This is a genomic window from Mycobacterium sp. 134, from assembly GCF_048282715.1.
In the GTDB taxonomy this organism is placed as follows: domain Bacteria; phylum Actinomycetota; class Actinomycetes; order Mycobacteriales; family Mycobacteriaceae; genus Mycobacterium; species Mycobacterium septicum.
The window spans coordinates 112,970-167,195 of sequence record NZ_JBLVUN010000007.1; the positions used below are offsets into that span (position 1 = coordinate 112,970).

Annotated in this window: 67 protein-coding genes, 3 pseudogenes and 2 other annotated features (2 of these 72 cut by a window edge); of the genes and pseudogenes, 31 read left to right on the forward strand and 39 right to left on the reverse strand. The window is 64.0% G+C overall.

The genetic code is table 11. The annotated features are described in order from the left end of the window. The 5 genes and pseudogenes from ACNQVK_RS04370 to ACNQVK_RS04390 all read right to left on the reverse strand — a co-directional run. Positions 1-1,022, reverse strand: the 5' portion of a protein-coding gene (locus ACNQVK_RS04370; RefSeq protein ID WP_176126543.1) for a hypothetical protein. Its footprint begins 388 nt before the window's first position; only the first 1,022 of its 1,410 coding nucleotides appear in the window; the start codon lies at positions 1,020-1,022; its stop codon lies off the left edge, out of view. A 50-nt stretch (positions 1,023-1,072) separates the two neighbouring features. Then, positions 1,073-1,405 (reverse strand): hypothetical protein, encoded by a 333-nt coding sequence (locus ACNQVK_RS04375; RefSeq protein ID WP_131630824.1) that lies wholly within the window; start codon positions 1,403-1,405, stop codon positions 1,073-1,075. Positions 1,406-1,635: 230 nt separating this feature from the next. Continuing rightward, positions 1,636-1,872: a hypothetical protein gene (locus tag ACNQVK_RS04380; RefSeq protein ID WP_016895537.1), complete on the reverse strand. Its 237-nt coding sequence runs from the start codon at positions 1,870-1,872 to the stop codon at positions 1,636-1,638. Positions 1,873-2,108: 236 nt separating this feature from the next. Continuing rightward, positions 2,109-2,372: pseudogene (locus ACNQVK_RS04385) on the reverse strand (Fic family protein); the annotation flags it as partial. A 196-nt stretch (positions 2,373-2,568) separates the two neighbouring features. Further along, the gene (locus ACNQVK_RS04390) at positions 2,569-3,192 is read right to left on the reverse strand and encodes a hypothetical protein (RefSeq protein ID WP_016895538.1); all 624 of its coding nucleotides are present in this window, start codon (positions 3,190-3,192) and stop codon (positions 2,569-2,571) included. 331 nt (positions 3,193-3,523) lie between these two features. On the opposite strand from ACNQVK_RS04390, the gene ACNQVK_RS04395 reads away from it, so the two are divergent. Further along, positions 3,524-4,927 carry an IS1380 family transposase gene (locus ACNQVK_RS04395; RefSeq protein WP_011768002.1) on the forward strand — a complete coding sequence of 468 codons (1,404 nt, stop codon included), beginning with the start codon at positions 3,524-3,526 and terminating at the stop codon, positions 4,925-4,927. Positions 4,928-5,186: 259 nt separating this feature from the next. Here the strand turns inward: ACNQVK_RS04395 and ACNQVK_RS04400 are convergent, their stop codons facing one another. From ACNQVK_RS04400 to ACNQVK_RS04420, 5 genes are all read right to left on the reverse strand, one after another. Beyond that, positions 5,187-6,023 (reverse strand): Fic family protein, encoded by an 837-nt coding sequence (locus ACNQVK_RS04400; protein WP_050545739.1) that lies wholly within the window; start codon positions 6,021-6,023, stop codon positions 5,187-5,189. 22 nt (positions 6,024-6,045) lie between these two features. Then, on the reverse strand, positions 6,046-7,104 hold the full coding sequence (locus tag ACNQVK_RS04405) for a hypothetical protein (RefSeq protein ID WP_235615442.1): 1,059 nt from the start codon (positions 7,102-7,104) through the stop codon (positions 6,046-6,048). Positions 7,105-7,194: 90 nt separating this feature from the next. Beyond that, on the reverse strand, positions 7,195-9,402 hold the full coding sequence (locus ACNQVK_RS04410) for a tyrosine-type recombinase/integrase (RefSeq protein WP_236737456.1): 2,208 nt from the start codon (positions 9,400-9,402) through the stop codon (positions 7,195-7,197). A 215-nt stretch (positions 9,403-9,617) separates the two neighbouring features. Beyond that, positions 9,618-10,817 carry a tyrosine-type recombinase/integrase gene (locus ACNQVK_RS04415; protein ID WP_418028600.1) on the reverse strand — a complete coding sequence of 400 codons (1,200 nt, stop codon included), beginning with the start codon at positions 10,815-10,817 and terminating at the stop codon, positions 9,618-9,620. Next, positions 10,777-12,038 (reverse strand): IS3 family transposase gene (locus ACNQVK_RS04420; protein WP_109545117.1). Its coding sequence is split into 2 segments (ribosomal slippage): positions 10,777-11,729 and positions 11,729-12,038, totalling 1,263 coding nucleotides; the frame shifts between segments, so codons are not numbered across the junction. Before ACNQVK_RS04420 ends, ACNQVK_RS04415 begins: the two co-directional genes overlap by 41 nt. Further along, positions 11,608-11,739: a sequence feature (AL1L pseudoknot), on the reverse strand. It overlaps the preceding gene by 132 nt. A 283-nt stretch (positions 12,039-12,321) precedes the next feature. Here ACNQVK_RS04420 and ACNQVK_RS04425 point away from each other — a divergent pair. The 11 genes and pseudogenes from ACNQVK_RS04425 to ACNQVK_RS04475 form a co-directional block, all read left to right on the forward strand. Continuing rightward, a pseudogene (locus ACNQVK_RS04425) lies at positions 12,322-13,737 on the forward strand (DNA cytosine methyltransferase); the annotation flags it as partial. Positions 13,738-13,824: 87 nt separating this feature from the next. Further along, positions 13,825-14,445: a hypothetical protein gene (locus ACNQVK_RS04430; protein ID WP_418028601.1), complete on the forward strand. Its 621-nt coding sequence runs from the start codon at positions 13,825-13,827 to the stop codon at positions 14,443-14,445. A gap of 36 nt (positions 14,446-14,481) precedes the next feature. Beyond that, a complete protein-coding gene (locus ACNQVK_RS04435) occupies positions 14,482-14,955 on the forward strand; it encodes a hypothetical protein (protein WP_418028602.1) in 474 nt (157 codons plus the stop codon). 12 nt (positions 14,956-14,967) lie between these two features. After that, positions 14,968-15,756 (forward strand): hypothetical protein, encoded by a 789-nt coding sequence (locus tag ACNQVK_RS04440; protein WP_418028603.1) that lies wholly within the window; start codon positions 14,968-14,970, stop codon positions 15,754-15,756. A gap of 248 nt (positions 15,757-16,004) precedes the next feature. Next, the gene (nrdH, locus tag ACNQVK_RS04445) at positions 16,005-16,256 is read left to right on the forward strand and encodes a glutaredoxin-like protein NrdH (RefSeq protein WP_418028604.1); all 252 of its coding nucleotides are present in this window, start codon (positions 16,005-16,007) and stop codon (positions 16,254-16,256) included. Next, positions 16,253-17,122, forward strand: a complete 870-nt coding sequence (locus ACNQVK_RS04450) for a hypothetical protein (protein WP_418028605.1) — start codon at positions 16,253-16,255, stop codon at positions 17,120-17,122. Before nrdH ends, ACNQVK_RS04450 begins: the two co-directional genes overlap by 4 nt. A 29-nt stretch (positions 17,123-17,151) precedes the next feature. Continuing rightward, the gene (locus ACNQVK_RS04455) at positions 17,152-17,310 is read left to right on the forward strand and encodes a hypothetical protein (protein WP_418028606.1); all 159 of its coding nucleotides are present in this window, start codon (positions 17,152-17,154) and stop codon (positions 17,308-17,310) included. A 5-nt stretch (positions 17,311-17,315) separates the two neighbouring features. Then, entirely contained in the window at positions 17,316-18,230 is a 915-nt protein-coding gene (locus ACNQVK_RS04460) for a phosphoadenosine phosphosulfate reductase family protein (protein WP_418028607.1), read from the forward strand. 21 nt (positions 18,231-18,251) lie between these two features. Beyond that, positions 18,252-18,488, forward strand: coding sequence for a hypothetical protein (locus ACNQVK_RS04465; protein ID WP_418028608.1), 237 nt, complete (start codon positions 18,252-18,254; stop codon positions 18,486-18,488). After that, on the forward strand, positions 18,485-18,910 hold the full coding sequence (locus ACNQVK_RS04470; protein ID WP_418028609.1) for a hypothetical protein: 426 nt from the start codon (positions 18,485-18,487) through the stop codon (positions 18,908-18,910). The genes ACNQVK_RS04465 and ACNQVK_RS04470 overlap by 4 nt, the downstream gene beginning before the upstream one ends. Beyond that, positions 18,907-19,233, forward strand: coding sequence for a hypothetical protein (locus ACNQVK_RS04475; RefSeq protein ID WP_418028610.1), 327 nt, complete (start codon positions 18,907-18,909; stop codon positions 19,231-19,233). Before ACNQVK_RS04470 ends, ACNQVK_RS04475 begins: the two co-directional genes overlap by 4 nt. A 102-nt stretch (positions 19,234-19,335) precedes the next feature. Here the strand turns inward: ACNQVK_RS04475 and ACNQVK_RS04480 are convergent, their stop codons facing one another. The 13 genes from ACNQVK_RS04480 to ACNQVK_RS04540 form a co-directional block, all read right to left on the reverse strand. Next, the gene (locus ACNQVK_RS04480) at positions 19,336-19,581 is read right to left on the reverse strand and encodes a hypothetical protein (protein ID WP_418028611.1); all 246 of its coding nucleotides are present in this window, start codon (positions 19,579-19,581) and stop codon (positions 19,336-19,338) included. A gap of 342 nt (positions 19,582-19,923) precedes the next feature. Further along, the gene (locus ACNQVK_RS04485; protein ID WP_418028612.1) at positions 19,924-20,382 is read right to left on the reverse strand and encodes a hypothetical protein; all 459 of its coding nucleotides are present in this window, start codon (positions 20,380-20,382) and stop codon (positions 19,924-19,926) included. 330 nt (positions 20,383-20,712) lie between these two features. Next, complete coding sequence (locus ACNQVK_RS04490) at positions 20,713-21,384, reverse strand: hypothetical protein (RefSeq protein WP_418028613.1); 672 nt, start codon at positions 21,382-21,384, stop codon at positions 20,713-20,715. Positions 21,385-21,404: 20 nt separating this feature from the next. Then, positions 21,405-22,382 carry a PPE domain-containing protein gene (locus tag ACNQVK_RS04495; protein WP_418028614.1) on the reverse strand — a complete coding sequence of 326 codons (978 nt, stop codon included), beginning with the start codon at positions 22,380-22,382 and terminating at the stop codon, positions 21,405-21,407. Next, on the reverse strand, positions 22,382-22,690 hold the full coding sequence (locus tag ACNQVK_RS04500) for a hypothetical protein (RefSeq protein WP_418023019.1): 309 nt from the start codon (positions 22,688-22,690) through the stop codon (positions 22,382-22,384). The genes ACNQVK_RS04495 and ACNQVK_RS04500 overlap by 1 nt, the downstream gene beginning before the upstream one ends. Continuing rightward, the gene (locus ACNQVK_RS04505) at positions 22,687-22,995 is read right to left on the reverse strand and encodes a type VII secretion target (RefSeq protein ID WP_418023020.1); all 309 of its coding nucleotides are present in this window, start codon (positions 22,993-22,995) and stop codon (positions 22,687-22,689) included. Before ACNQVK_RS04505 ends, ACNQVK_RS04500 begins: the two co-directional genes overlap by 4 nt. Positions 22,996-23,028: 33 nt before the next feature. Continuing rightward, positions 23,029-24,750: a DUF4226 domain-containing protein gene (locus ACNQVK_RS04510; protein ID WP_418023021.1), complete on the reverse strand. Its 1,722-nt coding sequence runs from the start codon at positions 24,748-24,750 to the stop codon at positions 23,029-23,031. A 76-nt stretch (positions 24,751-24,826) separates the two neighbouring features. Further along, a complete protein-coding gene (locus ACNQVK_RS04515) occupies positions 24,827-25,330 on the reverse strand; it encodes a hypothetical protein (protein WP_418023022.1) in 504 nt (167 codons plus the stop codon). A 2-nt stretch (positions 25,331-25,332) separates the two neighbouring features. Further along, positions 25,333-25,488: a hypothetical protein gene (locus ACNQVK_RS04520; RefSeq protein WP_418023023.1), complete on the reverse strand. Its 156-nt coding sequence runs from the start codon at positions 25,486-25,488 to the stop codon at positions 25,333-25,335. Between the two features lie 51 nt (positions 25,489-25,539). Beyond that, on the reverse strand, positions 25,540-26,130 hold the full coding sequence (locus tag ACNQVK_RS04525; RefSeq protein WP_418028615.1) for a C40 family peptidase: 591 nt from the start codon (positions 26,128-26,130) through the stop codon (positions 25,540-25,542). A 91-nt stretch (positions 26,131-26,221) separates the two neighbouring features. Continuing rightward, positions 26,222-27,483 (reverse strand): IS3 family transposase gene (locus tag ACNQVK_RS04530; RefSeq protein WP_109545117.1). Its coding sequence is split into 2 segments (ribosomal slippage): positions 26,222-27,174 and positions 27,174-27,483, totalling 1,263 coding nucleotides; the frame shifts between segments, so codons are not numbered across the junction. Next, positions 27,053-27,184 (reverse strand) — a sequence feature (AL1L pseudoknot). Its footprint overlaps the gene before it by 132 nt. Positions 27,484-27,534: 51 nt before the next feature. Further along, a complete protein-coding gene (locus ACNQVK_RS04535) occupies positions 27,535-27,948 on the reverse strand; it encodes a hypothetical protein (protein WP_418028616.1) in 414 nt (137 codons plus the stop codon). 61 nt (positions 27,949-28,009) lie between these two features. Beyond that, positions 28,010-28,990 carry a hypothetical protein gene (locus ACNQVK_RS04540; protein WP_418023025.1) on the reverse strand — a complete coding sequence of 327 codons (981 nt, stop codon included), beginning with the start codon at positions 28,988-28,990 and terminating at the stop codon, positions 28,010-28,012. Positions 28,991-29,183: 193 nt separating this feature from the next. Between ACNQVK_RS04540 and ACNQVK_RS04545 the strand changes: the two genes are divergently transcribed. Next, positions 29,184-30,194 (forward strand): hypothetical protein, encoded by a 1,011-nt coding sequence (locus ACNQVK_RS04545; RefSeq protein ID WP_418023026.1) that lies wholly within the window; start codon positions 29,184-29,186, stop codon positions 30,192-30,194. A gap of 178 nt (positions 30,195-30,372) precedes the next feature. Here the strand turns inward: ACNQVK_RS04545 and ACNQVK_RS04550 are convergent, their stop codons facing one another. Together ACNQVK_RS04550 and ACNQVK_RS04555 are read right to left on the reverse strand one after the other, a co-directional pair. Further along, complete coding sequence (locus ACNQVK_RS04550; protein WP_418023027.1) at positions 30,373-30,528, reverse strand: hypothetical protein; 156 nt, start codon at positions 30,526-30,528, stop codon at positions 30,373-30,375. After that, on the reverse strand, positions 30,509-31,186 hold the full coding sequence (locus ACNQVK_RS04555) for a DUF6338 family protein (protein WP_418023028.1): 678 nt from the start codon (positions 31,184-31,186) through the stop codon (positions 30,509-30,511). The genes ACNQVK_RS04550 and ACNQVK_RS04555 overlap by 20 nt, the downstream gene beginning before the upstream one ends. A gap of 75 nt (positions 31,187-31,261) precedes the next feature. On the opposite strand from ACNQVK_RS04555, the gene ACNQVK_RS04560 reads away from it, so the two are divergent. Together ACNQVK_RS04560 and ACNQVK_RS04565 are read left to right on the forward strand one after the other, a co-directional pair. Continuing rightward, positions 31,262-31,510, forward strand: a complete 249-nt coding sequence (locus tag ACNQVK_RS04560; RefSeq protein WP_418023029.1) for a type II toxin-antitoxin system Phd/YefM family antitoxin — start codon at positions 31,262-31,264, stop codon at positions 31,508-31,510. After that, the gene (locus tag ACNQVK_RS04565; protein WP_418023030.1) at positions 31,507-31,887 is read left to right on the forward strand and encodes a type II toxin-antitoxin system VapC family toxin; all 381 of its coding nucleotides are present in this window, start codon (positions 31,507-31,509) and stop codon (positions 31,885-31,887) included. Before ACNQVK_RS04560 ends, ACNQVK_RS04565 begins: the two co-directional genes overlap by 4 nt. 34 nt (positions 31,888-31,921) lie before the next feature. Here ACNQVK_RS04565 and ACNQVK_RS04570 read toward each other — a convergent pair whose 3' ends face one another. Beyond that, positions 31,922-33,034, reverse strand: coding sequence for a hypothetical protein (locus ACNQVK_RS04570; RefSeq protein WP_418023031.1), 1,113 nt, complete (start codon positions 33,032-33,034; stop codon positions 31,922-31,924). 53 nt (positions 33,035-33,087) lie between these two features. Next, on the reverse strand, positions 33,088-33,777 hold the full coding sequence (locus ACNQVK_RS04575; protein ID WP_418023032.1) for a helix-turn-helix domain-containing protein: 690 nt from the start codon (positions 33,775-33,777) through the stop codon (positions 33,088-33,090). Between the two features lie 166 nt (positions 33,778-33,943). On the opposite strand from ACNQVK_RS04575, the gene ACNQVK_RS04580 reads away from it, so the two are divergent. The 9 genes from ACNQVK_RS04580 to ACNQVK_RS04620 all read left to right on the forward strand — a co-directional run bounded on the left by ACNQVK_RS04580 (position 33,944) and on the right by ACNQVK_RS04620 (position 40,916). After that, positions 33,944-35,041 (forward strand): hypothetical protein, encoded by a 1,098-nt coding sequence (locus ACNQVK_RS04580; protein WP_418023033.1) that lies wholly within the window; start codon positions 33,944-33,946, stop codon positions 35,039-35,041. A gap of 9 nt (positions 35,042-35,050) precedes the next feature. Further along, positions 35,051-35,224, forward strand: coding sequence for a hypothetical protein (locus ACNQVK_RS04585; protein WP_418023034.1), 174 nt, complete (start codon positions 35,051-35,053; stop codon positions 35,222-35,224). Further along, complete coding sequence (locus tag ACNQVK_RS04590; RefSeq protein ID WP_418023035.1) at positions 35,221-35,700, forward strand: hypothetical protein; 480 nt, start codon at positions 35,221-35,223, stop codon at positions 35,698-35,700. The genes ACNQVK_RS04585 and ACNQVK_RS04590 overlap by 4 nt, the downstream gene beginning before the upstream one ends. Beyond that, complete coding sequence (locus tag ACNQVK_RS04595; RefSeq protein ID WP_418023036.1) at positions 35,697-36,053, forward strand: transcriptional repressor; 357 nt, start codon at positions 35,697-35,699, stop codon at positions 36,051-36,053. Before ACNQVK_RS04590 ends, ACNQVK_RS04595 begins: the two co-directional genes overlap by 4 nt. Next, positions 36,050-36,706 (forward strand): hypothetical protein, encoded by a 657-nt coding sequence (locus ACNQVK_RS04600; RefSeq protein ID WP_418023037.1) that lies wholly within the window; start codon positions 36,050-36,052, stop codon positions 36,704-36,706. The genes ACNQVK_RS04595 and ACNQVK_RS04600 overlap by 4 nt, the downstream gene beginning before the upstream one ends. Before the next feature lie 15 nt (positions 36,707-36,721). After that, entirely contained in the window at positions 36,722-37,243 is a 522-nt protein-coding gene (locus ACNQVK_RS04605) for a hypothetical protein (protein ID WP_418023038.1), read from the forward strand. Positions 37,244-37,439: 196 nt separating this feature from the next. After that, complete coding sequence (locus tag ACNQVK_RS04610; protein WP_418023040.1) at positions 37,440-37,907, forward strand: hypothetical protein; 468 nt, start codon at positions 37,440-37,442, stop codon at positions 37,905-37,907. 85 nt (positions 37,908-37,992) lie between these two features. After that, the gene (locus tag ACNQVK_RS04615) at positions 37,993-38,484 is read left to right on the forward strand and encodes a hypothetical protein (RefSeq protein WP_418023041.1); all 492 of its coding nucleotides are present in this window, start codon (positions 37,993-37,995) and stop codon (positions 38,482-38,484) included. Between the two features lie 500 nt (positions 38,485-38,984). Next, complete coding sequence (locus ACNQVK_RS04620; RefSeq protein WP_418023042.1) at positions 38,985-40,916, forward strand: hypothetical protein; 1,932 nt, start codon at positions 38,985-38,987, stop codon at positions 40,914-40,916. 22 nt (positions 40,917-40,938) lie between these two features. Here the strand turns inward: ACNQVK_RS04620 and ACNQVK_RS04625 are convergent, their stop codons facing one another. Continuing rightward, positions 40,939-41,328 (reverse strand): hypothetical protein, encoded by a 390-nt coding sequence (locus tag ACNQVK_RS04625; protein ID WP_418023043.1) that lies wholly within the window; start codon positions 41,326-41,328, stop codon positions 40,939-40,941. 254 nt (positions 41,329-41,582) lie between these two features. On the opposite strand from ACNQVK_RS04625, the gene ACNQVK_RS04630 reads away from it, so the two are divergent. Both ACNQVK_RS04630 and ACNQVK_RS04635 read left to right on the forward strand, forming a co-directional pair. Continuing rightward, the gene (locus ACNQVK_RS04630) at positions 41,583-41,888 is read left to right on the forward strand and encodes a hypothetical protein (RefSeq protein ID WP_418023044.1); all 306 of its coding nucleotides are present in this window, start codon (positions 41,583-41,585) and stop codon (positions 41,886-41,888) included. A 342-nt stretch (positions 41,889-42,230) separates the two neighbouring features. Beyond that, complete coding sequence (locus tag ACNQVK_RS04635) at positions 42,231-42,518, forward strand: hypothetical protein (RefSeq protein WP_418023045.1); 288 nt, start codon at positions 42,231-42,233, stop codon at positions 42,516-42,518. Positions 42,519-42,558: 40 nt separating this feature from the next. Here ACNQVK_RS04635 and ACNQVK_RS04640 read toward each other — a convergent pair whose 3' ends face one another. Continuing rightward, a complete protein-coding gene (locus ACNQVK_RS04640; RefSeq protein ID WP_418023046.1) occupies positions 42,559-43,140 on the reverse strand; it encodes a hypothetical protein in 582 nt (193 codons plus the stop codon). Between the two features lie 923 nt (positions 43,141-44,063). Between ACNQVK_RS04640 and ACNQVK_RS04645 the strand changes: the two are divergent. The 5 genes and pseudogenes from ACNQVK_RS04645 to ACNQVK_RS04665 form a co-directional block, all read left to right on the forward strand. Continuing rightward, positions 44,064-44,819: pseudogene (locus ACNQVK_RS04645) on the forward strand (ParA family protein); the annotation flags it as partial. Positions 44,820-44,911: 92 nt separating this feature from the next. Next, the gene (locus tag ACNQVK_RS04650) at positions 44,912-45,844 is read left to right on the forward strand and encodes a ParB/RepB/Spo0J family partition protein (protein WP_418023047.1); all 933 of its coding nucleotides are present in this window, start codon (positions 44,912-44,914) and stop codon (positions 45,842-45,844) included. Positions 45,845-46,629: 785 nt separating this feature from the next. Next, positions 46,630-47,079 carry a hypothetical protein gene (locus tag ACNQVK_RS04655; protein WP_225594383.1) on the forward strand — a complete coding sequence of 150 codons (450 nt, stop codon included), beginning with the start codon at positions 46,630-46,632 and terminating at the stop codon, positions 47,077-47,079. 46 nt (positions 47,080-47,125) lie between these two features. Next, complete coding sequence (locus ACNQVK_RS04660) at positions 47,126-47,500, forward strand: hypothetical protein (protein WP_418023048.1); 375 nt, start codon at positions 47,126-47,128, stop codon at positions 47,498-47,500. Between the two features lie 30 nt (positions 47,501-47,530). Next, on the forward strand, positions 47,531-47,992 hold the full coding sequence (locus ACNQVK_RS04665; protein ID WP_418023049.1) for a hypothetical protein: 462 nt from the start codon (positions 47,531-47,533) through the stop codon (positions 47,990-47,992). A gap of 52 nt (positions 47,993-48,044) precedes the next feature. On the opposite strand, the gene ACNQVK_RS04670 is transcribed toward ACNQVK_RS04665, so the two are convergent. The 10 genes from ACNQVK_RS04670 to ACNQVK_RS04715 form a co-directional block, all read right to left on the reverse strand. Then, on the reverse strand, positions 48,045-48,554 hold the full coding sequence (locus tag ACNQVK_RS04670; RefSeq protein ID WP_418023050.1) for a hypothetical protein: 510 nt from the start codon (positions 48,552-48,554) through the stop codon (positions 48,045-48,047). Positions 48,555-48,689: 135 nt separating this feature from the next. Continuing rightward, entirely contained in the window at positions 48,690-50,243 is a 1,554-nt protein-coding gene (locus ACNQVK_RS04675) for a helix-turn-helix domain-containing protein (RefSeq protein WP_418023051.1), read from the reverse strand. A 103-nt stretch (positions 50,244-50,346) separates the two neighbouring features. Further along, positions 50,347-50,898 carry a hypothetical protein gene (locus ACNQVK_RS04680; protein ID WP_418023052.1) on the reverse strand — a complete coding sequence of 184 codons (552 nt, stop codon included), beginning with the start codon at positions 50,896-50,898 and terminating at the stop codon, positions 50,347-50,349. A 23-nt stretch (positions 50,899-50,921) separates the two neighbouring features. Next, a complete protein-coding gene (locus tag ACNQVK_RS04685; RefSeq protein WP_418023053.1) occupies positions 50,922-51,407 on the reverse strand; it encodes a hypothetical protein in 486 nt (161 codons plus the stop codon). 226 nt (positions 51,408-51,633) lie between these two features. Continuing rightward, entirely contained in the window at positions 51,634-51,924 is a 291-nt protein-coding gene (locus ACNQVK_RS04690; RefSeq protein ID WP_418023054.1) for a hypothetical protein, read from the reverse strand. Positions 51,925-51,948: 24 nt separating this feature from the next. Further along, positions 51,949-52,482, reverse strand: coding sequence for a thermonuclease family protein (locus ACNQVK_RS04695; RefSeq protein ID WP_418023055.1), 534 nt, complete (start codon positions 52,480-52,482; stop codon positions 51,949-51,951). A 44-nt stretch (positions 52,483-52,526) separates the two neighbouring features. Further along, the gene (locus tag ACNQVK_RS04700) at positions 52,527-52,655 is read right to left on the reverse strand and encodes a hypothetical protein (protein WP_418023056.1); all 129 of its coding nucleotides are present in this window, start codon (positions 52,653-52,655) and stop codon (positions 52,527-52,529) included. Positions 52,656-53,037: 382 nt separating this feature from the next. Continuing rightward, positions 53,038-53,391, reverse strand: a complete 354-nt coding sequence (locus ACNQVK_RS04705; protein ID WP_418023057.1) for a hypothetical protein — start codon at positions 53,389-53,391, stop codon at positions 53,038-53,040. Between the two features lie 49 nt (positions 53,392-53,440). Continuing rightward, complete coding sequence (locus tag ACNQVK_RS04710) at positions 53,441-53,767, reverse strand: hypothetical protein (protein ID WP_418023058.1); 327 nt, start codon at positions 53,765-53,767, stop codon at positions 53,441-53,443. Between the two features lie 71 nt (positions 53,768-53,838). Continuing rightward, positions 53,839-54,226 carry the 3' portion of a hypothetical protein gene (locus ACNQVK_RS04715; protein ID WP_418023059.1) on the reverse strand. Its footprint extends 29 nt past the window's final position, so only the last 388 of its 417 coding nucleotides appear in the window; the start codon falls outside the window, past its right edge; its stop codon occupies positions 53,839-53,841.

Genomic DNA, 54,226 nt, shown 5'->3' on the forward strand with positions numbered 1-54,226 from the left:
CGCTTCGGGATCCGCACAGTCAGCTGGACGCCGGACACCGGGTCCTCAGTCGCGTTGCCCACGGCGAAGTGCACGGTGTTCGAGTCATCGTCGAGAACGATTTCGCGGATGATCCGATCGAGAAGCCGGCGGCGCATCTGGGCCAGGTAGTCCGTCACCCGCTTCTCGAACTCCTCGGCGTCCTTCGGATCGGCGTACGTGCGCATCGACGCGAAGGCGCCAACCTGGCTGCTCAGCGAACCGTACGCATAGTCCGCAGCCCAACCCGGCCGAGCCGGGTTCGGTGCCGGCTTAGGCCGCGGCGCCGGACGGTCCGGCGGCTTGCCGCTGTTCGCCCTCACGTGCGTCTCGCGGCGGCGCAGCCAGTCGTCGCGGTCATCCTGTGTGATGCGCCACCGGATCAGTGGGACTGCGGCACATCGCAGATCAAGATCCAATTCCGGCTTCTGCAGGCCCTGCACGAGACGCTTGCTGAGCATGTCGATCTCGCCCGTGCCGGCCGGTTCGGACTGAGCCGTGCCGCGGTGAAACACGGTGCCCGCGGCGGCGTTGTACTTCGCACCGTCGTTGTACGTCTTCTGCAAGGTGTGGATCGGGTCCCCGGGCCGCGGTGCCTCGACGACGATCACCAGCACGGTGACCTCTTCGAACGGGACATAGAACGGAGTCCAGCGGGGACCGCCCATGTACGTCTTGATCGCCTGCCCGAGCTCGGCATGATCGACGGCACCCACACCAGCTGCGGCTCCCGGCTCAACGCCCACCACCATGTACGCGACGCCCTCGCAAGCGAGCTGTGCCTGCTCAACGGAGCGGTTGGCGAACCCGAGGATCGCTTTCGCGACGGCGAACTTGCCCGCCGCCTTCGTGAGGTCGAGGGCGTTCTTCCACTCCAGCCAGTTCGTCTCCTGGGTGCCGGCCGGTGAGCCGTGGATCGCCGCGACCAGAGTGAACAGCTCGTCGCCGGTGCGCATTGCCCGAGTCGTGTCTATGTCGCTCAGCAGGAGGGGCTCAGGATCCACCAGATCAGCGTATGCGGCAGGGATGACAGCTCCAGCGGGGCGACAAGTCGTCAGATCGGCTCGGCGACGCTCCACCAGCAGGACCTAAGCGATTCGGCCCCATAGACCTGCACCTCGTACCTGACCCCGAGCTCCTCAAGCCAGCGCAGCGTTCGCTCCCTCACCGCGTACAGGGTGCGGGCCAGCACGGCATTGTCGGCGGGTTCACCGGCAGCGGGGATCGCGGCGAACATGTCCAGTAGGTCCGGCCAGAATCCCGCCATGTAGCGATCCCACTGCTCCGGCGACGGGTTCGGGGCTGACCGGTCGTCACCGTGGTACAAGCGATAGGCGGCGTACGCGACAGCCTTGACCACTTCCTTCGCCGCGGTCAGCACAATCACGCGCGTACGAAGACCCGAGAATTTGAGGGCACGCTCAACTTCAAGGGCTCCGCGGAACTCGGAAAGATTTTGGCGAAAGCCAACGCGGAAGGAACCGCCAAGGGCGGTGTCAGGAGTGCATCCGAGTTCCAGCATGAGCCCATCGGGCATTCGCCCGCTGATTTATGTTGCGTAGCAACGACAATCGCGCTTTCAGGCAGGCGATTGGCGCTTGAAGACTTTCACTACCTTCAATGCGACCGCCACCGGGTGGCGGTCTGCGCCGCCAAACGCTCGACGGCATCGCTGCGTCCTTGTTGCAACGCCTCGTGCGGTGTGCGCCCGTGCAGCTGGTCGCTGGATGTGCGCATCCACAGTGCAATTTGCCAGCTGTCAGCGGTGCCCCGGGCCAGGGTTGCCACGATACGTCCAAGGCCGGGCAGCAAAGTGTCGTCAGCTGCTACCTGGAAGGTCGGGAAGACCAACATGCTCTCAGCTGTGGGGCAAGCCAGCAGTTCATTCCGACGGACCAGGGCTGTGACCGTATCCACCGAGACTCGCAGCCGATGTGCGATCTGCGCGGTGTCGTGGAAGGGCCCGATGAGCTCGTCGAGCGCGTTCGCATCGTCGGTTCCCTTCGAATCGGGGTCGATATCAGCCTCCTTTGCCGATCACCGGTGAGTCACCGGGGGCGGTCATCGGCCGCGCCCTCCGGTGTGTTCGTTCATTCGATTTTAGGTCGGCCTCCCGCGCTGACGGCACAGACGACTGGCGTCATGTATTGGGGTTGCGGGTGTGGCTGATCATGGTGAGGGACTGTGAACGCTGGCCGCATCCACCTCATCAGACAGCTGGTCGTAGTCGATGGCTCGATTAGCTTTGTGCTGCACGGCAGTTCGTGAAACCAGGTTGTACGGCCATTCAGGTCGCGGAACGGATGCGCGTAGTTCAACCAGTGGTACACGATGGTGGCCCGCTCGGCGACTTCACTATTGTCTGTCGTTGCTGGTAGCGCCGTTCCAGCTCTTCGCGCACTGCAACATTCGGATTACCCGCCGTATTTGACCGCGCTGAATAGTAGGTCGGCGAGTTCCCGGGCGAGCTTCATCACTCGCAGCGGCTGAGCGACCACCTACCCGCAAACGTTTACGTTGTCGGCCTTGGTGGCGTCGGGCGGCTGGTGTTCACGACCACAGCTCCCGCATGACCCCGACGAAGTCCCGCCGCGTCTCGACCATCCGCTGCTCCCACTCGGCCGTCCGCTCCCGCTGCGCGGCGTACACAGCCCGCTCGCGGTCGGTCGGCGGCCGCAGCATCGAGCGACTGCCGTCGACTCGGACCAGCCGGTCACCCGATGCAGCGAAAACCGCCCTCTCCTCGTCGGTAAAGTCCGGTGACGGCTCACTGAGCCGGTCGATCAGGTCCTGGTAGCGGGCGCGGCGTTCGCCATCGCAAAATGTGATAGCCCAGTCCTGGTGATAACGCAGCGACGCGATGGCCAGGTCGTTGAAACTGTCGTCGAACTCGTCAATGACCCAATCGAAGACCGCGTCAGTGAACCGAGGTGGCGCACCTACAGCCTCGCCGTAGGTGAGGCTGCGCCGGTAATACACGATTGCGATTGGGCCGATCGGCAACAGACTCCGCCTGTAGAGCCCGCCCCGCTCAAGCCGGTTCCATAACGGTCCGTCCCCGCTGTGGTGACGGCGCAGTTCGATCCGTCGGCGGCCAATTGTGACCGCAACACCAGGTTCCTCGTCGCGGTCCCTGCGTGCGCGCAGGGTCAGCGCAACGGTGAAGTCAAGCATCGCCGGGCTCCTCAGGGTGGAATGGGCAAAGCCTGCCAGGCTATCGGGTCAGCACATAACTGCGCCAGCGGATTCGGCAATGGCGCGGAGACAGCCGCCGAGCGTCACCGTTGCTGCCTCCTCGAACGGTGCTGGATAACAGTGTGTAAGCCGCTCGCTGGTGTCCGTGCGGGGTCGAAATACGCTCCGAACTGAGCCCGTGAGCCCTAAACCTCGATCCACCGATGAATTGCCTGTGTAGGTGGGTGTCGATATAAGGAAAGTGCCCCTTGAGCTGGGAGGATTGGTGTTCTCTACGCATCAATCAGGCCAGTTAAGAAAGGCACTTCCAGTGCAAGTGTCCCACGGGTTCGCTGCGTCGTCGGCGGTCTTCGATGAGGATCATCTCGTGTCGTGCGCCGGACTGGTGCCGGTGATGACACTGGCTGAGCAGACCGGCCTGCCGAATCTGTTGGCTGACAAGATCTTCATCCCCGCGCCGAAGATCAAATCCGGGTCAGCGAATCCGGCACCGAAGCTGGCCACGGTGATCGCCGGGATGTGCGCCGGCGCCGACAGCATTGATGACCTCAACATCGTCCGGGCCGGGGGCATGAAAACACTCTTCGGCGATGTGTACGCACCATCAACCATCGGAACCCTGTTGCGGGAGTTCACCTTCGGACACGCACGCCAACTCGAATCAGTCCTGCGCGAACACTTGGCCGCCCTCTGCCGGCGCGTTGAGTTGCTACCCGGATCCGACAGCGGTGTGTTCATCGACATCGACTCCCTGCTACGACCGGTCTACGGCCATGCCAAACAAGGCGCCTCCTACGGACACACCAAAATCGCTGGCAAGCAGGTCCTGCGCAAAGGACTCTCGCCGTTGGCGACCACGATCAGCACCCCCGGTGCGGCGCCGGTGATCGCCGGGATGCGGCTGCGGGCCGGCAAGACCGGCTCCGGTAAAGGAGCCGGTCGAATGGTCGCCCAGGCCATCACCACGGCCCGAGCGGCCGGGGTCACCGGCCAGATCCTGGTCCGCGGCGATTCGTCCTACGGCACCCGCGCCGTCGTCGGCGCCTGCCGACGCCATGGTGCGCAATTCTCGGTGGTCATGGGCCGCAACAGCGCGATCAACCGGGCCATCAACGCCATCGACGACGCGGCGTGGACACCGGTGAAATACCCGGGCGCGGTGCGTGATCCCGACACCGGAGAGTGGATCTCTGATGCCGAAGTCGCCGAAATCAGCTACACCGCATTCGCGGCCACCACAGACCGCTTCACCGCCCGACTGGTGGTACGTCGGGTCAAAGATGCGCGCTTCCGCGACGCCCTGTTCCCGGTCTGGCGGTATCACCCGTTCTTCACCAACACCGACCTACCAACCGCCGACGCCGACATCACCCACCGTCAACACGCGATCATCGAAACTGTCTTCGCCGACCTGATCGCCGGCCCCTTGGCCCACATGCCCTCCGGGCAATTCGGCGCCAACTCCGCGTGGGTGCTCTGCGGGGCCATCGCCCACAATCTGCTGCGCGCCGCCGGTGTGCTTGCCGGTGGAGCGCACGCAGTGGCCCGGGGAGCCACCTTGCGACGCACGATCATCACCGTCCCGGCACGGCTGGCCCGACCGCAACGCCGACCCATCCTGCACCTACCCAGCCACTGGCCCTGGACCGAGCACTGGCTCACCCTGTGGCGCAACACCATCGGCTACAGCCCACCCGCTACCGCAACCGTCTAACCGTCGCCGAACAGGCCCCACCGAAGCACACAGGAAAAGCTGGGCAGACCAGCGGCTACATCCTGCCCACCCCACAAACCGCCGTCAGAATCACCGTCGAACCACACCACTCAAGTCAGTCCACGGATTGAGGCTAAAAGGCACCCCGCCTGGCCGGCCTGGACCGGCCTGGATGCCCGGCTCGACCAGGTAGCGCGGCTGATGCGCTGCGCCGGTATCCCCTCTGAAACGGTGGTGCGTTGGCTCGGTCATTTTCAGATTACTGACGCGAGCTGACGGCACGGAAGACTGGCGTCATATATTCGGGCGCCGGACGTGTTTGACCTTGGTCGGGAACGGTGAACGCTGACCGTTGAATCCACACATCACCGGGAACCTTGCTGTAGTCGATGACCCGGTCTGCTTGTGCTGCAACATAGTCCATGAAAATTCGGGTTACGCGGCCATTCAAGTCGCGGAATGGATGCGCGTAGTTCAACCAGGAGTACACGATGGCGGCCCGATCGGCGAAGTCGTTGTCTGTTGTCTCAGGCCAGTCAGTTTCAGCCACAACCCGGGCCGCTCGTTCGAGGCAGGTGGCGATCGTTTCGACTGGCGCGAACTGTGACCACTGCTTGCCCATTGGTACCGACCGGTAGTTGCCGGCCCAGTCGTAGAGGTCTTGCGCCAGCTGACGGTGGAGGGCACGTAATTGAGCACCATCGAGCGGGTCGGGGACGCTAGGGGTGTCAATTACCGCTTCGATTGTGCGGATGGCGACCACGATGCCCGCGACGTGTTCAAGCTGCAGGCTGTCACGGATGTTCAGGCGGTTGACCAACACGGCCGTACCAGGGTAGATGTAGTCGTCCCATGATGCTGTACTCCAATCTCGTTGTACTGAAGTAATTTCTGCATCCGCGTGACCTATTTTGAGCGCCTGCAGTTCCTGCACGCGGTGAACAGCGTCGGTGGCTGTGATGGTGCCTGCCGCGACGCGGTAAAGCAGTTCGATGTCGTCTGTCGAGGCACGCCAACCTTCAATTGCGCCGCTGGCTACGCTGCTTCGCACAACCTCGAGTTGTGCTGCCGTCAGCACAGGCTTGTCTGGTGACATGCTGACTCAAACCCGGGACCATTCACTTGTGCTGTTGCATCATCTGCAAAGCTCGCTCATGGCTCTCGCGGTCACGTTGCCCGTCGCGATACTCGACCTTGCCTTGCTCGCGATTGCGCACCAGTTCGATGTACCCGTGGATGGCATGTTCCAACCGATACCAGGGATCGGGCGGTTGCGATAGGTCGCCTTCGCGTCGTCGGGGGATCTGTACCCACGTCAGATTCCACATGAGTTCGATCATGGGCGCGTTATCGCGGACCAGTTCCTTGTCCTCCGCATCCTGCACGAAATTCTCAAACGGCCACTGATGCATCCCCCAGAAATCACGCGGCACGTCGACCTCAAAGCCCATGGCTCGAACCATATTGCTAGGCAACGCTGATACAAGGCCCTGCACTCGCGTTTTGTTCTGGCTCGTGCCGTTGGCTTTGTATTCGCCCCATGCGGCGGCTAGGTCGATCAGAATCTTCCGCATCTCAGCGCACCACGCCCTGTCCATGGCTGCATCGGCATCGCGCTCGACTTCGCGCCGCTTGACCACCTCGTCAAACGTTTTATTGGGGATATCGTCGAGTACGTCTCTGAACGTCTTGCGTTCCGCTTCACCGACGGGCAACCATTCCAATTCGACTGCGTTGCCACTACTTCCGAAAGTGAAGTGGGCGTGAAATGCGACGGCGTGGCCAGGTTCTACAGTCGGCCCGTCCTCGCCTTCGTGCTGTTCGAAGCTGAGCATCGTGTGCGGGTCGACGTTGATGAATCGGACGTCTTGGGCTGCCAACGTGCCGGTGTTGCGTAGCACGTAGCGGTCCCCTTCGGGATGCACGGTGATCGTCCATCCGTACTTGGCGCGTTCCTCGTTCGCCTGCGCGCGCGCCTCAGCTGAATGCGCGAGCGTAGATGCCTTCGATGAATTGTGCGCTGATCTGGACGCTTGGAACTGAGCGAAGCACGCGACGGCGAACGCACCGACTGCAACGAGCGTCGCGGCGGGCGAGTGGTAGTGCTTCCACAACCAGAAGTCGAACGCGCCGAACACGACAACGACGACTAGCGCCACCGTCAGGGATAGTTTCACCGGCCACTCCTTACGCCTCACTCATTGGCACCAGCAGGGTAGCCGTTGCATCCGACAGTCCTGGGTACAGAATGCTCGAAGAGGTTGATCTCAAGACCCCACATCGATGATTATCGGGATACCTAAATCAGTCGCCTGTTTGCCCGTTTCGGCTGCCCTCGCATTCATCCGGTCAAGGCTTGTCAGCTTCGCGGCTGCGGCGTTGAGGCTGACGTTGAGGCCTTCGACTTCTCCGGTCCAGCCGTTGCTGTTCGCTTCGGCGATGCGATCTCTCAGGTTCGCAATGATCTCAGTTAACCTATTGCGGGCCTTGGGGTCTAGTCGCAAACTCGGGCAGCGGATACACGCGTGCTCGTGTTTGCACGGTGTTCCGTATGGTCGTCCGCATGTGCCGAGCTCGAGTTTCCTGAGCTCGAAGTGCTGTTGGAATTCGCTCCATTCTTCGTTGGTCGGTTCGCGGTACTCGGCTTCGGGCCTTTGTTGGCGGCGCGTGTCGAGGAAGGCGCGGTATGTACGGACAAGCTGTTCGGGAAACACAGCCGTGTAGCCCTGGGTTGTGTTGACGTTCTTGTGGCCCAACAGCCTTGACACGATGTGGATCGGAAGGCCGCTGCTGACTGCATCGGTGGCGAACATGCGGCGAAAATCGTGTGGGGTGTAACGCAGGGGGCTTCCGGCCGCATCCACCAGCCCCGTCCGCCCGAGGGTCTCATTCAGCCATGACTGGATGGTATTTGTGGATGGGATGTACCAGTTTCCGCCAAGCCGATGCTGAAACAAATGTGGTAGCGCGGGACCTGTGACCTTCTCCTTGTTGTCGTAACGTTTTGTCAGCGGGATACTTCCGCCGTTGTCATGCCGGAGCCGAGTGATGACGGTTGCGAGCACACTGGCTAGTTCAGGGCTGACCAAAAGGAGTCGTTCCTCGTTTGATTTCGACGGAACGATTTGGAGCATCGGGACTAATTCACGGGTCTTGGGCAGTCGGTAGGACACCAGCGCGAGGTGAGTAATTTCGACGAGTTCTTCGACGCGAACGCCAGTGTGGCGCAGAGTCTCAATGGCAGCCCAGGCCCAAAACGCACGGGGCTCGGACTTGCTGACGTCAAGAACCTCGCCTGTGACCAGGTCTTCGGCAAGATCTGGGGGCGTATCACTTTTGTAGTCATTTCTCCGATAGGAGATCGGGATCGTGCGCCGGTACCGGCGGCCCGAGTGCTCGAAGGTTTCATCGACCTCGACGGCTTTGAGCGCGGCCAGCAACCCGGCCTGGTCGGCTTTGTACCGTTCAGCACCATCGACCAGGACGGGAAGATGCGGTAGCCGTTCACGGATACGTTGGTGGATGGCAGCCTTGGACTTCTTTATCTCCTTTCCAGAGCCGGCAATGTCGCTCTTGCGGACCGGACTTGGCACGCAGTAGGCAGCCCAGGACGGGTCGTCCATTGCCCATTCTTGAAGATCGAGGTAGAACGCCCGCACAGACTGGAAGATCGGCACGTAGTACATCTCGGTGCGGTTAGCTTTCAGAGTGTGCGAGGTTTGAATTCGCCGTTTCCATGCAAGGGCGACATCTTCAGGCAGATGCAGCGACTCCACCTCGGGGTGGTGCAGCTCGATATCGGCCCAGAATCGTCCAGCAAGGCCCTTGGCGAGGTGGTCCAAGCTGGCGTAGTCGAGACTCGCTCGACGTTCTTCCAGATAACGAACGATAACGTCACGGACAGTCCGGTTCCGCAGCCCGAAGTCATCGACTAGTTCGCCACATGTGCGCTGACCGAATCGCCCCGCTTCCTCGATGGTGTGGAAGCCATGTAAGTCGGCGATCCCGTCAAGAAGTCGCCACGCCAAACTCAGACCGCTGCGTGTGCGGTCACCGGCCGACCGTGTCCAGGCACGATAGGCCAGTAGGTCTTCAGCCGTGAGTTGATCGACGTCTTTCCCTGTGTGCAACAAAATCTTTGAGATCAGTGCGAGTACATTCTTGAGCTGATTGCTGTTGATGCTCCGCTCCGCGGCACGGCGCTCGATCTGTGCGAAGAGTTCGGGGCGGAACGTGCCACGCGCCGAGCTGAAGAGAGAGTGCGAGCGGTAGCCGGTGAGAAAGCCGTAGCCGGGAAACACGATCCGGCACAGCAGCAACGCTCGCAGGCCCATCATGAGGTTGTCGTGTTTCTGCCGCTTGCTGCCACGATCTTCGGGCGCGAACAGATCGTCGACCCAACCGGGTCCGTCCTCGGCACCTGAGGATAGCCAGCGTCCCTGCCAACCATCAGATGGTTCTTCTGTGAGCCGCACGAGGATCCTCTCCGCCATGCGGTGTCGGAGTGGATGCCGGTCAGACCGGTCTATTGGCTGTTGGTCAACCAGTACGAGTACTTCATTGATAGAAAGATGGTCGCGTGGCCCAGGCGGCGTAGCGTCCTCAGCTAAATGCTCGTGCCACAGTGCCTTAGGCCGATCACGCTGCAGCAGAACAGTTCTCAAATCGTCGTTATCCGCGGCTAGTTCGGTCATGTCCAGGTATCTCCGAACAAGACGCCCATGTCCGCGGCGTCGTAGCCCTCGGCCAGGTCAGCCACCGGCGCTAAGGGAACATCGCGTTCACGCTCGGCGTAATGCTGTCGAACTCTCTGAATCACGTTGGCCTCATCTTCAATCAGGTAGATATTGGCGGTAGTGGACAAATGGGCGTGGCCGAGCACCGTCTGGACGTCGCGGGCGGACAGGTTCTCGTCGCGGATCATCCGCATCGCAGCTGTGTGTCGTAGATCGTGCATCGTCCAATTCGTGCCGAGCTTGTCGTTTGCCCGCGTGAGGACCTTCCGCAACGCGTCATAGGTCAACGGCTGCTGACGCAGTCCATCTCCTCGGTCCCTCCGGCGACGTGTCTGCCACAACCGTTCGTTTGGTGCCGGCTGCTGACCGAGTCCGGCCACGTAGATGCGCAGCCACACAAACGACTCCGGGCTAGCTGGGAGCCATTGTTCAGCTCGCGTCCCCTTTCGAACAACCCGGATCAGCTGATCTCCCCAATCCAGGTCCACCATCCGTAGCATGAGGACCTCCTCGGATCGTGCACCATTGCTGACAACCAGCGAGAGAAGCGCGCGATCACGATCAGACCCCAACGCCCCGAACAACTCCCGCCACCGCTCGTCCGGTATCTCCCGTGGGAGCTGTTTCGGAAGTTTGGGGTTGTAGCGCAGACGGCCCTCTGGCCGATGCGGATCGAGTGGGTTGTGATGCGCATAGGGACGGCCACGTCCCCGATCCAAAGGAATCGGATTCACCAACGGGCCTTGCTGGCGATCATCGATCCAGTACTGATAGAAGGCTCGAATGACCGCATTCGAGTGCCTAATTGTACGTGCCGCGTAGTTGTCGTCGAGATACCGCTTGCGCGTGACGGGATTAATTGTCCCCGCAGTCGACGCGGATTTCGTCCGTCGATGGTTACGTTCCTTTTCGGCAGCCAACAGCCACAGGACGAGATCGCGGCCTTCGGCTGGTGTCGCCTTGTTCCACTCAACTCCGATTGCGCGCAACCATCGCCACCAACGAAGCAACGCATACGCATAGCTACGCACGGAACTAGAGCTATTGCCTTGTGCGACAAAGTCAATCAGGAACTCGCGAATTGAACCGCCCTGGTTCTGCCGGAGGCTCGGGCTATTGGATTCCGACCAGGGGTTGGGCGGTCCGTTGGGCATCGTAGAACGCCGCCTCATACTCGGCGGGTGGAACGTCGTTGAGGTAGCCGTGCAGCCGGCTGGTGTTGTGCCAGTGCACCCACCCGAGGGTGGCCAACTCGACGTCCTCGACGGTCTTCCATGGCCCGCTGCGGGCGGGACCGTAGATCAGCTCGGCCTTGTAGTAGCCGTTCACCGTCTCCGCCAAGGCGTTGTCGAAGCTGTCCCCGATCGATCCGATCGAGGGGACCGCACCGATCTCAGCGAGGCGTTCGCCGTAGCGGATCGATGTGAACTGCGACCCGGCATCGGAGTGACATCGCAAGCCCACCAACATGTTTCCGCGTGACCAGCGGGCCATCTCCAATGCGTCGAGGACCATCGTGGTGCGCATGTGCGAGGCGACCCGCCAGCCGACGATCATCCGCGAGTAGGCATCGACGATGAAACACACATACGCCACCCCGGCCCACGTCGGCACGAATGTCAGATCCGTCACCCACAGTTGGTTCGGCGCGGTAGCGGTGAACGTGCGCTTCACCAGATCCGGGTGACGCGCAGCGGCGGCGTCCGGTTTGGTGGTCTTGACCCGTTTGCCGCGCCGGACCCCTTCGATCCCGAGGCTGCGCATCAGGCGGGCCACCTGATCGCGGCCGACGTCGTAGCCCTCGCGGCGAGCAGCTCTCCAGAGCTTGCGGGCCCCGTAGACGCGGTAGTTGTCCTCCCAGAGCGCCATCAGGGCCGGACCAAGCTCGGCGTCACGCTGCGCGCGTGCCGACACAGGCCGGGTCTTGGTGTCGTAGTAGGTGCTCGGGGCCATCACCACCCCTGCTGATCGCAGGACGGTGATGACGGGCTCGACCCCGAACTCCTCGCGCTGGGCGTCGATGAAGTCGACTATTTCTTGTGTTGGCGGTCGAGCTCCGCCCCGAAAAAACTGGCCGCGCGTTTCAGTATCTCGTTGGCACGCTTGAGTTCTCGATTCTCCTGCTCAAGCTCTTTGATCCGTGCCGACTCCGCGCTGGACACTCCCGGAGCGTATCCGTCATCGATGTCGGCTTGGCGGACCCAGGACCGCACCGACTCCACCCCGTAGCCGAGCTGGCGGGCCACCCGCGACACCGTGCCCTGCTCGGCACCCAACTCGGCTCTCAGGGTCCGGACCATCCGCACCGCCGCGGCCTTCTCCTCCAAGCTGTAGCGACGCGTCGTGGGCTTCCCAGCAGACTGTTCCTTCGGCATACCTGCATCCTCGTTTCCAAGGTCAGGAGCCTCCGGGATTTCCAGGGCGGTTCAAATCGCTGATACCGGCTTTTCAGCGTCGTCATACACGAGCCAAACGCTTGGGCCATGCGACTCACTCACACTGCCCCATTTGGAGAGCCGAATCGTCGTGATGTCACGTTCCAGGTCATCGAACATCAGGTCCCACCCGTCCTCACGTATCGGATGGTGCAGTCCTACCCGCACACCAGATGCATCAGGGTGACCGCACCTGGCGTGTCGTCACTTAGTCCGGTCAATACTTCTCTACCTCAACAGCATGTTCTTCGGAGTCCCCCAGTCCCGCGACCGCCTGTACATCGCGTTCTGGGACAAGAAGATTCCGGCCCCTGACCTGGACCACCGCCCCCTGACCACGTGCAGCTTCTGCGACAAGCTCGTCGAGGCCGTGTGGACCTGGAAGACCGGCGTGCCCCCCACCGGGTCGGTGCGCTACGGCAAGCAGTACGAATACCGCTGCCCCTCCTGCAGGAAAGTTGTGGTCCCTCGTGTGACGCCGTCCCTGGCGGCGATGGACCTGACCAACCTCGGCCAGCGCATTGGCGACATGCCGCTCAAGACCATCAAGGACAAGAAGACCGGCGAGGAATACCGCTCGCCGCTGGCGCGGGCCACCCTGGCCCGGGCCGAGCGTTGCCGCCAACGGTTCGCCGAGTTCCCCGCCGTGTTGATGCCGGCCAAGGCCTTGCACGGCACCGAGCGCCACCCGTGGCAGCCGATGGCCACCCAGACCAGCCAGCAGGAAACCTCGATCCTGTCGACCGGAGCCCTGGTCGCCGCAGCCGGACACACCTTCGAACGGCCCGGTTCCACCTGCCGCAGCCGCGACCTCAGCGAGCCGCTGTGGGCGCAGACCGCAACGAACGCGACCGGCCTGCTGACCCCTTCGGTTGCGGTGACGGGTCAGGTCCTGGTCGCCCACCGCCACAACGGCGACGGCAAGCACATCACCCAGCCGATGGACACCGTCACCTCGACACACGAGAAGGCCGTTCTACTGGCGGTCAACAACTTTCAGGGAGCACCTCGCGGCACGGATGAGGCACTGCCTACGCAGGGCGGCTCGGAGACACTGTCGCTGCTGTCAGCCGGTGTAGTTCCCTTCCGTCAGAACACTGTTCCGACCACCCAGGCCGAGGCGATGCCCACCGTGACGTCCGACCAGATTCCCGGGCTGCTCACCGCAGCGGGCCGCATCCAGTGCAACGGCTCCATCGAGGAGGCCAAGTACCGCAGCTACCCGCTCGACGAGCCGCTAGGCACGGTCGTCGGGTCGGCCGTCACCCAGGGCGTACTGTTCGGCGGCTGGTTCAAGCAGAACGGCAGCACCGGCAACGAGACGGCCCCGCACCCCGTGACGGACCCGATGGGAACCATCACCGCCGCCGACACCACCGCCCTGATGACCGCCGAATGGCGCGCCATGCTCGCCGACCTGCCGCTTGAAGACTGCTACTTCCGGATGATGGCGCCCCACGAAATCGGCCGAGGATGCGGGTTCGACGTCGACTTCAACGACTACAAGGGCACCTTCGTGGTTTGGGGATCGGCCCGCAACCAGGTCGACGGCTACGGCAACGCCGTCTCCCCCCAGGTCGGCGAATGGATCGCCAGCCGCCTGCGCGCCGCCCTGCATCGCGAGACCGTCGCCGCTTGACACAGCTTCCCGGGGGTGGGGTGACCCAGCCTCCCCCATCCCCGGCGCAACCCTCAGCCACTCACTATCACGAAAGGACCAATCACCGTGTCCACCAAAGCTTCCACTCCAGCCTTCACTCCAGCCTTCACCACCGACGAGCACGGCCAGGCGATCCTCACCACTGTCCCGATCACGCTGGCCCACTGCGACGGCCGGTTCTACTACCTCACCGCCTGCTGCGGCGCGTCAGGTAAAGGCTCCATCGCCGACGGCACCCCGAGCATCGTCTGCCGCAACTGCTACCGCGACGTGGACGACGTGTTCGCCGACAGCTGGCAGGTCGATGACGAAGCTGCTTGGGCTCGCTACTACGCCCTCGTGCGCGCCGACTGCATCGCCGACGCGCAGGCCCGCCAACACGTAGCCCGCGTCCGTCGCGCCGCCGAGCAGGCCGTTGCCACCAGCGCCGGCCACCGCCGGGCACCTGTCCTCCGGGCCGCGACCGCCCCGGTACTCACCGACGCGGTCAAAAGCCTGCTGACTGACTGGTTTCCGGTCCGCGACCGGCTCTACGACCTGTCGAGCAAGGACCTGCTGTCCACCCGTGAAATCGCCGAAATCGAAGAGAAGCGCCGCGAACTGATCGACATCGCCGACGAGCTGGTCGCCCAGTTCGTGCCGGACGCCCACGCACGCTTTGCGATCACCGGCGATCTGCTGACCTGACAACCCCTCCACACCGCCAGAAGGAGCCACCGACCGATGGGCATCTACGAGCACGGCTACGACGACATCCTTACCGAGGCCCAGCGCCGATTCGGCTTCACGCCAGAGATATTCAACTCCGGCGGCAACATCATGATTTTCGAAACGAGGCTCGACGACGGGTCATTCCTCTGGATCACCGACGCCGACTGCGACGTCACACCGCGGCCCCGGCGCCTGGCCAAGGAAGCCGACGGCTACTACGTCGGCTGGCAGGTGTCCATCTACCCGCCCGACCCGGCCAGCGCCCCCGTGGACCTCGCCGCGACGCTCTGCGAAGGGTCCATCTTTTCCGCGATTCCCGACGTCGACTCGTGCACCCGACTGGCCAGCGTCACCCATCACACCGCCGCCGCCGAGCAGCTGCCCGACCTGATCGGCCTCGCGCTGTCCGGCTACCGCCGCCACGAGCACCACCAGTTCGCCCTTGACGGCACCCACACCGTCCGCCTGGGTATCGAGCACTACTAACAGGACCTGACGATGCACACTTTCTACCTCGGCTCGCACATGCCCAACTGGCTCGCAACAGCTGGTGTGCCCCTGTTCATTTCGCACCGCCGGTTGGCCGGCCGCAAGACCCTGCCCCGCGCCGCCGCCGAATGGGCACTGGACTCGGGGGCATTCTCCGAACTGTCGCTCTATGGCGAATGGCGACTGACAGTGCGCGAGTACAACCGAGCTGTTCGCCGATATGACGACGAAATCGGTTCACTGTCATGGGTTTCGCCGCTTGACCTCATGTGCGAGCCCGAGATGCTGGCCAAGACCGGTCTCACAGTCCAGGAGCACCAGCGGCGCACCGTCGAAAACTTTGTCGAGCTCCAGGCACTCTGGACCGGCAGGGACTACGACAATCCGTACATGCCAGTAATTCAAGGATGGTTGCCAGAGGATTATTTGAGGTGCCTCGATATATACGAACAATACGGCGTCGACTTAACAAACTATCCAATAGTCGGGGTCGGTTCCGTGTGCCGTCGGCAGGCCAGTTCGCAAATCGACGCCGTTATTTCCACCATCTTGCGCCGCGACCCGGACATGCCCTTGCACGCATTCGGTGTCAAAGCAGGTGGCCTCAGGCTCTACGGCCGCAAGATCTACACATCCGACTCACTCGCGTGGTCGTACCAGGCCCGCAGGGAACCGCCCCTCCCCGGCCACACCCACTCATCGTGCGCGAATTGCCTTGAATATGCGCTCAACTGGCGCAGTCGGGTTCTTGCAGTTCGGCCGAGCCGCCAGCTGTCGCTGTTCGACGACCTGTCTTAGCACTCCGGTACCCCGAAGCGAGCCGCGGTTGGCATCTGCGCCAGTTCCGAGATGGCAAGGAAAAGGAAAAGTCGCCCAACTAGTAAATGCAAAATGGCCGATTCGCGGGCCTATATTCAAAAGCAAACACATAGGAAAGACTTGCTTAAAATACTCTAAGAATATCTCTCTAATGGTGCTTGACCTGCGTATATACGATACAATTGAGGCACAGCGAAACAGTTTGCTAAGCCAATTAGGAGATGATCATGAACGGCACAATCACTGTCTACACCAAGCCGGCTTGCGTGCAATGCAACGCCACCTACAAGGCGCTCGACAAGGCGGGCATCTCCTACGAGAAGGTCGACATCAGCGTCGATGACGAAGCTCGCGAGTACGTGCTGGGACTCGGTTACCTGCAGGCCCCTGTCGTGGTGGCCGGCGAGGAGCACTGGTCAGGCTTCCGCCCCGACCGGATCAAGGCGATCACCAATCAGGGCATGGCGGTGCCCGCATGAACGCGCAAGTCAGTGGCGACAGGAGCCAGACCGGGCTGCGTCAGTCAGATGCCACCGCATTCAGTGCGCCAATGCTGCACCCGGGTCGACCCATACGAACCACCCTGACGACCCACGAGTTCGTGTACCGGGGTGATCACGACTGGATGCTGATGCAGCGGTGCTACACCCACACGGGCGTCACCCTAGTGCCCCTCAAAAGCTATGAAGTACATGGGAGTTCAGACAAGCGTGCCGCGCTTGACGACGCCGAGCAGCACATCTTGAGCGCTGGCGGCCGCAAGGGGCAGTGGTCCGGAACGACGCCCTCAGAGTCTTTCTACAACATCGCGCACTGCATTCCGAACGGGCGGCACGTCAACGTCAACGGATCTGGGGCGGACAATCACCCCACCGTGTCATTCGCACCGGATCCCTCCGATCACTCCGTGGTGGCGCTTGCCGACCATTTGCGCAGCCACGGGCGCGAAGACCTGCTCGCCGACCTGCTCGACTGGCCACTCGCCACGGTGCCCGGCGACGAGATGCCCGACGCCAGCGACCTGATTGCTCGCGCACGAGACAAGTTCGTCTGCACCGATTCCCTGCATCGCGACCTGGCCACCGCACTGGAAGCTGCACGGGCACAACTGATCACCGTTGGCATACGCATGTCCTTCATGCGGTCCGACCAGAACCGCGCAGCCGAGCACCTCATGGCCACGCTGCAGCGCTTCCGCGCCTTGGCCGCCCAGTGGGGCCAGCCGGACAGCGCCAGCGACCTCAAAGCCGCATCCGCCGCCGTCCTGGCCATCCTCGACGAACCCACCCCCGACGGGTCCACGCCGCCCAACACCGCCGCACCGGAACCCCACCAGCCCGCCTGACCACCCGCACTCCACAGGAAGCGATCACCATGTCATTTCACGTCGGCCAACACGTCACCTACCGAGGTGGCCGCGTCGTGTACCAGGTCACCGCGACCGAAGGCCACATGGTGACCATGCTGCGCGCCGACGGAAAAGACGACGGCAACCCCACCAAGACCAGCTCCAGCAACCTGGCCCGGCGGTGACCACGATGACCACCGCCCACCTGTCATTCAGCTGCACCGCCGACGAACCCGGCACCACGCCGACCGACACCGCGCGGGCCGCGACCGTCACCAACGCGCCCACGCCCAACCTGCCCGACTACGACGTGATCCTCGTCAACTCCAGCGCAGGGAAGGACTCGCAAGCCGCCCTCGACGTCGTTGTCGAGTACGCCCGCTCCGCAGGCGTACTCGAGCGAATCGTGGTCGTGCATGCCGACTTGGGCGACGCCGAATGGGATGGCGTGCCCGAACTCGCTGCCGAACACGCCGCGCACTACGGTCTGCGCTTCGAGCTGACCGGCCGCACCGCCGCCGACGGGCACACCGAGACCATCCTTGAGCGCGTCGCCCAGCGCGGCATGTGGCCCGACGCGGCCCGCCGCTGGTGCACCTCCGACCACAAGCGCGGCCCCATCCGCACGGTGATGACCAAGCTAGTTGCCGAACTGCGTGACAGCGGCCGCGTCACTGGCCGCCCCGTGCGCCTGCTCAACGTCATGGGGTTGCGCAGCGAGGAAAGCACCGCGCGCGCCCGCCGCGCCCCGTACGCCGCCAACCCGTCCGCATCCAACGGCCGTCGCCACGTCGATGACTGGCACCCCATCCACCACTACAGCGTCGCCGACGTATGGGACCGCATCACGACCGCCGGCACACGACCACACCCCGCCTACGCCGCAGGCATGACTCGCCTCTCGTGCAGATTCTGCGTGCTCGCTTCCCGCGCAGACCTCGTGTGCTCCGCACGCCTGAACCCAGCCCTGGCCGACCAGTACGCCGCCGTCGAGGCAGCCGCCGGCCATAAGTTCCGCGCCGACCTCTCGATGGCCGACATCATCGCCGAGGCACGCGGACTGCAACCCCAGCTCGCGCTGCTCGACCTGGCCGACATCGCCTGAACGACCGGAAGGAACCACGCCATGTACCGACTGACGATCGACCAGGCCGCCCACCGGCCCGCAGTCTTGAGCATTCACCCAGACCCCGACACCGCCGCCACCGCGCTCGCGGACTACCTGAGCGCTCAAGACTGCGACCCGATACCCAACCAGATCACCGCCACGCACCGGAGCTACGACCTGCTGTGCCTCGCACAACGGCGCGTCGTGACGACCGCCACCATCGAGCTCGCGGACCAGGAGGCGACGGCCGCATGAGCGCCCCTGGTGTCACCACAACGCCGCCGCTGGCCCCTTTCCGTGTAGACAGCGCCACCTTCGACGACTGGATCGACCTCAAAGCCGACACCCTCGAAAACCAACTGCCCAGACGCGAGCAACCCGGACAGGCGGCGCTGCTCGGCGATCTCGTCGAGGAAGCCGCCGCCATCGGCCCCATCGTCGGTGACCGCCGTGTCGAGCTGCAACTCATCGCCGCCGACGACCCACCCGGACCCGGCTACGTCCTGATCGTGCGCCCACGCAGCAACCCGGACCGACCCGGACTCACCACCGGCTGGACCCACCTGACCTACCCTGACCCCGCCGATGAGCCACGCGACGCGCTGTGGCTGTACCTGACCAACATCTGCGACCAAGCCAACCAGCTACTCACCGACGCCAGAAAGGTCCTGCCATGAGCTACAACCGCCCCTACATCTTCGAGCTGGCCCACCAGCTCCTGGCCGACCGTCACGCCGGCAACAGCGTCGAAGGTCATTACGCCAATGCCGAACGCAACGGCACCAGCCGTGCCGTCTTGGACCGCGCTGCCAACACCTTGCAGCGCATTGCGCCTGAGGACTTCGCGACCTGGATACGGCGGGAGTACATCGTCGATGGCTGGCTCCACGGCTACGTCGACGTCACCTCCGGCGATGAGCCGACGACTTGGGTGCTCGGTCAACTCGCCGAGGCGCACTACCAGACCCACGACGGCGACGGCCCCAATCCAAACCTGTAGCCGCACAGCACGAAACAAAACGATGAGGCCGGGCACCAGCCACATAGTGGCAGCTGCCCGGCCTCATCGTCGTCGACAGTTGTGTTCTCTTGATGTGTACGTTCACCACAGCGTCGGTTGCTTTGTGCCCAGCAGCGCGGCACTCACACGGTCTGCGTCCCAACCGTCGGCGACGGCCGCACGGATTGCCCGGGAGCGCTCGGACCGCGCCGCTACGCCCGCTCCGCGGGCGACGATCGCCGGCCTGCCGCCGCCACGGCGCATGCGCACCATGCGCTCCATGTTGTCCCGCTGGCTGCCACCGACGACGTGCTCGGCGACGCCACGCTCCACATCGATCAGTGGCACAGTTCGCGCACACACTGGGTTGTCACAGGTGTGCAACGCGAAAAGCGTTGGTTCCAAAACCTTCCCGCCCAGTGACAGTGCCAGGGCGTACCGCGAGCTCCGTACGACGCGACGTACACCGTCGCGCCTGATCCGGAAGACGCCGTAGCCGTCGTCGCTCAGCGCACCTGCCCAAACCCAGCAGTCGCTCTCGAGTGGGCCCGCAACGATCCGATTCCGAAACCGTGCGATCTCGTCGGCATGCTCGACCGGGTCGACGCGCAACGGTAGCGGTTGCGAACGCCGCCGAGGGTGCGGCGCCGCCTGAATTCTACCGTTGCCCAACACCTTCAATCCTCCGCGCTACTGGGCGCCCACGACAGCATCGCCTGATGGCGTCCCGTCCGCGCCGACTGGCGTCCGGTTGGGCAGCGGGACGACCTGACCCCCGGTGCTCGATTCTTCGGCTGCCGCGCTCGCCGCAGATTCGGTGGCGTACTTCAGGTATTCGCGCAGCCGCGACACGCTGTACCCGGTCGCCGTGCTGATGCTGGCCAACGTCTCACCGCGAAGACGCATCGCGTGCAACGCTTTCCCGGCCGCCGTGCGGTGCGTCTGACGCTTGCGCTCGGCCTCACCCTTGAGCTTTTCGATTCGATCGGCCAACCAGGCATCGACTTCGTCCACCTGCGCGGTGCGCACCGTGAACTCCGTCAAGTCGCCAATGTTGGCTCGCTCGCGCGCTTCTCGCGCCTCAGCGACGCTCTGCTGCCGCTCCATGAGGCGCCGACGCGCTTCCTTGCGGCTCGTGGTCTTGTCCATGGCGCCCGATGGTAAGGCCACCCATGCACGCTTTTCCCCGTTCTTGCGTGCGGCCGCCGGCCCACCACTCCTCGGCGCGGCTTCCAATCCCTCTTCGCATCGCCCTTCACCCTTCAAGCAGTCGTTTGCTCGTGACCAATTTTCGTCGCCCTTTGGCCTTCGCCTACCCCCTGCCCTCCACTTTCACTTTCACCTCCCGTTTCCCACCACCAGGCCGTTGACCTGCCCTTCCCCTTTTGCCCTCAGCTTCGCACCACACACCTCTTGCGCACTTGGCCTGCGTTCTGGCTGTTCAGGATGACTGGTTGACGGCTGATTCAATGTCGTGCACTACCTTTCGGGTTCGGTGATCCGGTAGGTCTCGCTGCGCCGGCGTTCGGCCGGTGCAGGCACAGGGACGCGGTCAGTACCGCCACCGGCGACCTGCACATCGCGCTCTTCGATCTCGCCGCTGACCGGTTCGGTATTCGGCAGGTCGCGAGGCTGGACCTTCGTCGGCTGCTTCTTGTCCTTGTCACCGCCAGCCCCGCCACCACCAGGCGCACCACCCATCGGCGGCATCATCGGCCCCATCGGTCCACCCGTCCCGCCCGGGGCCCCGCTGGTGCCCGTCGTGGGAACCGCGCCCGCCACAGCGGTCGGCGCCGGCGGCCCAGAGAATGACCCTGCGCCCGCCACCGGAGGCAAGGCGTCCAGGCCCGCCGCCGGCGCAGTGTCACCCCCGCCACCACCACCTCCGAGGCCGCCCAGGTCGGGCAGCGGCTCAGGGTTTATGTCGGGGATCTCGGGTGCGTTGAAGTCCTTTGACGCAGAGTTAGCGGCCTGCGTCACGCCGCCCAGTGCACTGCTGCCAGCAGAAAGCAGTTGCTGGGGAAGCGACGTCACTGGTTGCACCAGGCTGCCCAGCACCCCGCCAGCCCCGCCCACCAAGGTGGACAGCAGCATCGGAATCATCTGCGCCAGAGCCGGATCGCCCAGGCCTGGGTCACCCTCAGCCGCCATAGCGTCCTTGGGCAGACCGGTCACCGGGTCGATTTCGCCGCTGTTGATGTCTTCGGGCAGGCCGCCGTCCCCGACCGCGCCGGCTCCCCTGGGGAACCGGACTGAGGATCAGGGTTGTCTCCGGCGCCCGCGAACGGCTCGGTGCCCTGCGCGGCGTTGGTGTAGTACGTGTTGTGCGCGGCGGCGGCACGCTGTTCAAGCTGGCCGCGCTCGGCTGCCAGCTTGGCCACTGTACTTGACCACATTCCGCCCGTGCGGGTGTTGTTGAGTTGGGCGGTCTGCAGGTTCTGCCGGTTGGTGGCGAACTCCGCCGGGGTCGGGGCGGCCTGCTTGGCATTATCGAAATGCTGTGCGTAGGAAGCACTTTGCGTCTGCAAGTGGTCAGCCTGATCCGCGAGCTTGGTGAACGTGTCTGCTCGCGTGGTGAAAACTGACGCCAGGGCCGCGCCAGGGGCCGTCGAGCGCCACACCTCAGGAAGCCAGGAAGCCGCAGTGAGAAGATCGCTGGCGGCCTGCCGCAGCGCCGAACCGGCCGTCGACCAGCCCTGCGCGAATCCCATGCCGCTCTCGGAGGAGCCAGCGGCAAACTGAGTGGCGGTCACCTCCCCGGGCCCCGGCGGCACCGGCGGTAGCGGTGGCCGAACATCAGGCGTTACGGGGGGCCGCACCAACGGCGGCGGTAGCTGCTGGCTGTCGCCCCGGGTCGGGCTCGCTGTCAACGTCGACTGCGCAACCGCCCGCTGCGCCTCGGTTGCCCCGAACAGCGCCGCGATGGTTGACAGGCGCGTCGCGAGCTCGGTCAGGTCCATCACGTGAGTTCCGGCGTTGCCCGACAGCACTTCGGCAGCGGCGCTCAGGCGCAGCGCAGCCCCGGTCGACACAGCGTCGGGGGCCAGCGGAGGATGCGGCATGCCCGCAGGGATCGCGGCAGACGCGGTGGCTGCCGTCGTTGACAGTTTGGTGGCCAGAGCGGCCAAACCAGCAGGGTCAGCTTTCATCAATCAGCTTCAGGGTCGAAACGTTGGAGTCGTTGGTAAGCGGCGTTCAGATCATCCTGCATTTCCAGGCCGTCGAGGCTGTAGCGGCCAGGATCGCGTTCGAACTCCTTGCGCATCTCCAACCTGCCTCGCAGGTAAGCGACATCGTTGCAGGCGATGATGCGCGCGGCGATCGCCGAACCGCTCAGCCGGGCAATGGTGGGTTCCAACTGAATGCCCAGCGTCGGGCCTTCTGCCGATACCCGGGTGTAGACCGTGCCGTCCGGGCACCATTGCTCGAACACGGCACCCTCGTCGTCGTTCGTCACAGCCCCACAGAACCTTGCCGCTGCGCCCGCTCCTGCTCACCGGCTTCGAAGTTGCTCCCCCACCGGGCGATCTCATCGGCCTTCTCGGTGCCGAACGCGATCTGATCTTCGAGGTCCGCGCGGCGGGCAGCCAGCACGACTCCCAACGCCTCCTTCGTGCGCGCGAAGATGGGGCCGTGCGCTTGGCGCGCGACCTCTAGCTGCTCGTCCACAGACAGCGCGCTGTGAGCCTGTTCCACATCCTGCTTGAGCTCGGCGGCGGTACGTTTGAGCTGCTCGTAGTCGACTTTCAGCGAATCTGACATCCCCGGATCTCCTTGTGTGTTGGTTGGATGCTGCTATTTGGCGGCCGGCGGCGGTGGTCCCGGCGGCGGAACCTGCTGATGTGCCGCCGGCGCAGGAGGCGGCGGCGCAGCCTCGGGCGCTGCCGGAGCGGCCACGGTGCCGCCCGCCGCGGTCGGCCGTCCATAGCCCAGGAACCCGTCTTGGGGAAGAGTGTTCATCGGCTGGGGATCCCCGCCGGCGCCCACCCACTTGTCCGGCCCCAACACACCCACCAGCTTGTCCCGATACATGGCGAAATCGGCTGGCTGGAGCTGATTGGGGGCCAAGTAGTTGGTGAGGGTTGTGCCCGGTGGCGGAGCTGAAAGGCCGTTGAGCCGCAGCGCTTCGCCGTACGGGGTGCCTTGCAGCATCGAGTTCGTCGCACCGTATCGGCTCTGATCGGCGGCGGTGATGTGAGCGCCGTCCTTGAGGTCGATCCCCAGCGATGGCGGAGCGGGTGGCCCAGGAGCCAGAGCTGGATCGGGAACAGCACCAGGTGTTGCTGGCGGTGCTGGCTGGTCGGGCTTCGGCGGGTCTTTGGGCTCCGGTTCTGGCTTCTCGCCCGGCTTGTCCTTGTCGTCCTTCCCAGGCTGAGGCTCTTCGGGCTTGTCGTCAGGCTTGGGTTCCTCAGGCTTGGCATGATCGGCCGCGGCCGAAATCGCGTCACCGATCGGCTTGGTGACGGCCCCCAGGTCAAGGCCACCCCCGCCGAAACCACCTCCCAGCGGATTGCCCATACCCGACAATAACGGCGCTACACCCTGGATCGCGTCACTTAATCCCGGGCCGATATCCGGCGGCATAGACAGATCACTCAGTGTCGGATCAGGCAATGCCGGCGAGGGACCGAGCAGCCCCGGGTCGGTGGGGTACGCGCCAGGGTCTCCGCCCCCAGGCGCATCCGGGGTGGCGCCGGGTGCGCCCGGATTCTGTGGATCCCCGGAGTTCCCGCCCCTGGACCCTTGCTTGTAGAAATCAGCGAGGGCCAAAGCCATCTTCTGGCCATCGGCGGCGGCAACCTTGCCGTCGTCGACCAGCTTTTGCGCGTCTTCTGCCTTCTCCTTCAAAAACTTCAGAAACTGCAGTTCACCGTCCTGGGTGTCCAGGTTGTACTTCGGATCGTTGAGCGCGGCGACGATGTCTTTCTGAATCTTCTGTAGACCCGCTCGGCCAGCCTCGTCGGCCGCGTTGGCCGACAACATGACCTCGGCCAGCTTCGCATCAGCCTCGCGCACATTGGACTGGCGGTCATCGAGCTCTTTTTTGACCTTCTTGATCGCCTCGGACGCTCGCCCGCTGCTTTCCTCCTCGGTGGAGATGCCCTCCCCTGCCGGCATCGGATGTGGGTTCGGAACACCGGTTGGGTCATCGAGTTTCGGATCAGTGCTGCCCACCGGGTTAGCCGGGGCCCCAGGAGCATTCGCCGGCGCCGGGCTGGCCGGGGTGATCGGAGCCCGCGTTGACGGATCGAACAGGCTCGAGTGGACGTTGCGGATCCGGTCCAGATCAGCATCGGGCACCGCCGGATTCTGCGCCGAGTTGTAGTGCGAACGGTCGTCATAGATGACTCCCGTCTCAGGATCCTTGAAGCCCTTGGAGCCCGCGCCGTCGCTGGCCAGCCAGCCATTGACGTCTCGGATCTGCTGGGGAGTCAACCCCTGCTTCCACGCGTTCTCATCCCCGGTCCCATCTTTGATGTGATCCAGAACATTGCGCAGATCGTCGTAGGAAGCCATGTCACCTCGTCCCGTCGCCGCACGCCACGGCGCGGTCATCTACTGAAAACACTGCGTCTCCAAAGACATTCATCGGTCAATCACCCCAGTACGGGCCGATCGTGTGTTTCGTGTCGTACAAATGGCGTCCGCCCACCCACCGCGAAATCCCGATCGAGCCATCCGGCAGCGGATACCAGAAGTCACTGTCAGGGTGCCCTTGCACGTCGTTTGGGTTGGGCGGGCCGGTCAGCCACACGTTGTTGTCACCTTCGACGTCGCCGGGCGAGAAAACGGTCTCCTTGTGCTGGCCACCATCCTCGACGCGCTCAACGAGGTTGCCATTGTCGATGTACCAAATTCGTTGCGGTGCAACAGGACCACACACAGCAGCCACGTCGTCGTCTTTGGAGCCGAGAAGACACGCGAAAGGCTGCGGCTCACCTTGGGGCCCCCACTGCTTATCAGCGTCCGGTGCACGCGGCGGATCCTTAGGTTCCACATGGGCCACCGGGGCCGGCACCGCCGCCGGCTCGCCGAACAGCTGCTCGGCCCGGTTCAGCGCATCAACCAGCCGATAACCCACATCCAGTGCCGTCACCACTACCCACCGTCCTCGGCGCCTCGCGGCCTCGCCGGGCCGGACGGGGCGCCGGGCACATCACCGGTCGCCCCGGGCTCGGCGGAGTACAGCTGCTCCGCGCGGCGCAACGCCGCCAACAGTCGCTCAGCCATTTCACGTGCCATCTCAGAAGCCACCCATCAACCCTAACGTTGCGTACAGTTCGCACCGCACCTTCAAACTCCCTGCTACTGGGGCCGTCTGGCCATGAAGCCCGACGGCATCGGCGAGACCTTCACGACATCGCCCGTCTGGGGCGCGTGCACAACTTGGGTCGGGCTGATCGCCAACATGACATGACCAAAGCCCCTCCCATCGCGTGAGTAATTGGGGAAGATCAAATCCCCCGCCCGAACCTGCCCGGGCGGCACCTGCACCCCCTGCTTCATCTGCGAATAGGTGTCGGGTCCCAGCTGGACCCCGACCTGTTTCCACGCCCACTGCGTGAGCCCGGAGCAATCGAAGTTGCGAGGACCTTTCGCACCCCACACATAGGCCGTGCCACGCTTGCCCAAAGCAGCCTCGGCGGCCGTCCCACCCAAACCCGAGTGAGGATCAGCCACCAACCTGCCGTCGAGAGGGCTCGCAGCGCCGCTGTTGTGTGCGCCGGGTGATGTTTTGGCGAGTCCGGCGAAGTTGGGTAGGGAGAAGCCGCCAAGGCCAGATCCCCCGCCGCCGCTGGTGGGTGGGCGCATCCCGCCCAAGCCCGACATCGCTGCGGGGAAACCACCGCCGCCGCGGCCGGCGGCACGCTGTTGGTAGCCCAGCTGGCGCACCATTGCGGCCAGTTTGGCATCGCGGGCTTTGTAGGCCCCGATGACTTGGCGTTGCTCGTTGACTGAACCGCCCTGGTTCTGCCGGAGGCTCGGGCTATTGGATTCCGACCAGGGGTTGGGCGGTCCGTTGGGCATCGTAGAACGCCGCCTCATACTCGGCGGGTGGAACGTCGTTGAGGTAGCCGTGCAGCCGGCTGGTGTTGTGCCAGTGCACCCACCCGAGGGTGGCCAACTCGACGTCCTCGACGGTCTTCCATGGCCCGCTGCGGGCGGGACCGTAGATCAGCTCGGCCTTGTAGTAGCCGTTCACCGTCTCCGCCAAGGCGTTGTCGAAGCTGTCCCCGATCGATCCGATCGAGGGGACCGCACCGATCTCAGCGAGGCGTTCGCCGTAGCGGATCGATGTGAACTGCGACCCGGCATCGGAGTGACATCGCAAGCCCACCAACATGTTTCCGCGTGACCAGCGGGCCATCTCCAATGCGTCGAGGACCATCGTGGTGCGCATGTGCGAGGCGACCCGCCAGCCGACGATCATCCGCGAGTAGGCATCGACGATGAAACACACATACGCCACCCCGGCCCACGTCGGCACGAATGTCAGATCCGTCACCCACAGTTGGTTCGGCGCGGTAGCGGTGAACGTGCGCTTCACCAGATCCGGGTGACGCGCAGCGGCGGCGTCCGGTTTGGTGGTCTTGACCCGTTTGCCGCGCCGGACCCCTTCGATCCCGAGGCTGCGCATCAGGCGGGCCACCTGATCGCGGCCGACGTCGTAGCCCTCGCGGCGAGCAGCTCTCCAGAGCTTGCGGGCCCCGTAGACGCGGTAGTTGTCCTCCCAGAGCGCCATCAGGGCCGGACCAAGCTCGGCGTCACGCTGCGCGCGTGCCGACACAGGCCGGGTCTTGGTGTCGTAGTAGGTGCTCGGGGCCATCACCACCCCTGCTGATCGCAGGACGGTGATGACGGGCTCGACCCCGAACTCCTCGCGCTGGGCGTCGATGAAGTCGACTATTTCTTGTGTTGGCGGTCGAGCTCCGCCCCGAAAAAACTGGCCGCGCGTTTCAGTATCTCGTTGGCACGCTTGAGTTCTCGATTCTCCTGCTCAAGCTCTTTGATCCGTGCCGACTCCGCGCTGGACACTCCCGGAGCGTATCCGTCATCGATGTCGGCTTGGCGGACCCAGGACCGCACCGACTCCACCCCGTAGCCGAGCTGGCGGGCCACCCGCGACACCGTGCCCTGCTCGGCACCCAACTCGGCTCTCAGGGTCCGGACCATCCGCACCGCCGCGGCCTTCTCCTCCAAGCTGTAGCGACGCGTCGTGGGCTTCCCAGCAGACTGTTCCTTCGGCATACCTGCATCCTCGTTTCCAAGGTCAGGAGCCTCCGGGATTTCCAGGGCGGTTCAGACACGGTCGCGCAGGGCCATCAGCAGCGCTCGGTCCCCGGCTGGGGTGTTGGTGAAGGGGGCGGTGCGGGCAGTGTCGCTGGCGGCTGCGTTGACCACCTGGCCGCTTTGGTTGCGGCCGGCGGCATCGGCGTTGGCGGCGTCGCTGACCAATCCCGAGAGTTTGGCGTCCATGCCTGCGGTTCCTGACAGGCGTGCTGAAACCTGTTGGGCTACATCGCCGTAGGCGTTGGCGAACTGGCCCTGGCTACCCAGTGACGCCGGGGAGGCGGCGATCCTGTTCGACAACGTCGACAATGTTTGGGAGGACCCGGCCAATCCGGCCCCAGCGTCCAGCGGTGCTGCTGCGAACAACGAGTGCCCGCGGCCCAACGCCTCGGCCACTCTGGCCACCACCAAATCCAACGTCACCACCCGAACCTAAACCCACCCCAGCAACCCCCCCACACCCCAAAAAAGCGGTGGTCGGGAATCACCGGTCGGCCTCAGCGATCGCCTTGGGATCAGTACGCAGCAACACGTCAGCGCCGGCACGCTGAATGACCCTCACAATCGAAACCCCCAAACCAGTGATGTCGACGATGTCGCGCTGCAGCATCCTGTCGTCGTGCGTCATCCTCAAAACATCGGCGATCTGCCCCACCGGTCGCGTGGAGATCGCGTTCACCTCGGGGTTTCGCTCCTTGACCACGCTGGCCGCCCTATCCCACAACATGCGCCGCTCGGTCGGCGACAGGGCACTGCCATCCCCCACCCCCGCCAGAGCGATCTCCTCGATACCGCTGTGTTCGTCCTGCAGAGGAGGTGGCGGCAGGCGCCGCGACATCGCGAACAATGACACCGTGCTGCCGACAACCGACAAGTCGATCACCAACGGCCACAGGCCCGCGTCCTCGATCGGCGTTCCCAACATGATCACCAGATTGCGGATCGTCCCGTAGCTCAACTTGAACGCGAACGCTGCGATCACGATCGTCACGAACAGTGACAGCCAGAACGCCGGCCCGAAGCGCCGTGCCCGGATCGTCAAAAAGACCGCGTGGGTTTGCACGAACAGAAACACCGGAGGCACCAACGCGGCGATCGCCGCGCCCACCCGCAGCCCAAGCGGCGCGGTCAACCACGCATTGGCGACGTTGGCCACGATCGAAATGACAGTCGCCGCCACGAGCATTCCCCGAAAGAACGCCACCGCCCGGCGGGCGGCCTGGTCGGCCTCCGTCAAGTCAAACCCGCTACGTTCCTGAAGACGGTCCCACCGGCTACGGAAGTTGCCCCAGCGGGTGCGCGCGACGCGCCGCTTCTTCTTGGCCGGTGCTGACGGCTCGGCAACGGGTGAGGGCTCGGCAGACAGCGAACCGTGTGGATCCTCTGGGCCTGTGTCATCGAGCAGACTCGGCGACAGATCTGAGGTCTGCGCGCCGTTACGTACAGGTACATCGATCATCGCCATCGGTCTCTCCCGAACTGCCTTGAGTTGAAGCGAAAACCTCGCCAATCACGTTGCGGACCAGCATCTTCTGTGCGCACCCGCGAACAATGACTCAAACGTATCCGGTGACTGCCTCCCCTCTCACACCCCAAAACGCGTTGGATCGAACGCACGGTGACCGCTCGGTGTCGCTACTTGCGCTTAAGGTTCGCCCATGAGCCGACAACGGGCAGTGGCAGTTCTCCTTGGCGCTGCGATAGGTGTCGTACTAGTCGATACGGTCCTGCTTCTGGCGATATCCAGTCGGGACCCACTGCCGGCATTCGCGATCGCCATTCTCCGCGTCGCCGCCGTGGTAATGGTGCGCCGTTTGCTCGTCTTCGAGCTGTTTGCAGGGAGCGGGGCCAAGCTGCTCATGTACGCCGCGGCGTTGTTCGCGGTGTTCGGCTCCAAACTGACCTGGAGCGTGCACGACTGGCTGTGGCCGGCAGCCTGCAGGGCTCTCAGCGGCATCGCACCCGCGCTGGACCTGCTGGACAGGATCCTCGCGGCCGCCATAGCCGCGCTCATCCTCTCAGCGATTCTCGTTGCGTCTCGAAGCAATCAATGTCAGGTCGATCGCCCACCGCGCGCCTGGTCGGTTGCGCTGATAGCCGGTTTGGCATTCGCGTTCCTGTTCCTGCTCGGCCAGGAGTATCTGCGGCGGCTCGGGATCGAGCCGTGGTGCGACGCACTTACCAACGATGCGCTCCCAAGTCCTTTTCGCCTGGCGAACGAGGTGGTCTCCGGGTTCGAAGAAGAGATCGTGCTTACGGGGATCCCCTTGGCTCTACTCGCATTCTCGCGTTGGCCCGCCATGGCAGCGGCCGTGGCGGTGAACGTCCTGGCGCGCAGCACCCTGCACCTGTACTACACCGAGCAGGCCACCACGCTGTGGTGGGTCGGATGGGTGGCCATCTGGTCGGGCGCCGCACTGATGGTCGCGTTGCTCGTGGGCCGCCAAGCCATCTCAATGGGGATGTCTGTGACCCGGTGCGTGCTGGCCTATACGGTCACGACAGCCGCAACCCACAGCCTGACCAATCTCGTTGGACCAGGAGGGACCTGGCTTCTCACCTGCGGTTTGACGGTCGCAGTCGTCGTCTGTATGACACTGCTGAAACGGCGAAATCCCTTGTGGTGGTTAGAGGGCCGCAACGAAGCTGCCGTACCCCCGGTCGACTGACCCCATTGATCAGACCGGGGAAGGCCCTTACGTCCCCTTCTTCTGAACCCCGCTGCCGCCCTTTGGAGGAGTGGGCACGCCCGCCGCCGGAGTAGGCCCCTTGTGGGATGCGTGAGGCTGCCTACCGAACGTCTCGTTCGACTTACGAGGCGGTAGTGGCTGTCTGCCGCGCTCCTCGCTACCCACGGGACGCCTTGGAGACCCCGGCACCACCCTTGGGAGGCGTTGCGGACTTCTTACTGCCCGTCGACGCCGTCGATGTCGAGGTGTTCTTGCCAGGGCGATATCCGCCGCCCCGTGGCGGGATCCACCCGTCAGTGTTGTTGTTCGTCATCGTTGGACTCCTCTTGGCCTTGTGCTCCAGTATCCACGAGAAACTGCACGACTGGGGCGTCGTCGCACTTGATCCAGACTCCGTTCGTGCCATCCACGGGTCCGACGAACACGCCATCCCCGTCGAGCTCCCAAGCTTGCTCAACAAAGATCTCCCGCGGTTCGGGATACGTCGAGTAGAACGACGACGGTCCGGCGTAGCCGCCGACCCATAGGCCGTCTTTGGTGAGGATCCGTACAAACCCGGGCCTGACATGAGCGGTAGCGAAGTCCCACGCTGTTGGCGTCGGGTTGTAAAAATTGAATCTCGCTAGGAACGGCTCACCGGGGTAGAGCCTGCGGACTTCACGGTAATGCAGGGCCGCCGCGGCCCCGGACGGCACCACGAACACCAAAGCGAGCAGGATCAGCGCGGTCAAGCGAGGGTTGTCGAGCGCCTCGGCAGGGGTGCGGGCACGGTTAACAGCCGACGGGCCCAGCACCACCACGTAAACAAGTGCGAACACGCCCGAGGCGGCCAAAGACCGGATCAGCCGCAAGCCGAGATCCTGGTCGCCGGGTATGGGCCCGCGCAGCCGCGATCGGACCCCCTGATACACGAAGCCGGGGATCACGATGGCCAGGACAGTCAGCGCCTGCTGCCAACCACTGATCAACACAACCGGGAAACTACCCGACTACCAGCGCGTAATCGTTCAACCGACTGCCTGTAGCACATGTGCTAGCATTGGCTTATGGAAAGCGTGGGCCTGCGTGAGCTTCGGCAAGACGCCTCCGACCTCGTGCGCCGCGTCGAGGAGGGGGAGGAGTTCACTATCACCGTCGCAGGCAGGCCAAGCGCCCGGCTTGTGCCCGCAGCACCCCGGGCCTGGCGAAAGTGGACCGACATCGCCGAACTGTTCCGCGGCCCCAGCGACCCAGCCTGGGATAGCGACCGCGACACGATCTCCCATGAACTGCGCGACCCGTGGAACCAGACGTGAGAGCGATCCTCGATACGAGCGTGGTCATCGCCACGGACATCGGCCCGCTGGACGGGCAACTGGCTATTAGTTCAATCACGCTCGCCGAAATGCACTTTGGGGTACTCGTGGCCAAAGAACGAGAGATTCGGGCTGAACGACTCCGTCGACTTCTGGCGCTACAACGCACTTTTGACGCCCTGCCCCTCGACGAGGCGGTGGCAGCCAGCTACGGGCACATTGCGGCCGCGGTCGTCGACGCCGGCCGCCAGCCACGAGCACGTTCGATGGATCTGCTTATCGCAGCCACTGCCCACGCCCACTCGGCTCGGCTTTACACACGCAACGGAGGCGACTTCACTGGCCTGGACAAGCTGATTGAGATTGTCTCGATCTAACGCGATCACGCGTCGTCGTCGTCGGTCGCGTCGCTTACGTCCCCGCGATCTCGCGGTAAAGTGCTCGGGCCCTTGACAACTGGCTTTGAATCTCGGTCAGATACGCTTGCCGCCCCTGCGCGTAGGCCAGGTCAGCGGACGAATCGCCAGGGCGCTGCTGCAACCAGAAGATCGACTTCCAGATGTCGGCTGAGCCGGGACCACCCTTACTCCCGAGTCGGCTGAAGAACTCGCCGATATTACGGTTCGGATCGTCGCGGCCCGGATAACTGGTGTCTTGCTGAAAAATGCCGTGCCAGGCGCCTGCCCCGCCGTTGGCGTGAGGCCGCAGCCCGCTCTCCTGCAAAGCGGTCGACAGAATCGCAGTCGCTTGTTCGCGCGAGTACCCGCGCCGCCATGCCTCCCACACGATCCGGGCCGCCACCTCCCGCGGTGTCGAGTTGCGGGTCAGCAACCCGCCCGCGCTGTCGGGTGGACGTCCCATCGGTGCGCCGCTGTTGTGTGCGCCGGGTGATGTTTTGGCGAGTCCGGCGAAGTTGGGTAGGGAGAAGCCGCCAAGGCCAGATCCCCCGCCGCCGCTGGTGGGTGGGCGCATCCCGCCCAAGCCCGACATCGCTGCGGGGAAACCACCGCCGCCGCGGCCGGCGGCACGCTGTTGGTAGCCCAGCTGGCGCACCATTGCGGCCAGTTTGGCATCGCGGGCTTTGTAGGCCCCGATGACTTGGCGTTGCTCGTTGACACGGTCGCGCAGGGCCATCAGCAGCGCTCGGTCCCCGGCTGGGGTGTTGGTGAAGGGGGCGGTGCGGGCAGTGTCGCTGGCGGCTGCGTTGACCACCTGGCCGCTTTGGTTGCGGCCGGCGGCATCGGCGTTGGCGGCGTCGCTGACCAATCCCGAGAGTTTGGCGTCCATGCCTGCGGTTCCTGACAGGCGTGCTGAAACCTGTTGGGCTACATCGCCGTAGGCGTTGGCGAACTGGCCCTGGCTACCCAGTGACGCCGGGGAGGCGGCGATCCTGTTCGACAACGTCGACAATGTTTGGGAGGACCCGGCCAATCCGGCCCCAGCGTCCAGCGGTGCTGCTGCGAACAACGAGTGCCCGCGGCCCAACGCCTCGGCCACTCTGGCCACCACCAAATCCAACGTCACCACCCGAACCTAAACCCACCCCAGCAACCCCCCCACACCCCAAAAACTGCTGATCAGCCGGGGCCGATTCGGGCGAGCAACGCCCGAATCTCAGGCGGCGCTTCGACCTGACAAGACTCGACCGCAACGATGACCTCGTCGGACACGCCAGCCGCGGCCGCGGCCTCAGCGACCGACATTTGCGCCGCCGTCCGCGCGACATACAGCTGTGGCCCGTACTCGTCGGGACGCGCGGCCCCGGCGGCCCGCACAACGTCGTCATAGGCGTCGCGCACAGTACGCAGCAACCCCATCGTCGTTTCCGAAGGTGACATCCGCGCCACTGCCGACACTGTGCTGTCGATTTTGCGCACGTCGCGCAGGGTTTTTACCACCGCCGGCCAGTACTTCGGGTCATCGGCAGCAGGCAGATCAGCGACTGACGGTGCGATGCTTTGCACCGCCACTTCCAACGCCGGAAGCATAAAGTCGATACGTCCAGGTATCGCGCTCTGCTTGGCGGGCGCGCCGTAACTATAGCGCCACTCCGCGATCTGCCCCGGTGTCAGCTCCAGTCGCTGCTCCAGTCGGGCGCGCATGCGTTCGCGCGGCCAGGCGTGCCCTTTCTCGAACGATCGCAGCGCCGCGTGTGAGATGACCTTCTCACTCATCAATTGTCGCTGCGTAACACCCTTTTTCTTGCGCCATGACTCGAACTGGGCGCCCGCGAATTCAATCCCGGGATCGACCTCAGAGCCTGACACCGCGCCAGTCTATAGCGCAGCTTTGGCCTATTTGGGCGATGCGTAGCTGTTGTCGCGACACGACTCGCATAAGTATCTATTGCGATAGTTAGAGGGTTCGCTCTATAGTCTCGAACTATCGCGGGATGGAATCAACGCGGTGTTTCTCATACGGAAGGCGCCAGCCATGACCCGACCAGCACCTACACACGCTGCGAAATCACCGGCCACCGAGTCGGCGGTCCTGCCGCCGTGCATGGCCAACCCACAACTGTGGGACTCCACGGATAACGCCGAAGCCATCGCGGCGTGCCGGCGCCTGTGCCCCCGACGTGTGGCCTGCGCCCAAGAAGTCCTTTCCAACGTCCAAAACATCGACGGCGTCGTTGCCGGTGTCGCCCTGCCTGCGCAGAACGAACACGGCACCAGCAAGCGCCGCCGCGCCGCGGTCCAGCACATCCAAGCGATCGCTGCCCAGCGGCCCCAGCCCACGAAGGCTGATCCGACTACGCAGCCGGGCCCTGCCGGTTCCCGCGGCTACCACGCCCACCACGGATCCGCCGGCCAGCCCGAGATAGCCGACCGCCAGGGTTCCGCTGCGGCAAGAACTACCCGGCCGGCCGCCGCTCAGAGGTCATGCGGCACAACCGCAGTCATCGAGCGCGCCGACGACATCAGCAGTAGGCACGTGGGTCAGACCGGCGCCGCCGAATTGACTGGCCTGAGCAAGGATTACCTCAAGCAGCTGCGCCGCCTGCGGAAAGGCCCGAAATGGTGGCGCACCGCTACCGGTGAGGTGCGCTACTGGGTCATCGACATCGAGAAGTGGATGAGCCGGCGCCAGCGCAGCCAGATCCTTTCCGGTGGCCGGCGCCGCAACCACCATCGCTCCGCTGCGAACTACCCGCACCCGAGGCGTCCGGTCGAACACTCCACGGCCCGCCAACTGAGCCTGTTCGAAAGTCCCGACATAGCGGAGCCGGGGTGGTCAGCGCCGAGCACTGTCCGCCATCTCGCCAACCATCAAGGTTTCAGAAACCAGGGGGTCTTTCGGCCGCGGGAATTGCAGCCTGGCCAATGCGATCTCGCTGGTGCCGCGCTCATTACGGGTCTGACACACAACCGGCTGCGTGCCCATCACAAAAAGGGCACTGGCCCTAAATCCTGGGTCAGCGGCGGTGGCATCCGCTATTGGGAGGCCGACGTGCGCGCGTGGAGGGAGCAGCTCCCCGACCACAGCGGCGAGGAGCCAACTGCCACAGAGCCGATCGCCCAGGCGAGCTAGGGGTATGCCGTGAACCCCACCCCGAGAATGGTCCACGCAGCCAACGCCGTGCGACAGCACGCCGCGGCGGTAGTCCTGGTGGCCATCTTCGTCCTCGGACTCGGCGCTGCAGCCACCCTTGCCGCGGCCCGCGCCAGCGCCAGCGCCGTACAACCCGCGCCAGCCGTCGAGATGATCCGATGAGCAGCCACGACTTCTACCTGGCGTTGAGCCTTCTTGACGAAGCCGCAGATCGCTTGCAGGACCGCCGATACGGCACAACCCGCCTCACCGACCACAGCCACGGCGCGGTGCTGCTCACCAGCGTGCACCGCTACACCCGCGCCCTCGGCCACCAACTGACCCTTTTCGCCGCAGACAGTCGCGGGCAGGCCGCCGTCGTCGACGCCCTCTCCCCCAGTCTTCGGGCCGAACCCTCACTGCGCATCAGAACCGTGCGCGCCGCCCATCTCACGTTCTACGCCGACACCGGGTCGTGGACGTTCCGTGCCCGCGGCCGGCACGACTACACGCTGACCTCTGAAGTCGGGGAGAGCGGATGGTCACTGGCCATCGACGAACAGACCCCTGCACAGTACGACAGCATCGACACCGCCATCGACCAAGTCCTGTTCCACGAACCGGCCGCATGCAGCCAGGTCACCAGGAGCCGTCAATGACACCCCAACACCGCACAGACGATCACCCGTGGCCGACACTGACACTGGTACCAGGCCCCTGCCAACCTCGTGTTGAGAGCGCGAAGATCAACGCCCGGCAGCAGGAGATCCTCGACGTCATCGCCGCCGCACCGGATCCGGTCAGCACCGGGGATGTCCGCAAACAGGTCAACGCAACGCGCGCAACGGATCTGGTGCTAGAGCAGGTGTACCGGGCGTTGCGAGCGCTGCACGACCGCCGACTGATCGAACGAGTCGAGGTTGAGGGCGCCTCCCAGGTTCACTGGCAGCTCACCGCCGCGCAGCGTCGCCGGCATCTGCACCCGCTGCTGCAGAACGGGTCACCACGATGACCGGCAGTGATCACGCCTACACGCCCGAATCCATCCGGTCCGCGGCCCTCGCGCACGGCTGGCAAGTCCATCGCCGGCGCCGCGGATACGAGTTCGCCTATCAGAGTGACCGATTAAAGGTGAACTGGGACAAGCGCAATCAGCTGCGTCACGCGACTCTGCACTGCGACCATCCGGTAGCCGCGGTTCACCGATTCGACGATCTGACAGACCGCCTACAAATCAGCGGGCTGCTGCGATGCTTGGCCCGTCACCCAGACGCCGCCACAGTCCTCGACCTCGTCGCGCATCTTGCAGACGGCCGCGAGCTGTTCGTTCCCGGCGCAGGCCACCACGGAGACCCGGTGGGCCCGTACTCACTGATCGACCGCCAACAGCTGCACTACCACCCCCTCAACCCCGCGCAGCTGCCGGTAATCGCCATTGAAGAACGTGGCAGCGGCCGAACACGATTCATCTCCGCCGCGCACCTGGCACACGCTCAACGTGACGGCTGCTGCTCGACGGTCTGGGCCACGGCGGCCGAGCACTGGGACGAGCTCGCTGACCTCGATCACGACGCTGAACACCCAATGATCTTCGGGCTGCACGCGCCGACGCAACTGTTGGTGCATATCGACGACTTACCCCCGACCTGGTTTGGCACCGACTGAGCGAAGGACTCTGCGATGGCCCCCAAAGGATTGTCCAAAAACCAACGCTGGCTTCTGTTCCACGTCGGCGGATGGAGGATCGTCGACGCCCTGGTCCTACCTGCGGGAGCCGACCAACTCGTTGCCATGACCAGCGCCAGCTCGACCGGTCAGATCAGCCCAGAGGCTCCGAACTGGCTAGGAGGCTGGGAGATCCGCGGCGACTGCATCCGGTCGCGCAACCCTGCCGGCCCGCGAGTCGAGATCACCGCCGGCCAACTCGCTCGCTACGCCGCCGCGCTGCCCGACACGCTCAAGGCTGAACTGGCCGCAGCCAGCGCCGCCAACAGCGCCAACGCCGCCGACCGGGCTCGACTCTGTGCCTGCGGCCACGATCCGTGCGACCGCGGCCCTGGTCACGTTCACGACCTCGATCCCGCCCAGGTCGAAGCCCTCGACGTCGAGCAGAAACGCATCCGCGAGTGGGGTACGGGCATACTTCGCCGCGCGCTGTATCTCGGCGGCGAGCAGCTCGGACTGTTCGAGGTGGCCTCATGACGACGGCGGCGCCGGAAACTGCACCACCACAGGCGATGTCGGTGTGGCCGTGCGGCTACTGCCGCGTCGACTCGTCAACCCGCTACGGCGATCCGTGCCCGTGCTGCGGGCGCAGCAAGCCCTTGCCGTGGTGGACCATGACGGTCCCCGAAGACGTTGTCCGACTCACCGTCCGCACCCAACAAGGAGTTCACCCATGAGTCCCAACACCTATATCGAGCTAGTTGCCCTCGGAATCCTCGGTGTGGTGGCCTTGGAGCTAACACTGTTGTGCGCCTGGCGGTTACGGGGTTTGTGGGCTAAGGCCAAGCAGGGGCACATGGCGTTCGCGGGCTTGCATTTCGTCGGCACCGCCTCTGTGACCCTAGCTATCGTGCAGGTCGCCTTCGATCCGCCCTGGTCGATCGACTGGAACGCGCAGATCCCGTGCCAGCACGACTGTGGATGGGCTTTCTACTACGTCGGCATCATCGCCTTCCTGCAGGCCTGGGCGATCCCCGCACTGGTCGCCACCACCGCGATGGGAATCGTGCTGCTGCGCGCCATTCTGGAAGCCGAGTCGTTCACCAAAATCCGTGGTGCGCTTGGTATCGGATCCGGATCAGACGAGCTGGCGGACTCTATTGACCGCATCGACGCGCACGCGCCCACCGAGACCCGTTGAGCGCGACGAACTGCTGCACCTGCCGAGCCCCCTCAGCCCTGTCCCACCCCGGGCAGAACAGTACGACACAACAGGAGGAACACCGATGACAAACATATCTGCTACATCCGCGGGCACTGTCGCGTCGCCCGCCAGGCCACCGGCGACCGTGCGGGTGATGTGGCGACGTCTGCGACTGAGGATGCGTCGTGACGCGCTGGCCGCGGTGAACACACCGGAGTCCGCAGTGCAGCTGGCAGACAGCCTGCTTGCTCGAACTGCGGTCGCGCACGACCACACCGAGATGTGGTGCAGTGTCGCAGTATCCCCTTTGGCCGCACTGCTGGCGGCTGGTTCCGCGGCCGGCAATGGCCGAGGTTTGAGCTGGGTCCGGGCCACCGTCGCAGCGCTACAAGCGCCGGCACCGTCAGAGAGTGCCTGGAATGCAGCCGAAGCTGCCGTTGGTGGCCTGTCCCCCCAGAGATTCCGCGCTGCGATTCCGCAGCTGCGCCAGTTCGATCCGCGTCAGCGTCGGTCGCTCGCACTCGTCATGGGTGAAGCGCTACACCGGCTGCCCAGCCCGCACTACGCCGTCTGAAGGGTTCCGTGAGCCAGACAATCTGCGCCCACACAGCGTTGACGACGCGTAGACATCGATCTGTGACCCCGGCGTGTCATCGCCGCGACGGCCGCGAGCTAGGGCATGCTCAACAACCACGGACAGTTAACAATTGTCCCACCCGTTGTACCACACGAGAGGGGTTGAGCGCCGCCTACCGATCATCATGCCGCCTCAAGGCAGGCGAACGGGGCCTGAAACGCAGAAATCCCCGCCGAAGCGGGGAAATCTGCGTGTGAGCCGAAGGGCCAACTTCGGCTCAGGTCTCCAACAAAAGAATCTCTGAGCTCATCGTCGGAGCAACCCCGATAAAGGGGCCAGCCAATAGGGACCAGCGAATAGAGGTGCCAGCCAATAAAGGCTGGCTCCAGGATAAAGGACGTCCTAGTGAGCCGCAATACCGGAATGCCGTACTCTCATTTGCCCTTCGGGCATCTACCTAAACCCGTTTCGCGACAACGTCTTACGGCGGTTCGCCGATGACGGCCCCGGCCGCACTGACCAGTCACGTGCCGCCGGTCTCCCCCGCTCTTGTGTGGAAGAAACTGGCGCGGCTGATCGCGGCGCCCGGGCGCACCCAGATGCGGCTGTACGACACGCAGACCGAGAAGTTCTCGGACACAGGCCGGCTCACCGAATCTCTGCCGTGGCGCTCTGCCGCGGTGTATCTGTACACCCAAGGACGCACTCAGGTCCTCGCACTGGACTTCGACGCCAAGCATCACAGCGCCGAACAGGTCAAGGCCGACCTCGATACCGCCGCGGCATGGATCAGCTCGTGCGGTGGCGCGTTCATCACCGACTCGTCGACCAACGGCGGCCGTCACCTCATCGCTCCCCTGGCGATCGGCACGTCAGCGTCATGTGACGAAATAACCTCGCTGGTGCGACTTCTGGCCAGCCGACTGCCGACACTGGACATCACTCCCAACACCGGCGCCAAGCAAGGCTGCATCAGCGTGCCCGGTTCGCCGGATAAGAATGGTGGCTACCGCCAGCTCGACGGCAGCCTTGCCGACGCCGTGGAGGCCTTCACCACCCGATCGGCTCCCGACCTGCTGCCACGTCTGCAGATGCTGCTCGGGGCATTCAAGCCATCCCCCCAACTCACGCCCGCGGCTGGTCGTCTGCCGGCCCCTATCGACGATTTTCTCGAAGGCACTGGGGAGGACGTCCGGTTGGCCCCGGCCTACTGCCGTACCGATGAGCTGCCGGCCGACGTCGCCGACTTCGCCGCCTACGGGGTCTTGAACCCCAAGCGCCTGACTTGGGAGACCAACCACCAGGCCCGCATGTCGGTGATCGTCAACGCCTTCGCCCGCGGCTACAGCGTCGCTGATCTGCGCGAGCACATCGCCCCCGGCAGCTGCTGGCACACCGGACTGGGCAACGCCTACGACCGCTACAAGCACCGCGCCGAGGCGGCCCTGGAAAGAGACTTCACCAAAGCCCAGCACTGGTACATCACCAACGTCCTAAATTCCTCTCCCCCGCGGCACAAAGAAAAGAAATACTCACCGGGGGGTAAGGCACAGGGGTGGCGTGGACCGAAGAATCTTCGAGAGTGGCTTGCCAACGCAACGGCATGGGCGGATGCAGAGTTCGCTGGAAAACGGTTGCGGTGGACGGTCCGGGCGGTCCTACAAGCACTGGCTTTCTATGCCCTGGTGGCCGGTGAGCAACGATCGGGCACCTGGCTGGTAGGCGTGGGGGGTAGAACGCTCTCGATCGGCTCAGGGCTTCTGAGCGAGGACAGCGTGTGGCGAGTGCTTGCCGACCTACGCGAACGACCAGGGTCTCCGATCGTTCTGGTGCGCCAGGCGTTGGGCACTGAGGCCGACGCCTATGCTCTGACCAGCCAGAATCGGGTGAATACGGATCCAGCGCGAGCGCAGCGGGTACGGGTGGAAGCAGTTCACGAAGCCTGGAGTGTGATCGGCCACCACCTACGTCACGTGTACGAGCTTGTGGCCTATCACGGATTGACGAACAAGGCCGACCTGTACGCGGCCGCGGCGGTACCGCGAGCCACCGGTGACACCATGGTCACAGCACTGGAAATCGCCGGCCTGCTCACCAAATCAGGATGGGGAGCAGTCGGAGTCGGCCACGTCAGCCTCGATGACATCGCTGGACAACACCACCTCGACCAACTGCGCGAAGAACGTCTTGACCGGCACAAAGCCGAGCGCGCAGCCTGGCGCAAATGGCTCGACGACCGCGAACAACAACGCAACCCACAGGCACCCCCAGAAGGATTCGCGCCGGCCAGCGTGGGTGACGACCACGCCGAAGAACACGCAGCCTGGCGAGAATCCATGATCACCACCGGCCCCGGCGAGGTGGATATCGAGCTGGAAGCCCTCGATCTGATCACCGACGTACTCGGCGGCCGAATACTGTCCCCTTGATCCCAACCAGGGGCCGGTTTTCTCAGAATTCGCGGGTCAGTTCCCCGAGGTGTCCCGGCGTCATGAATTGTGAAAGCGCATCCAGATAGGTGCGTGCCACACTGCGATACCGTTCGGCCGCGGTCGAATCAGCTTCCAGAAGATCTTGCTGGGCTGCAATGAGCAGTCGGTTCGCTTCCCGAAGGGCAATGATCTCCGCCCGAGCGTTGGCGAGATCCGAATTCTCCGTCGCCGCAACGACACTGGGCGTCGTAACCGGGCCCAGCTGCGACGGCAACGCATCCTCATAGACATACCAGCGCAAACGCTCTGGCCGTGGCATCGCTCCGCCGCGCAGCACGCCATTTTCGATCTCTTTGACGACCGTGCGGCGATCCTTGCCGAGCCGTTCAGCAGCCTCTGTCACCGTCACGATCGCACCAGTCGGCACCGTCTCGACATGAGACGGCGGATACTTCAACTGTGGCGGATCAGTCGACGTCGTGACGGACTCGCCCCCTCCCCCGACTCAGCAACTAAGAACACCATGCCCTTATTTAACGACATAATAGCGACATCAGCGGCCGACACCGACCCGCATGTCCTTAAATAACGACATGCGTGCCCTAAAATAGCGGCATCGGCTCACGCGGCGACACCGCGGAACCCAACGCAAGGAGATCGAACGTGCGGGACAAAGTGGTGGGTGTGCGTGTCAACAAGACCGAAGGCGCGTTCCTGGCCGGCCAAGCACAGGGCTACGGACTGACCACCCCCGAGCTGCTCCGAGTCTCCGGACTGCTGCTCGCAGAGCTGCTCAAGACCCGCAACGTCACCGATCAAATACTCGGCCAGACCCTCAAAGCCATCGCCATCGACGACATCGCCGCGGCCGATGTACTCGCGATCCTCAGCGAACCCGACGTCAACGTCGAAGACCAGCTCGCACATCTTCTGCGCACCGGCGGCCGACAGCTGCAAACCGCGTCCTGACTCCAAGCCGGGGCGGTTCGGCCACCCCATGGGTCACGTCAGCCGAGGCTCTGCCCGATCACTCAACGAGGCAGTCAAGGCGGACAACCAGCCAACTGCATTACGACGCTGTCGGAATCCACCTAAGCCCCATGAGGCCATTTCGTCACTGTGACACTGCAGGGTCGTGAAAGCCAAGTTTGAACGCAACCAAACCAAACCGGCCCGGGAGTCTGATCGCCCGCGCCGTGTCCCCTTCCTTCGTTCCCTCGACATGTGACTCCCCCCGCTTGACCGTCTATAGATCTGGCCGACGTGGAAAGTCGTCCGCACAGCGGAGATTTGGCCCGTAGCGTTAAACGCATGAGCGATGTGAACAGTTGGGATCATGTCGAAGGGCCGGATCTGATAGCCCACCTCGAATCCGAAGCTGGTGTGATCGCGGCCCTCGGCGAACGGGTGTTGGGCGCGATAGAGAGCCTCGCGGGCGACGGTCGAGCTGGTGCAAAGTGGAAGGGCGAGTCAGAGGCGACAATCTCGGGGATCGCCCGGGCAGCGAACACCGCCACCGCGCAGCTACGGAGCTACGGCGAAGCGATGACAGCGGCGGACTACTACGACGCCAACCTGATCCGCGGCGACCGCGACTAAGCCGGCGGGGTTCCGCGGCATAGGACCCTTGCCGGCACATCTAGGCGAGATGCCACCTGAGCGTCGTGCCCCCGCACGAGCATGCGCTGAAGTCAGGGTCAGGCCAGGGCGAACGGGAGGTAACCTGCGAAACCTGGGCACTGCCGACATGCGCCTCCAGTGCGTACAGAAACAGCTCAACTCGCCCTGGTGCATCGTCGACGTCAACCCCCAGCTCCACATCGAGTGACGCCTCGATACTCCGGCCGAGAAGCCACTGCCAAAACGCTGCGAGCGTCGACCAATCAACCCCCGTGTTGCTCGTCAGGCTGTATTCGTCCACTCCGATATCGTCAGGGTGTTCAGCGACAAGCCCGGGCCAGTCGACTCCCGACCAGCACCGCGCCCATCCCGGCCACGGGCCCTCGGCCTGCGTCAGTTCGGCATCCGCGAGCGCAGTGCGCAGCCAGCACGGAACATCAGCGTCGGGCGAGAGCCTCACCGCGGTCGGACCACAATGGCCGGCGGGATCGGCGGCCACAATCAGCGACTCCCGTAGCTGGTCGATTCGCGCGGCCAAAACGACGCCCGCGCTTTCGCGCATATCCAACCCCCACGTGTCCTCAGCGACGAAGCTACTCATGCCACGAGTCTGCACCCATACACCGACATCACCCGCGCGACCAACCATCATGAACAGGCCTGAGACACATACGGCCCACGCGCATCAGGCATCTCAATCCCCCCGCACGTACGCTCGGGGTTGCGCGCAAACGCCGCGCGACATGAAGCCTCGTGACACGCGATCGCCCAGTGCACTCAATCCGATCACTCCCCCACGCGCAACCTTGAGATGCAGACGAACGTGATCGCGAACTGTCGGACGCGAGGCGACGGCCCGGCCTCCGAAGTGTGCGCGCTACCAAAGCGATCAGAGCTGGCAATTCGAGCCCGGCCGACCTCGAAGGGCCGACGCGGGAGGCTCCAAGCCGACCCTTCCGAAGGGTCGCGAACGCCCTCCACCCGGCCGGGTGCAGCCCGTCTGCCTGAACCCTCCTGAGCCAGAGGCGGAGCCTCCCGAGTGTTCCCTCCTGGACGAGTCGTCGAGCGGCGCCAGACCCTGCCCGACCCCATTGGAAGGCCCCGGGATCGCTGAACTGCAGCGCATCGGGGGCGCCAAAAGGTACCCGCTAAGGGAGTGTGGAAGAGTCGCAGAACCGGCAGCTTTCGATGATGTTGCAGCACCTTTCCGGCGACCGCCCCGACCACTGCGACTCAAGCAGGCGAAGGCTCGCGAGGAGCGCTGGAAGCGCAGTTTACCGCGGTAAACTGCGCTTCGATGACCGCATTTGCCCAGGTCAAGGGGATTTAGCCCTGGGTGGCCACCCTAGTGAAGCCGACATCGCACACCCGGCGGTCGTGCAGTTTACCGCGGTAAACTGCACGAATTTCTATGCGGTGTTCAGCGTGTCGACACGCCATTTTCGGGCGGCAACCGTACTCTTTGGTGGTCTGTCTCGACCTAGTAATCCGCACTCGCGGATGAAGCAACCGGAGGTCTCCCCCATGACTCGCGTCATCGCAGTTGTCAATCAGAAAGGTGGGGTTGGCAAGAGCACTATCGTCGTCAACCTCGCCGCCGTGGTAGCCCAATTGATCCAGCTGATCAATCTGTCGCGCGACGATGTCGATCCCAATCCGCAGTCGCGCGTGGCCGCGATTTCGATCGACCCGCAAGGCTCAGCCCAGTGGTGGGCCAGCCGCGTGGAAGATCTCAACTTCCACCTTATTCAGGCGTACGACGATCCCCTGGAATGGATCCGCCAGCTCAACAACTTGCCAGGAATCGATTACGTCTTCGTCGACACCCCAGGCTGGTTCGATGTCGACCCCGACGGATCGGCAGACGGCCTGGGTATCGGATACTCCGCCGACGCGCTCCGAACAGTGCTCGACGTCAGCGACGAGGTAATCGTCCCAATGACGACCGAACCCCTGTGCTTTGACACCACTGCGCGAACCATCAGAATGCTGCTCGAACCGCGAGGGCTCCCCTTCACTGTCGTGATCAACAACTGGAGCACCCGCAACGGAAAGGCATGGCTCAATGCGACGAAGGACTTCGTGAAGTCGTTTGGCTGGCCGTTAGCTCAAACGGTGATCCGTCACTACCTAACCCACACCAACGCATCCTACGAAGGCGTCGTGGTGACCGAGTACGCGAACACACTCACCGAGGCACAGCGTCGCGAGACCGACGAGAAGAAGAAAGACCCGGCCCTGAAGGCGGCCGACGATTTCTACGAGCTAGCCAAGGAAATAACAGGCCTGTCGCTTGAAACCGAGCTCGGCGAGTCGACCGAAATGTCGATCGCTGCGGTGGCGGCATCAATGTCGGCGCAGGCGGTCTGATCATGGCAACCGAGACCCCAAACCAGTCCGCACAGCCGTCGTCGCGTGCTACGCGACCCAAAGGCGGTGTGCGCTCCTTTGACAGTCTGATCGATGCTGTTGGCGACAAATCGTCAGTTGACGGAACTGCCAAGGTGGGCGGCCTACAGCCCCGGTCCGGCTTAACCCGCTCGGTTCCACTTCGCGATCTTGTGGGCAACCCGAACAACCCACGTGATTCGGTCGGCGACCTCGAAGAGCTTGCGTCCATCGTCGAGTTCCAGCTTCAACCCGTTGTCGCCGTAAGTCGTGCGGCTTACGAGAAGCTGTACCCGGACGCGACGATCGCCGCCCGCTGGGTTGTCATCATCGGCAACCGGCGCCTGGCAGCCGCGCAAAAGTTCGGCCGGCCCGAGCTCGATATCGTCATCAAGGACGAGCTCGCGAAGGACCGCGGTACGCTACTCACGGCCGTGATCGCAGAGAACGTTGACCGCAGCGGCTTTGACGTGATCGAGGAAGCCAAAGCCGTCGAGCAGCTCGTCAGTGAGTTCGGAAGTGCCGACGCCGCCGCCGATCACCTCAGGAAGAGCAAGGCGTGGGTATCGCAGCGCCGAGCCCTGCTGAAACTCGCCCCAGAACTGCAAGAAGAAGTACGGCGAGGCGACCTGGCCGTACGCGAGGCGCGAACACTGGCCCGCGTCCCCATGGAAAAACAGGTGGCACGCTGGCGATCTGCGACAGACAGTCGCGATGAGGAACAGGGGAGTGACGCCACCGAATCCCCAGGATCGGAGCGCGACACAGAACAAGCGGGACCACCTGTTCGGGCAGTAACCAAGGCCCTGCGCAAGTTCGACACAGAGCCGCGAGGCCTCGCGTTAGCGTTGCGTGAGTACCTCGGCGAAGCAGGCGCGAAAACCCTAGCAAGCGATCTGCGGAAAGTTTTGAAATGAGAGGTTGGGGCAGTTTACCGCGGTAAACTGCCCCAACCCCCTTGGGCGCACTGCGTACAACAACAAGCGATCAGAGTCGAATTCCATTGTGCAGTAGGGCTATTCAGCCGTGAAGGGCCCGCCGGGCGCCTGGCTCGGGACCATGGCGCCGCTGGCTGCACACCCGGCGATGAGCGCCCAGATTCCCGACAGTCCGGCGAACAAATGCGGTCAGACAAGCCAGCCGCCAAGCCTCGCGACCAGGCCAACCCCACCGTGACCACCCCCAGACCACCTGCATAGAGGTCGCACGAGTAGTCGGGCCCGGAACGCTGGAAGAAGCAGTAGGGGAGTGGCGGTCGCTGACTTCGACGGCCGAGGCTCTGCGCCCAGCCGTGTAGCTGTTGTTCACCGGCGACCAGTGCCGCCCGAGACTCGGGCTCGCCGCAGTTACGCCATAGCCGGGCGCTGCGACCGACTGAACGACCGCCTCAGGCTCACAGTCAGCTGCGCAAGAAAATTGGGGTGTGAGGGGTGAGTGACTGTCGGTCAAAGCTAGAACCCTGAAGTCCGACAAGGTCGCGTCACACCAACCGGCCGGCGGAGCGAACACGACAAAAGGAAAGGGGAGTGGGGGAGTGGTTGAGCCGGCCCGTGTCCCGCACGAACGAACGGATGCAGCGCGCAGGGACGTTGCCCCCGGGACAAACCAGAGCCTCCAGGACCTTTCAGACCCCGACTTCGAGGACATTCTGCTCAAACATGCCCACCCCCCAGTGCGCGACCCACACGTCTGGGCGGAATTGATGTCACCGGCACTCATCGAGCGATCACGCCAAGCGCTGATCGCGATGCACGGCCGCAACAGCGGAGCCATCCAGCGCCGCAAAGCCCGCCTCACCACGTTCCAGGCAGAGTGCATTCGCAAGGGACAGCAGGGTCATGAGGCATGGCTACGTGCCAAGGCCGACTACGAGACGTGGAAGTTGGGCGCCACCAACTTCGGGAGAACGGTCAACGCAGCCCTCGCCGAAGTGAACGACATCGTCACCCTGCGCTCCCAGACCGCTGACAACACCGGACGCCTACAAGCGCAGCTGAACACCGCGCTGAACGCTATTCGGGCGCACCGCGCGGCTTGCGGGGACGCCGAGCTCGCCCCAGAACCGCACGACCTCACGCTCTGGGAAACCCTGCAAAGTATCGCAGCCGGCAACGCCGAGCTCCTCGTCCACAGGCCCGCCGTTGGCCGCTAGCGCGGGCCCAGTTCGGCTGCGTCCCACCAACGTCGAACTGCTGGGAATGCAGTTCGACGGCACGGACATGTCCGCTTTAGCCATCGGGTCATGGCTCGAACGAGAGACCAGGATCATTTACGGAATGCTCTTCTCCGTCATGCCCGACACATCGCCCAAATCTCTGTCGCTGCACGGGGCACGAGGGTGCTGGGTTCTGCGCCGGCACGATGGAACGTTCCTCACCGAAACAGACGAATGGGTCAACAAGCGCTACGAACACGTGCCCATGCCTGACGCCGAGGCCTTCGACCTCACCCTGCGCATCGTTGCCCACTGGCAGGCCAGCCGTCACGACTCCGACCATTTCACGATTACCAGCGAAGAAGAACTATTCGGATGTTTGCTTTCGGTATTCACGACCCGGCCCGAGCCCGGATAACGACCCTCAGCGTGAAAAGGAGCCTGCCCCATGGCCGCAACTGCACTGTCTGACAGCGCTCTAGAACGCATCGGCCACCTCATCGGGCCTGAAGAGGGCTCGGTGGTACTGCCCGGGCTCGCACCACCTGGTACCGACTACGACCCCACCGACTCCACCTTCGACCTCCTGTCTCCAACGCTGCTCATCGCAGGCACTTATCCCGGCAGCTACCTGATCGCGGTTTACAGCACCACCGCGGAATGGACCCTTGTCGGGCTCCATCACCTCACCCACGGCCGTCGCTGCGTCGACCCTGCCTGCATTCAGACCCGATCCGACCTCGAACATCAGAGGAAAACGCTTCCAGCGCAGGACAATCTGTTTACGCGCACCTACGCCGAGCCCAATGTGGACTGGTTGCCACCAAGGATCCCGTACCTGTGCCACATGAACGAGATCCAGACCTTCGGCGGTTCATTTTCCGCAGGTATACATGTGGAGCTCTTTTAACAGCCCAGCGCGAGGTCGCGAGGTCTGTGCTCGTGGCGATTCACAACGCTGGCTATCCGATGAGGTGGTTGGCCAGCTGAGCGAGGCCGAGGATGGCGAAGCCTACCGGGATGGCCAGCACTGCGCCCAAGGCGAGGTTGACCGACCATGGTTGGCGTTCCTTGAGCCCCTGGCGGCCGGCCACCATCCGGATCAGATCACGACCCTCGCGCGAATTGAACCGGTAGTTGACCACCGGCTCAATATGACCACGGTCTGAGAGCGCCCAGATTTTCTCCCTGGTGAACGCGAAAATCCGCCCGCCCTGCATCTCCCAGGAGAACGCGAAGCGAGGGATGCCCGCAGACCATTTCATCCGCACTTGGCGATCGGTAATCGTGTAATACGAGGCGTGTTCGCGTACCCGCCACCGAAAGCTCGACTGCAGACCGGCGCGGTCAAAAAGCTCCCACCATTGGGCGTTGACGACGTCGAGCTCCACGTCAAACCCGCGCTTGGTGGGGGACACCTTGTACGGGGTGCCTGCGGCGGCGGTCGCCACCGCATCGCCGAACGCGCTCACTAGGACCTCGCCACGCCGGCACGGACAGCGTCGGACGCGGTGTGAGCGCAGCATGTCAGGTGCATGGTCACCACGCTACTGGCCCTGAGTGGCCCACCCACGCAGTAGTTTTCGCCCCGCCACGATAGACGGTGATCAGAACGGGCCCCGGCGAAGCTGTGTCTCGGTTGCCGCCCACACAGCGTCGACCGCGGCCAGGAGCCGCTTGCCCGACCCAGCGAACAACCCGGCTCGTACAGGCGGCCACTGCTCACCAGCGCTGCGGGCTTCGGCGAGCATCTGCGCGGTGCTGGTGTCCTCGAAGGGGTGGCTCTCCGATGCGTGCACGACGAACAGCCCCAGCTCCGCCTGATCGATACCCGGGCTGCGTTGAGCCGCCAGGTCGGTGGCGACAAGGGAAAACAGGATCTCGGCGGCGTCGAACAGAGTGAGGTACTGGGAATCGGTGTGGTCAGGAAAGTAGGACCGCAAGGCATCGAACAAGAACAACGAGACCGGGTAGACCGGGCGGCGTGGAAGGCGACCGCTGGCCAGAGCCTGCAGCAGCTCGTCGGTGAGGACGCCTGTCTGGGCGGCGCGCAGGGAAAGTCCGAGGTGCCGTTCGCCGCCGACAACGTCCCAGGGGCCGGCCTTATCCAGCACGGCAACCTTGCGTGGCGCAAACACTGAATACTCGACAGCGGCATCGGTGGTCAGGGCACGCACTGCGCCATAGTTTTCATGTTCAATCGCCGCGATCGAGCCGGCGTACATCATGAGGGTCGCGGGCAGCACCGCCAACGCCTCCAGCTGCTGGGTCCGGCCGGTGGTGATGAGCGAACCACTCTCTTGGACAAGCGGTCTCGGTTCAGCCAGCGCGGCGACGACCTGTTTACATTCACGTTCAAGTTCAGGGCTTTGCACCCGGCAGGCCTCGATCACCAGGGGAAGCAAAGGCGCGACCGCAGTCAAGTAGCGATCGGCGATCTGAACATACTCAGTGATCTGCTCGGCCGGCACACGGCTGGAATAGCCGGGTGGAAACTGTGCAGGGTCGCTGCATGTCTCGATCACAGCGCGAGCAGCGCTGCGCAGCAGCCGGCCGGCCAGCCGGTAGTTGCCGCTGCCGATCGCGGCGTTGAACGCTTCACCGTCAGAGACCGGAGGGTCCTGTAGGAGCCGGTTCTGCAGTTCGTTGAGTTCGCGGTGGGTTGCTGGCTCGGATCCAGAAATGCCGCGACGGAACACGGTTCCGGACTTGTAGCTCTCGTAGTCCTTAACCAGGGAGTGGATTCGATCGCCAGGCCGCGGTGGTGCGACCGTGACGATCAGCACGTGGTGCCCCTGGAACTCGACGTAGTCCACGTCCCAGTGTGGTCCGTCGACGTAGGTTTTCAGTTTCCCTGCGAGATCGGCGGCGTCGTGCACCGGTGCGCCATCGAGTACGCCGTCAGGTGAGACGCCGACCACGAGATACCCTTCGCCCTCGCACTCGCGTGCTGCGTTCGCCGGGTCGCGATTGGCGAAGGCGATGATCGCTTTGGCTGCGGTGACCTTGTCCTTGGCTTTAGTGAAGTCCAGTGTGCTTTTCCACTCCAGCCAATGGGTCTCGGGTGTGGTGGTCGAGGTGGCGTGGTAGATCGCTTCGATGAGTTCGCCGAGGCGGTGGCTGCGCCGAAACGACACGCTCGTGTCGAGATTGAGGCCCATAGCGCACGAGCATATTCGGCCGAACGGAGAAGAGTGTTGGACAGGTCTGGGGGATGGGCAGCGGGAGAGTGCAACCGACCGCTCGGTTGCGACGGGTGAAGGGTCAGCGTCTGAAGCCGCGGCCCGCCGAGCGGGGGTCCAGGCTCTCGAAGGCGTCGAACCACGTCGCGGGATCTGGGATCCGGCCGAGCCAGACGGGAGCGTCGCCGGGGGAGAGGTGCCAGTCAAGGTGGCGATCGCCGACCAGCGCATCTGTCGCGGCCGCCCAATCGCCGTCGCCGGCGGCTGCTGGCAGCGCCGTCACCTCTTGTCCGTACTGGCCGTCCATCCACATCGACTGGGCGGTTGCCACGGACAGCACTAGCGCCACCTCCTCAGCCACACAATGCGGGTACGGCAGGTGGCCGGCTTCTAGGTCCAAGGCGAGGTCGTCGAACGCCCGGGCCATCTGACGTCTCCACGACACCGGACATGACCATGCAGCTTCAGGGAGGCGGTCCAGAATCGACCACCAGCCCGAGGATCCTTCCACCGGGCGCTCCCCGTGCTCCTCGACGTCGTCGTAGGCGTCGTCGGCATGAACCCACAGATAGGTCTGGAGCAGCTCGCGCTGGCGCGGGGTCAATCTCAGACGGAAGGGCGCTACGCGACTCATCCTGCGATCCTCGCGCACCGCGATTACACGCGGGCAGATGACCCGACGAACTCGATGGTGTATGGGTCGTCAAGTTTCACCTGCCGCAAACGTTGCAGGACCTCAGGTCTGGATCCACCAATCACGACGGCCAACAGGGCAGGCCTTGCATCGCCGGGAACCCAGTGCCCGTACATGTTCTCGTCCTCGAAGCAAGCCGGGAAGTGACCAGGGGTGAAGCGTGTGTGGATCACCACCCCGTCATCCACGTACTCATTTGGATAGACGGATCGATCTGGGATCCACTCCGCATCAGCGCCCGCCGGCCGCGCCACGAAACTTCTTTGCGTGACGCCGGGGTCGAGGATGAGCATCGTCGCTATCGCTCGACTCGGCGGATACTCCCACGCCTTATCTGCATACTCAGTCGCGCAAAATGCCGACTGCGGTGGCACATCCAGCCCCGACCGCAGCACAGTCGACAACTTCGACTCCTCGAAACCCCGATACAGCACCCGCCAGAGTTTCATCGGAGGCAGGCTGATCGGGCAATCGCACATACCCGTCTTCTCCGTCTGCCAGATGCTGGTTTTTCCCGAGCGTGCAACCAAAAAGCAATCCTGTGCCGGCCCGATTCCACGGCGGTGCCGTTCAGCCCTGCCCTTAAGTGTTACGTGATCGAGGTGGGAATCTTCTGCTTCCGCCGGCCACTCGGGCGTCGGGGCAGGTGCATCACAGCCCATCGGGTAGCGAGCCTCACCCCCGCCAGTCATCTGAGTCCTCGGGTTCGGGTTCGTAGTTGATGAAGTCCCCTTCTCCGCGGCCAAACTCGGCGTCTGCCGCGCGCCACGCATCGGTGCGGGAGACGCCACGAGAGAGTTGGTCGAACACGAAGGCATTCCAGCGCGCATGCCGCAGCAATTCCTTCACGGGCCCAACGGATTCGGGCGACAACGCCAACCACGCATCACACGCGGGCTCCAGCGCGGTCGCCACGTTCGCCCACTCTGCGGCGACGACGTTCGCGGACGCCAATTGCTTACCCATGCGCTGCTCCTCTACCCGGGCCCATCAGCGCTTCACCGAGCTTGTTTGGCCATTGCATTTCGGGCCCCACAGGCCCACCTTGTCAGTTTTCGCGGCAGTCTCCGCGGCCGAGATCGCGGGGGAGAAGCGGCTTGGGTTGTTCCGGTACACGTACGGGTGAGCCATCCCGGAGCGAACTGCTTCGATCGAATAGTTCCACCCGTCGTCGCGGATGATGAAGGCCAGGGTGCGACCATACTTGTCGCGCGGATCTTGCGAGGGATCGCCGACGATGGCAACTCGTCGACCGCTGAGCGTCTGCGTGGCGAAGTCGGCCGCCTCCTGGGCGAAACACCCGACCGTCCAACCAGGCTTATGCAACTCGGGGGAGTCGATACCCAACACCCTGATTCGCAACCGGCCCCGGACGTCGTCTCGGACGTCTACCGTGTCGCCATCGACTGCCCGCAGGACAGTTGCGGTGGGGGCGTAGGCCGGTTCGGCGGAGGACAGCGCAATTGGTGTGGCGGCGAACGCCCCAACGACGGCAGCCGCGGTGCACGCGACCCGCCCAAGCACACTCTTTGCCGACCTAGCGCTGCGCCGGCGAGCGTCAAGGACACTCACTCGTCGAACCAGTCGTCGGGCACGTCATCGAGGGGGATCAGCAGCGTGACATGCGATCCGTCGGACTGGCGGTGTGACAGCCCGATCGCGACGAACAGGATTGCGCGGTCGTCATCGTCGGGCATTCGTGCCCAGTGTGCGTCCGCGCTGTCCCAGACAGGGGCGCAGCGGTCGCATTCTCCGCGGCCATGGGCCAGGTGGGACAAGGCGACGCACCAGTAGTCTCCGCGCTCGTCTGGACCTGACCAGGGGAGGCTCAACCACCCAAGACCCGGCGGCGAGAAATCGGGAATCGTACCGAGCAGAACGGGTGTTTGTTCTGGGTTCAGCGGGTGCGGATGCAGCGTCGTAGGCAACTGCGGCGCCGTGAACGGTACCGGCTCATTGCGGGCGTTCGGTTTGGCCCCAGGGACCCACAGCGGCCCACCGCTATGGAGCAGATGCACGATGAGGTCGTGGCAGTCGTCAGGGGTCATAAGGGGCTGTGCCGACACGTTTCTGGCCCTCCTAGTCGAGTGGATCGTCGCCAGCTCGAACTGCGAGGGTGACTTCGTCGCCGCCGGCGACCATCGCCAAACCGGCCAGTGTGATGCTCGCGGTCTGACCGGCAGCGCGATGGGGGACCGCAATCGAGCCAGACGCCTCGACTTGAGCCACGCCCCCGGCCTCCGGGATGTTCCACAGTGCACCCTCGGCCTCAGTTCGGCTCTCGAAACCCGATCCGGACAGCGTCTGGTCGTTGATGGTGATCGACCACCAGTCGTCACCCAAACCCCCCGATGCGACAGTCACCGTCACCGGCATCTCCGAGCCGGCCTCGGGATTGGTCGTCGTGTTCAACACGGTTTGTTGTGAGCTCATGGCCGAATCATCCTCTGCACATCCGACATATTGTCCGAGTACCGAACGGTCATTTCGATTGCCGCCGTTGCACACGACCCAGCGCCACCTCTAAGTAATCGGCGTCATCAGTGAAGGTCTTGGCAGCCTGGTAGAACTTCCATTCGGGTGTATGCGTGTTCGCACGGCTGACCTCCCAGTCGGGGAGCAGGACGAACCCGGGCAGCACGAGCAAGTCCTCAAACTGCACCGATGCCAACTTCCTGAGCACCCTCCGCGTAGCTTCGAGATCTTGTTCCGACACATCAGCGCGTTCCACAAGCATGGCCAGCGCTCTAGTCTCACGCTCGACGATCTCCCGGGAACCCTGCTCCGTCGGGACGTCATACCGGCTCATCGAGGCTCTTTTTCTTGCCCTCGTTCATCGACCTATCGTGCCCTTCGCGTCCGACAGGGATCCGATTCAGCTCAGCTCAGCTCTGCTCTGAAGTACACGGTGACGGGATCTGCTAGCCAGTCTTCGTCCCATGGCTCACAGGTGAATAGAACTGGCACCGCGATTGGCGCCTCTCCAGTGAGGCCGTAGGCGATTTCGCGGGCAGTTTGTCGCCGGAGGTCGCAGGCGAGGTGATATCCGGTGAAGTTCAGTGCAACCCAAGCTGTTCCAGTGCCGGGGTCTTCTTCCCACGCCAACTCAGCCTTCGCGTCAATACTAATTCCGTTGGCAGACATACGCCGCTGGAAATACCACCAACCATGCTCCGAAGTAAGGCAGTTTGCGAAGTCAGTGACATCCGCTGCGGCCACCACAACTGTCAATGGATTTGGCGGACGCCATAAGAGGGTGTCCGCCCTA

Bases quoted from the DNA above. Each gene is read 5' to 3' on its own strand.
- ACNQVK_RS04380 (WP_016895537.1), bottom strand. From the start codon at position 1,872: ATGTTGGTCTTCCCGACCTTCCAGGTAGCAGCTGACGACACTTTGCTG.
- ACNQVK_RS04390 (WP_016895538.1), bottom strand. From the start codon at position 3,192: ATGCTTGACTTCACCGTTGCGCTGACCCTGCGCGCACGCAGGGACCGC.
- ACNQVK_RS04400 (WP_050545739.1), bottom strand. From the start codon at position 6,023: ATGTCACCAGACAAGCCTGTGCTGACGGCAGCACAACTCGAGGTTGTG.
- ACNQVK_RS04415 (WP_418028600.1), bottom strand. From the start codon at position 10,817: ATGCCCAACGGACCGCCCAACCCCTGGTCGGAATCCAATAGCCCGAGC.
- ACNQVK_RS04435 (WP_418028602.1), top strand. From the start codon at position 14,482: ATGGGCATCTACGAGCACGGCTACGACGACATCCTTACCGAGGCCCAG.
- ACNQVK_RS04440 (WP_418028603.1), top strand. From the start codon at position 14,968: ATGCACACTTTCTACCTCGGCTCGCACATGCCCAACTGGCTCGCAACA.
- nrdH (WP_418028604.1), top strand. From the start codon at position 16,005: ATGAACGGCACAATCACTGTCTACACCAAGCCGGCTTGCGTGCAATGC.
- ACNQVK_RS04450 (WP_418028605.1), top strand. From the start codon at position 16,253: ATGAACGCGCAAGTCAGTGGCGACAGGAGCCAGACCGGGCTGCGTCAG.
- ACNQVK_RS04455 (WP_418028606.1), top strand. From the start codon at position 17,152: ATGTCATTTCACGTCGGCCAACACGTCACCTACCGAGGTGGCCGCGTC.
- ACNQVK_RS04460 (WP_418028607.1), top strand. From the start codon at position 17,316: ATGACCACCGCCCACCTGTCATTCAGCTGCACCGCCGACGAACCCGGC.
- ACNQVK_RS04465 (WP_418028608.1), top strand. From the start codon at position 18,252: ATGTACCGACTGACGATCGACCAGGCCGCCCACCGGCCCGCAGTCTTG.
- ACNQVK_RS04470 (WP_418028609.1), top strand. From the start codon at position 18,485: ATGAGCGCCCCTGGTGTCACCACAACGCCGCCGCTGGCCCCTTTCCGT.
- ACNQVK_RS04475 (WP_418028610.1), top strand. From the start codon at position 18,907: ATGAGCTACAACCGCCCCTACATCTTCGAGCTGGCCCACCAGCTCCTG.
- ACNQVK_RS04485 (WP_418028612.1), bottom strand. From the start codon at position 20,382: ATGGACAAGACCACGAGCCGCAAGGAAGCGCGTCGGCGCCTCATGGAG.
- ACNQVK_RS04490 (WP_418028613.1), bottom strand. From the start codon at position 21,384: ATGGCGGCTGAGGGTGACCCAGGCCTGGGCGATCCGGCTCTGGCGCAG.
- ACNQVK_RS04495 (WP_418028614.1), bottom strand. From the start codon at position 22,382: ATGAAAGCTGACCCTGCTGGTTTGGCCGCTCTGGCCACCAAACTGTCA.
- ACNQVK_RS04505 (WP_418023020.1), bottom strand. From the start codon at position 22,995: ATGTCAGATTCGCTGAAAGTCGACTACGAGCAGCTCAAACGTACCGCC.
- ACNQVK_RS04510 (WP_418023021.1), bottom strand. From the start codon at position 24,750: ATGGCTTCCTACGACGATCTGCGCAATGTTCTGGATCACATCAAAGAT.
- ACNQVK_RS04525 (WP_418028615.1), bottom strand. From the start codon at position 26,130: ATGGTGCGCCAGCTGGGCTACCAACAGCGTGCCGCCGGCCGCGGCGGC.
- ACNQVK_RS04540 (WP_418023025.1), bottom strand. From the start codon at position 28,990: ATGGCGATGATCGATGTACCTGTACGTAACGGCGCGCAGACCTCAGAT.
- ACNQVK_RS04545 (WP_418023026.1), top strand. From the start codon at position 29,184: ATGAGCCGACAACGGGCAGTGGCAGTTCTCCTTGGCGCTGCGATAGGT.
- ACNQVK_RS04550 (WP_418023027.1), bottom strand. From the start codon at position 30,528: ATGACGAACAACAACACTGACGGGTGGATCCCGCCACGGGGCGGCGGA.
- ACNQVK_RS04560 (WP_418023029.1), top strand. From the start codon at position 31,262: ATGGAAAGCGTGGGCCTGCGTGAGCTTCGGCAAGACGCCTCCGACCTC.
- ACNQVK_RS04580 (WP_418023033.1), top strand. From the start codon at position 33,944: ATGACCCGACCAGCACCTACACACGCTGCGAAATCACCGGCCACCGAG.
- ACNQVK_RS04590 (WP_418023035.1), top strand. From the start codon at position 35,221: ATGAGCAGCCACGACTTCTACCTGGCGTTGAGCCTTCTTGACGAAGCC.
- ACNQVK_RS04595 (WP_418023036.1), top strand. From the start codon at position 35,697: ATGACACCCCAACACCGCACAGACGATCACCCGTGGCCGACACTGACA.
- ACNQVK_RS04600 (WP_418023037.1), top strand. From the start codon at position 36,050: ATGACCGGCAGTGATCACGCCTACACGCCCGAATCCATCCGGTCCGCG.
- ACNQVK_RS04605 (WP_418023038.1), top strand. From the start codon at position 36,722: ATGGCCCCCAAAGGATTGTCCAAAAACCAACGCTGGCTTCTGTTCCAC.
- ACNQVK_RS04610 (WP_418023040.1), top strand. From the start codon at position 37,440: ATGAGTCCCAACACCTATATCGAGCTAGTTGCCCTCGGAATCCTCGGT.
- ACNQVK_RS04615 (WP_418023041.1), top strand. From the start codon at position 37,993: ATGACAAACATATCTGCTACATCCGCGGGCACTGTCGCGTCGCCCGCC.
- ACNQVK_RS04620 (WP_418023042.1), top strand. From the start codon at position 38,985: ATGACGGCCCCGGCCGCACTGACCAGTCACGTGCCGCCGGTCTCCCCC.
- ACNQVK_RS04635 (WP_418023045.1), top strand. From the start codon at position 42,231: ATGAGCGATGTGAACAGTTGGGATCATGTCGAAGGGCCGGATCTGATA.
- ACNQVK_RS04640 (WP_418023046.1), bottom strand. From the start codon at position 43,140: ATGAGTAGCTTCGTCGCTGAGGACACGTGGGGGTTGGATATGCGCGAA.
- ACNQVK_RS04650 (WP_418023047.1), top strand. From the start codon at position 44,912: ATGGCAACCGAGACCCCAAACCAGTCCGCACAGCCGTCGTCGCGTGCT.
- ACNQVK_RS04655 (WP_225594383.1), top strand. From the start codon at position 46,630: ATGTCACCGGCACTCATCGAGCGATCACGCCAAGCGCTGATCGCGATG.
- ACNQVK_RS04660 (WP_418023048.1), top strand. From the start codon at position 47,126: ATGCAGTTCGACGGCACGGACATGTCCGCTTTAGCCATCGGGTCATGG.
- ACNQVK_RS04665 (WP_418023049.1), top strand. From the start codon at position 47,531: ATGGCCGCAACTGCACTGTCTGACAGCGCTCTAGAACGCATCGGCCAC.
- ACNQVK_RS04675 (WP_418023051.1), bottom strand. From the start codon at position 50,243: ATGGGCCTCAATCTCGACACGAGCGTGTCGTTTCGGCGCAGCCACCGC.
- ACNQVK_RS04680 (WP_418023052.1), bottom strand. From the start codon at position 50,898: ATGAGTCGCGTAGCGCCCTTCCGTCTGAGATTGACCCCGCGCCAGCGC.
- ACNQVK_RS04685 (WP_418023053.1), bottom strand. From the start codon at position 51,407: ATGAAACTCTGGCGGGTGCTGTATCGGGGTTTCGAGGAGTCGAAGTTG.
- ACNQVK_RS04690 (WP_418023054.1), bottom strand. From the start codon at position 51,924: ATGGGTAAGCAATTGGCGTCCGCGAACGTCGTCGCCGCAGAGTGGGCG.
- ACNQVK_RS04700 (WP_418023056.1), bottom strand. From the start codon at position 52,655: ATGCCCGACGATGACGACCGCGCAATCCTGTTCGTCGCGATCGGGCTG.
- ACNQVK_RS04705 (WP_418023057.1), bottom strand. From the start codon at position 53,391: ATGAGCTCACAACAAACCGTGTTGAACACGACGACCAATCCCGAGGCC.
- ACNQVK_RS04710 (WP_418023058.1), bottom strand. From the start codon at position 53,767: ATGAGCCGGTATGACGTCCCGACGGAGCAGGGTTCCCGGGAGATCGTC.